The sequence below is a fragment of the Maribellus maritimus genome (assembly GCF_022267315.1).
In the GTDB taxonomy this organism is placed as follows: Bacteria; Bacteroidota; Bacteroidia; order Bacteroidales; family Prolixibacteraceae; genus Draconibacterium; species Draconibacterium maritimum.
In genome coordinates this window covers 1-57,671 of the sequence record NZ_JAIKLE010000040.1, presented here as the reverse complement: position 1 = coordinate 57,671, position 57,671 = coordinate 1, and the positions used below count along the sequence as shown (strand labels likewise).

Sequence of the window (57,671 nt, the reverse complement as noted above, 5' to 3'; positions counted from 1 at the left end):
AATCCCGGATCTTTAAACTTTTTAGCTTTTAAAGTTGCTTTACCATCTTTCAGTTTAATGGTTCCTTCTTCCCAAACATCCACCTTTTCAGGTTGAATTCTGTATTGTACTTCTACATTATCCAGAGGAACACTGTTTTTCAAAACAGAAATGGTAAATTCGGCACGGTCGCCTGTTTCGTAGGTCCAGTCTGATTTATCGGGTGAAACCAGTACCTGAATCAATTCTTTTCTTGGCTGCGCATTCAGGTTATTTACAAAGGCAACCAGAATAAATAGAACGAGTATTTGTAAACGATTCATAAGTATTATTTTTTGATAGCTTTATATAAAAATAAAGAAACTCTCCGACATTCATATCCAGAGAGTTTCTAAAAAAACAATTGAACACTTTTATAGTTTATAAAATTCTTCCCAGCCTTTACGAGGCCGTGTCCCTTTTAACAGTTCATTTGCAAGCTTATTGTTTGTTATCTGCTTCTCTTTTCTGTCAAACTCAATTTTTGTATTTAAACGTTGTGCGATAGTTCCCAGGCAAAATACCTGACTTAAAGGACCTGAAATTTCAAAAGGTGAATTTGTTTTCTCTGTTCCCTGAATTGCCCGGTGGAAATTTTCAAAATGGTTTGACGGACTTTCCGGAACTTCAGGTAGTTTCGATTCCATATCTTTTGCGGCTTCAGGAGGAATAATGGAAAGCGTACTACCGTGAGAACCTCCTTTAAAAGTTAAGTCTTTCCCATAGATCTCTTTCCCGGCACCTAATTTGGCTGGTTGCATTACTCCGTTGCTGGCGGGTGGAATGTTAGGATCAACTTCTATTTCTCCAAATCCTTTCGGAACCTGGGGAATATTTTCCATACCATCGTACCATGTAATTGTGCAGGCCGGCATATTTTTTCTTTTTGGAAATTTAAATGCCAGCGTTGATTCCATTGGAAAAAACAATTTGTTGTGTCCTTTAATTTTTATCGGATCAACTTCGAAGGGTAATCCTAACTCCAGAAACTGATGTGCAGTGTCAATAATATGAGCTCCCCAATCTCCCAGAGCCCCCATTCCATGTTCGTACCAGCACCGCCATTGCCCGTTCACGAAGTCCTCGTGATACCCATGTTTTTCTGCAGTCATCAGCCAGGTATCCCAGTCTAAGGTGTCGGGAATCACCGGATTAACCGGGTATTTTTTCATATTAACATCCCAGTCGTGCCAACGCCGACGCCCGTTCATGTGGGCTGTAATTCTTGTAACATCTTTTATAATTCCGTTTTCAACCCACGACTTAAACTGGTAATAGTTTCCTTCAGAATGCCCCTGGTTTCCCATTTGGGTCACAACTCCATACTTTTTAGCTGCTTCAATCAGCAACTCCGATTCATAAAAAGTCCGTGTAAGTGGCTTTTCAACATACACATGTTTTCCCTGCGACATGGCCAGAATAGTAATCGGGAAATGAGAAAAATCAGGTGTTCCGACACAAACAGCATCAAATTCCCTGGCCGACTTTTCAAACATCTCTCTGAAATCCTGATATTGTTTTGCTTTGGGATGGTCTCCTATACTCTTTACTGTATGTTTTGCTCCCATATCTACGTCGCACAACACAGTTGTATTTATCATCCCGGTGCTGTTATGTTCCTGAAGAATCTGTCCACCACGGTTTCCAATTCCGCAAAACGCCATATTGATTTTATCGCTTGGAGCAATAACCCGTGGTTTTACCAATTCACCGGCAGCGTTTCGTATTTCAGGTTTGGCAAATAATACATGCCCCGGAACAACAGTAAAAGCGCCTAAAGCTCCTGCTGTTCTTTTAATAAATTTTCTCCTTGAAGTCATAATCTCAAGACTTATTTTTTTTATTGATTGATAGTTAAAAAAATACTATTAAAAGAAAAAAGTTCAGGAAACCTTTTTCCTGAACTTCTTTCGTAAGTTTTATATTTTTGGTTCCCATCCGGGCTCGTACTCACGGCTCCATAGTTTCATGGCATCGCGATCATACATTTTTCCGGAAACTTCGTCAATATCATATCCTCTGCCAATACGATAGGCTACATTGGAATAATGAACCATTGCCTGGCTGATAGTTGCATCGGCGATATCGGCATTTAATTTCTTTTGTTCTCCACGAATAACACCAAACCAGTTTTCGACGTGCCCTGTGGTCATATCACCTCCACCGCCAAGCGCTGTTCCCGCTTCGTTTGAAGTTGATTTGCTGTCTTTAACAACTTTTCCTTTCCTGTCGTAAAGAATGTATTTTCCCCGATCGACAAAAACTGTTCCTTCGCTTCCGTAAATTATAGTTCCACGTCCACCCTGTGCGTAAGTATCAAAACCATTGCGACTTCTTCCATCCCAATTGATAACTTTGTTGTCGGCAAAGCGGAAAGTGGCTTCCATCGTGTCGTACATTTCCCAACCATCGTCAAAAAAGTGCCTTTTTCCAGCTTCAACATCCACACGCATTGGGAAATCTACCTGCAGTGCCCAACGTGCTACATCAAGCTCGTGGGTTGCATTGTTACCGGTTTCGGCAGTACCATAATCCCAACCATACCAGTGCCAGTTATAATTCCATGTTTCTTCCGTATATCCGCGTCTCGGAGCAGGTCCCTGGAATAAATCCCAATCCAAACCTTCAGGAACAGGTGCATTTTTCTGAACCGGAACTTCTCCTCTGCTATTCACATAAAAGGCCACTGCGCGATAAGGCACACCAATTACACCATTATGAATTTCGGAAATGATCTCTTGTGTGTGGTCTGATGAACGTTGTTGATTTCCCATTTGAACAACCTTGTTGTATTTCTTCATGGCTGCAACAATCATTTCATTCTCAAACATATTATGGCTACATGGTTTTTCAACATAAACATGTTTGCCACTTTGCATTGCCATTATTGCCCCTGGTGTATGCCAATGGTCGGGTGTAGCAACAAAAACACCGTCAACATTCCTATCCGCAAACACTTTGCGAACGTCATTTTCCAATTTTGGTTTATAATCGATTCGTTTAGCAAAATTAGCCGCCGCTCTTTCACGCTGGCTTTTCATAACGTCGCACAAATAAACCAATTCAACATTATTTTCCTTTTTGGAAACGGGTTCATAATAAGCTCCCAATCTACGTCCCAGACCAATAATTGCAACATTAATTCTATCATTAGCTCCAATTATTTTACTGTAACTTTTTGCCGACATCCCCATGGCTGTGCCTCCAACAGCAACTCCTGCAGCACCAGCTGTTACTTTTTTCAGAAAATCTCTTCTATCCGAATTCATTTAATATATTTTTTAATTACATCATTCTCATAACACCTTTAATGTACCCAAATGATTCCATCATTCCAGGTAACGGATCATCTCCATCAGCCTCGTATTCAAGAGCTAAAGTTCCTTTATAACCCGACTTATCGACAGCTTTTAAAAAAGAGGAGAAATCAATAACACCGCGTCCGATGATGCATGTTTTCCCATCACTTGCAGCTTTTGTCACATCTTTTATATGAATATCAAAAACGCGATCAAAAAAATCTTTTAAATCCTGCTCCGGGTCTCTGTTTATACGTTTGGTGTGGCCAATATCAATACACAATCCCATCCTTTTATCCCGATCCTTTATCTTATCGTAAGCGCTTTCGGCACTTGGATATAACTTGTCTCCCGGCCCGTGATTGTGGATTGCCAGTTTTATATTATAATCTTTTACTTTTTCCTCTACATAATCAAGCAACTCATGATTTGGAACACCAATTATCATTTCCATCCCGGCAGTTTTCGCATATTCAAATGCCTGATCCACCTCTTTTTTTTCTTTCATGTAAATAACACCGCCGCCATAAAGTGTAACACCCTTCTTCCGGCAAAGCGCAACTGCTTTTTTAATTGTTTCGTTATCAGAATCCAAAGGCAAATGCATACTTTTAAATGTGATCCGGTTGATTCCGCAACGCAAAGTCATATTCAACGCTTCCTCCTGCGAAAAGTTACGAAGTGAATAAGAGGCAACGCCAAGATTGAAATTAAAATCACTTTTGGAAGAAACCGCGCGGGATACCGAGGCTCCTGCCAATTTTGGAACTGAGGCTACAGCCAGCCCGATTCCTGCCGCTTTCAAAAAGTTTCGTCTGTGTGTCATTTTAATTCTCTTATTTTTAGACTTCTGAAATGTACAGTATTTTGGTGGTCCTGAAGTAAAATCGGTCCTTCCGGAGCCATTCCAAAACCTTCGTATTTTGCATATTTACTTCGTGCAACCAGCGCATTGTAGATATTATTTCCACGAGTGTATTCAACTACTTTCCGTCCATTTAACCAATGTTGAACTTTTCCGTCGGGAAACACAACAATACGTCCACGGTTCCATTCTCCCGGTCCGTTAATAAACCTGCCGGTTTTGTCAGCGGGTATTAAATCGTATAACGAAGCCAATGTTCTGTTTCCTACCACTCCATTTTTTGCATCCGGATGTTTCTCATCATCAAGAATTTGGTATTCCAAACCTAATCCCGAACCGTTGTTGCCTATTCCATATTTAATACCACTGTTTGCACCTTCGGTAAAACTAAAATCGAATTTAAACTCAAACGGACCATATTCCTCTCTGGTAATTATGCTTCCTCCTCTTTCGGGCGAAACCGATTTGTCAAGAACTGAAAGTACGCCATCCTTAACTTCCCATCCATGCGCAGGAAAATTATCGCTGTCGGTACTTTTGAAATTTTCGGTTGATTTGCCATCAAATAACAGTTTGAATCCCTGTTCTTTTTCAGAATCACTTAGATTGTTAGCCAGTAAATTAACGACATAAATTCCTTCTGCTGGCGAAGGTTTCAGGTTTTGCGTTTTAATTCTGACATTCTTCCATTTTATTTGGTGACCAACTTTTTCCTCGTTATTTCCAATTCCATGAACCTGAAGTGCAATAAATCCTTTCGGGGTCATATCATCTATTACGTGTGCACAAGCTACTCCGTTCAACCATGTTTTAATAGAATTTCCTATACATTCTATTCTGTAATGGTTCCATTCTCCCATTTTCAAAGCTGGTTTTGCTTCGGGATTTAAATCAAGCGGATAAAGCCAACCTCTTCGTGCTTCGTCATAAATACCTGCGCTCCAAGCTCTATCCGATGGATCTACTTCACATTGATAACCATGCACCCGACCGTTATTATACTCTGGTTTACTTTCACTGCGAAACTGGATGCCAGAGTTCATATTTTCCTCAACCAGCAAATCAACTTCAAAAACAAAATCCGAATAATCTTTCTCCGTACATAAAAAGGAGTTTGGAGTATTCAAAACAGTTGTTCCAACAATAACACCATCAACAACTTCGTACTTTGCCTCCCCGTTTAGCTGTTTCCACCCTGTAAGATCTTTTCCGTTAAACAAATAGGTCCAGTTGTCATTCTGCGCAAAGGTTATAGCTGATGCAAATATCAAGAGAACAGAAAGAAAGAAATTTTTACTTTTCATTTTAATACTTTTTTTTGAATTATGAAGTTGGTTTAAGTTAATTCCGTGTACGAACACGAAAAATACAAATTTAAATATTTTTTTAAGCGGAAACAGATGTTGCATAACACAACTTCACACCTGACATAAAAATACTATCAATAAATACCAACTTTTCCTCTGATTTTAAATTCTTTATAGAAAAAATATTTATAGTAGGATTTTGGTACTAATTTTATGCTTGTGTTATTTTCACCAATTACAAAGGGGATAAAAGAGAAAGACCGCTTCAACAAGCGGCCTTTCAAAACTAACTAACCAACTAAAATAAACCTTGAGAATCAAGATTTGTTTTTGAAAAACAACATTGTGCTTTAATAAGTTTCAAAACTATCTAATTTTGTTCTATTCTGATAATTATATTTGAAAAAGGTTTAAAATTTTAATCAACAAAACATGATTAATCAGCACTATTTTTCTTATTTTCAATATAATAACAAACATTCTTTTTCAGCGTAATTTTGAATAAAAATGAATAACTTTTAATAAACATTTAAATTAAGTATTTACGAGTATTCATTTTTCTAATTCAACAAACCAAAATAAAAAAATAAAGTTCTTTTCACAGGCTTTTCCATATTATTTAATTCACCAGCAGGGCCCAAATTCCAGGTGTCGTTGCTGATTCCCATAGCCAGTTTTGTTCCGATTGGCGGAATTCCATCGAGGAATGATATATCGCCGACAGGTTGTACCGGATAATTTTCCGGTCCTGATATTCCGTAAAAACTGAACAAACGAACAAACAAATCTTCTTCGTTGGCAACAACTGTAAACCTCCCATAATCGGTATTCAACTCTATCCAGGAGATATCAGAGAAATACCCTTTAAACTCAGGATACTGCCACGAGTTATCAGCTGGAAGTTCATTGTTGTAGAACCTTTCAAATACGTCAAGTTTCCCACCTTGTAAACGGTTTTTCCAAACATGTCGAGAGCCATTTCCCAACCATTTTGCACCTATTACATCCGATTCCGGAAAATCAAAACTAATGCCGGTAAAATATTGCTCTCCCTCCACCTGGTATTCGTAATTCATTTCCAACCAGCCACTTTTATACATTGTCCAGGTTACTTTCTTTAAATCGCCGGAATATGTCATTTCTACCACATGAGATTTTGTTGAAGGGAAATGGTTTATTCCGGTCAATTGTGCTTCGCCGCTTACCAGAACCGGTCCGTTGGAAAACGGAATAGGTAATCCCATGTCGTTTCCAATACCCTGAATGGTTCCATCCGTTTTGTTAAAAGCCACTGAAATTCCCGAGGCTTTTAAAACCATCACATCGTCATTTTCATAAAATCCGACCTGAGATGATTCTTCTGAAACATCGCCTTGTTGTTGTTCGATTGGCAAAATATTGTCTTCTTCAATACCGGCAGCTCTCAACTCATCACGGCGTTGTTTTTCTTCTGCCAACAAATCGGTTACGACCAACTGTTCAACCGTTTTTGTATTTCCTTCAATTTTCCAACTCCAGGAAAAAATTTCATTTCCGGAAGGATCAAAAGCAGTTAAATACAATGCACCGTAATTGTGATAATCCACAGGAAGTTGCAATTGCAACTTTCCTTTTTTCACGGGTTCAATATTCGGGCTTTCAATTTCTCCCGATTTCATAACCTGATGTCCGGCTCCCCTGTTATGCGGGGATGTAAAATTCACCAGTTGCCACTCAAAACTACAATTTTCTAAGTTGGTAAAATGAAAACGATTTTCAACTGGAATAACACCATCAAAATCTTTAGGTAGTTTTTCGAGATCGATTTTTACCGGGCTAAAAATTTCACGCATCGCGTAAAAACTGGCTTCTTTTTCACGATGTGGCCCAACTACTCCATCCGGAGCATTTACTCGGTTCACATCCACAAATCCATTTAAATCTGTACGAACCAGACCTTCGTCGGAAAACACCCACAAAAAGCCGCCTGCCGAGAGTTTTGAATTCCAAAACAATTCCCAAAAGTCCCCCAATCCGGCAGCCATTCCACCATCGTCCTGTCCGTGTAAAAATTCGGTGGGCATATAAATCAGTGGCCCTTCCAGGAGTTTTTTTGAACTATAATAGTTTTCATAATGGTTGCAATCAATCCCGTTATAATCGTTACCCGGACGATGATGAGCATGAATTACCGGCCGGTTTGAAGGATCATAAAGGGCATAATCATCGTCCAGTTCTTTGTTGGTTCCTCCTTCATTCCCATTGCTCCAAAAAATAATCGACGGATGATTTACATCGCGTATAACCATTTCGCGAACCAATTTGCTGCCCACTTCAGTATCATACGCATTTTGCCAGCCCGCCAGTTCATCCAAAACATACAAACCAAGCGAATCGCAGTATTCCAAAAATGATTTATTGGGTGGATAATGAGCACAACGCACCGCATTCATATTCATTTCTTTCATAAGCTGAACATCCAGTAAATCAATCGATGGATTCACACAACGGCCAGTCTCGGGCCAAAAAACATGGCGGTTTATTCCTTTAAATTTCACCTTTGTACCATTTACGTAAACGCCATCGTTTTCCCGAATTTCAATGGTGCGAAAACCAAATTTTTCTGTGAGTTCATATTTTTGCTCAGTACCATCAACCAACGAAACTTTTACAGAATATAAATTTGGCGTTTCTGAAGTCCATAAAAGCGGATTATCAACCTTACAACTTATTGTTACAAGCGAATCTTTAGCACTCGCCTGTTCCTGACATGTTTGTACTGTTTTTCCATTAGCATCAAAAATTTCAGCTTTTAATGTTTGTTTCTTTTTCAAATTAACAGGAAACACATCCACTGAAAAGTTCCCGTCGGCATCAGCAGAAACAGCAACACGATCGATAAATTCTTCCGGCACAGCTTCGAGATAAACCGGACGAAAAATGCCACCAAAAATCCAGTAATCGGCGTATCTTTCAGCGTGATTAACAGACGCATTGGCTGAAACTTTATGAACTGTTGCCTCCAGTTCATTTTCCTTCCCAAATTTCACTTTGTTGGAGATATTATATCGGAAACGATAAAAAGACCCCTGATGAATCGGCCAGGCTGACTGACCGTTAATTTTCACTTCTGTGTCAGTCATCGAACCTTCAAAAACGATAAATATTTCTTTATTTTCCCAACTGTTCGGTACAACAAAATTATGTTTGTAAATACCGGTTTCATCTGCATATATATGCTTTTTCCCGTAAGTTCGATAGTCGCGGCCGTAATCATATTCACCAAATCCCTGTTGTTCCCAGTGCGAAGGAACTTCGATAGTTGTCCATTCGCCGCTTTTTCTCCCCGACGTACAAAAGAAATCCCATGTTACGGTATTTTCATTGTCAGTACCAGAGAGAAACAATTTTTCTTTTTGTGTTGTTTGTGCAAGTGACGGATTAAAAAGAGCAAGTAGTAATGTTGCGATTAATCCCTTTATTCTGATTGATTGTATTTTCATTTTGGAATCAAATATTTTTTTTGAACATTCTTATTCTCATTTCATTATTTTCGACAGACTATTCTATCTCCATCATCTTTTTTGTGACAGGAGTTAACGTTACCGGTCCGATAAGTCCTGATTCCAATGGTTCCCAGTTTGCTGCGGTAAACAAACCGTCTTTACCCATGTTTTCACGTTTTCGCGCCGCAAAATTGATGTTATAGAATTTCTTATAATTCACACCCCGTTTGTCCAAATCCATAATGCGATTCGCCATCAGATTGGAAACCTGCACTTCCAACTTGTTTACATTTTTTAATTTTGATGCATCAACCACCAACTGATATTCCGGGCCTACTACTGTTCCCATTTTTTCTCCATTTAATACGATTGTAGCCGATTCACAAACTTTTCCCAAATCGAGCAAAAATGCCGTTGCTGATTCATCGGGTCTTTTAAACGATAACTCGTAAACACCCGTTCCCGAGAATTTTTCATGTTCTTCGGAATGCTCTGTCCACGAATTTAAATCAGTCGTTGTATAGGAATCCGGAAGTGTGGGACCACCCTTTAGAAATGAAACAGTCCATTCGCCTTTCAAAACTGTCTTTTCAACAGGAATATTCCAAAGCGGATAATCTTCAATATCAATTTCATTTGAATACCATTGTAAAACAATTGTCTCGCCGGGTTCAAGCTGAAGATATACGCGAGATTGTTTTTCGTTCATTTTTTGAACTTTCGCTTTTCCAATCTCCTGATTCATCGGATTGAATAATGCTGCTTCATCACCAGCTGACTGGACAGTTATCCACTGGTCAACCTTTTTATCACTCCAGTTACTGATAAAATAACATGTTCCATCGTCTCTTTTTACCCTATTGAACCATAGCCCTGCCTGGGCCATTTCTTCGGGAAAAACACCTGCGTTGGAAAGCAAGGCGTCAATGTTTTCTCCAGTTAAGCACTTTCCGCTACCCATTTCATCCACATTCACACCACCCATAGTTTCAAAATGAATGGATTCTTTTATTTTTTGAAAAACTGTTTGCCGTTCTTCAATACTGTAAAATCCGGGTACATCCTCTGGTAAATTTTCCTGAAAGACAACTGTTGCTCCGGCATTTGCCAAATGAACTAATTTTTGCATGGTGGAAAGCGGAATGTAATTGCTCTTCGGAACGACAATGGTTTTATAACTGGCTCCCGGCGCTTTAATTTCGCCATTTGTTATTTCTAATTCCTGAATTTGTTTATCGGAAATATAATCGAATGTATATCCTTTTTGTAAAAGTTCTTCACTGATATCTTTTGTAAGCGGTTCGAAAGATCCACCAAAATGCGGCAATCTGCTTCTTCCCTGTTCCGACCATGTATCATAAATTGGAAAATACATTAGAATATCGTTGTCAGGAGTTGCGTTTTGTAAAAACGACTGACAACGGGTAACATAATCGTTGATGGCTTTAAAATCGGGCCACCACGAATTTGTTGGAGCAAAATGAACCGCAGCATAAAACATCCATCCCGGCCATTTTTCATCTACCGGAGAATAGGGTGTTCCGTGGTAAAAAATATGGTTGACACCATTGGCAAAATAACGATCGAGATTTTGTTTCACTGTTCCCAGGTTTGCCAGAAAATGTTCATCGAGCCAAGTAGATGCTTCGCAGGAAACCAATGGTTTGCCTGACACATGTGCTGCCGAAGTAGCCATTTTTATACGCATCGGATTGGTTCCTTCTGTTTCGGGAATATCGCTGGCAGCATACAAATCGAGAATATTAGCAGGCGAGCCGTGTGCCTGGTTACGAATACCGGCATCATATTTTTTGGCCCAATCGGCCCACACTTTTGTAAATCTGTCGAGCAATAAATCGGAAATGGTTTCGCGATAGTCACACAATACACGGTCGTTCATCTCTTCTGAATCGTTTCCAAACAATGCAGGCAAATGATTTTTTAAATCATATCCCCGTCTGTTTTTAAACTCTTCAAAAAGCAGTGGTGTCCAATCCGATTCACCACTCGCATCATCTACTTCATACGAGTCGTTAAAAAAAGTTCGTATAGAATTTACGTCAGCATCTTTAGCAGCCTCGTCAAATATTTTAAGAAATTTATCAGTTGCTGCTTCTGAAAAATGGTCAATCACATTTCCTTCGCCGCCGGTACCTGCCCGCTCCACCATTTTTCCGTGCCAACCCTGAAAAACAGCATACAAATTCCAGGTTCCTTCAGGCGCAGTCCAGTTTAATGTCCCGCCGGTTGAAACTTTTTCCGTTAGATCTATAACTTCTCCTGTCTTGTTATAAGCCATTAATGCCTGTAAAGGAAGCGGCTTTTCAAAACGAACCTGCTCTAAAGCCAATTCCTGCAAGTTTGGATTACTACTGATGGGAAACTTTATTTCTGAAATATTAAGCCGATGCCCGATGGCACGCACCATAGGCTCCTGAATAAATTCAACTTTCTCTTTTAGCTGCTCCCCACCATTTAGTGTAAAATGTTTAAAATGCAAATTTTTACAGGCATCTTCAGCGCCAATCCACGAGCCTCCAAAAGGCCAGCCAGAAGCGTTTGCTAAATCGACTCCTAAATTGAGCCGAACGCCCTCTTTTAATGTATATTCCAGCATCTCCATCCACTGGTCCGACAAGAATGAAATGGCTTCATTTTCGTATCCTTTTACATCATAAATCGGAGTGATTTCAACACCACCCAATCCAATTTCCTGCAATTGTTCCATGTTAGCGGTAAGACCACCCGGATTAACCGTACTTCCATGCCACCACCATCGCGTCCAGGGTTGTGTTACGTTTGTAGTTTCCGGCCAATTAGGCTGTTGTGCAAGCAATTGAAAACCACTTGCAAACAAAATGAATAAAAATAATATCTTTCTCATGGATTTTGTTTTAGCCTTTTTAAAATTAATTCGAAGGTTTTAAGTCAATAAAAACCGGTTTGTCGCGATCGCACACCAATTTTCCATTTTTATATTCTAACTCTGCCACCTGAATGGAACTTCTTCGCATTTGGTGAGGAGATTTATCCTTATTTTCTGCACCTCTTCCCGGGTGGGTAAAATAAAAAATATACGCTTTGTTATTGTTTACAACTACATCAGGATGTCTTCCCATGTCTTTATCATCTAATCCTTTTCCTGGTTCTTCAAGAATATTACCGGGTTGGCGTATCCAAGTCTCCAAATCGCTGGAAAAATATACTCCTAAACCGTGCCAGTTATCAACCACCATCCAGTATTTCCCATTCCATTCAAAAACTTTAGGCCCCTCTCCACCTTCATCTCCAACTACTTTTCTGCCACTGTCTTTCCATTGATACAAATCAGGACTGTCGGCATAATACATCGATTTTCCATCACGCTCATTGTTGTAGAATAACCGCCAGTTTCCATTGGGAAGCTGGTAAACACAAGCATCAATACAGCGGTCGGATGCCAATTCCAGTTTGGATTCAAAATCCCAGTCGAGCAGGTTTTTGCTGGTCAGATGAATAATATAACGGTCGTGGTTCCAGTCTTCAAAAATGCCGGGGACATAGGTTAGGTACATGTGATATACTCCATCGTATTCGATTACTTCGGGTGCCCAATGCGAGTATTCGACTGTTGGCCTGTAATTAATATTGCAGGTATCGCGATAAGTCCAGGTTGCGCCGCCGTCATTTGATTCAGCGATTCCGATGCGTGTGCCGTGCACCCATTTCACACCACCGGGAATATCTCCTTTTGCCTGTCGATTGGTATAAAACATCAACCATTTGTTTTCTGCCTTATTGAAAATAACTACAGGATCTGCCGCTCCATCGTATACCGGATCACGGAAAAGTGGTTTATCTGCTTTCGTTTGCCCCAATGCGGCAAACCCTAAAATGAATACTAACAGAAAAACTAAAATTCGTTTATACTTGGTTCGATTTTTCATCAGCTGTTTCTTTGTTAGTTTAGTTTATTGAAGTTGATTTTTCCCAACTAATATTAAATGTCAAATATACGTTTTTTAATTTATCCAACAGAAACGTTTCAATTTCAATAAGAATATAAAACTTTAGTTTACAGTTTTAATTCTTTAATTTCAGGTAATTGCTGATCTTTAAATTGATTCACCCGATGGATAGAAAAATCTGTTACATTTTTTAACCAGAAAACCGGTACTCCCTCAGCAGATTCAGCTTTTACATTTTGAAAATCAGCCCCTTTAACGTCATCCAAAATAAAAACAGGACGCATGTCTGTATTTTCGAATTCAAGCGCAATATTATTCATTTGAATGTTTTGCGCATGACGGATAAAAAAACCATAAGCAGGAATTTCGCCAAAGTTTCTTGGATCAGGATAACCATCTTCCAGTTCGGAAACCTCAATTAATGCCTGACTTTCAGGTGCACCACCATCTATTCGTATCCAGATATTTGAAAATACAACATCTTCAATATTATGTCCTGGTATTCCCATAAGCATTGAACCATATCGTGAACTTGAATTGTGCACGATTACATTATCTACCAGAATTCGTTTAAAGGTACCTACCTCAAGCTCATCCGGGCCTCGCATCCGTCTTCCCAACCTGAAAAAGAAAGGAGCGTTCAGAATGTCCTTCATAACAATATTAGAAACCGTTATGTCCTCCAAAATCGCACCATCAACTGTTTCCAGCGCTAAACCACGGCAATGCTCAAACGTACAGTTTGAAATGGTAATGTTTCTAAAAGCTCCGTTTGATTCCGTTCCAAATTTGATTCTCCCGGTTACAGAACCCCGATCCGGTGCCTGCTTTTGCGTTTGTTGATAGGTTCCATCAAGGAATGTTCCTTCATCGAAACCCAAAACTGCGCAATTGGTTATGGTAATATTTTCAGTAGGTGCCGCATAGCCAAGTGCAAATGAACTTTTTAGCACCAGCGCATCATCGTTTGGTGTATTTAACGAGCAATTTGATATTCGCACATGTCTGCAGCAATCTATATCAATGGCATCGCGGTTTGTATCAATTTTTAAGTTGTCGATGGTAAAATTATCAACTCCGGTAGCCAGAATCCCAAAATGGCCTCCATGTAAAATCGAAAAATCCCTTAGAATAACGTTCTTACAAAGTTTTAAACTAATTGATTTATTTCCAAGTCCAGGTTTTGGGTTACCCCATTTTTGTAATCCTTTCCCCCAAATTAATCCGGGCCCGACAATTGAAATATTTTCAAGATTCTCGCCCCAAATCAGGCTGTTGTGAAAATGACTGTGCCCAAAATCCTGGTATTTTAACGAGTCGCCCCAGATATTTGGTTCGGGTGCGTCATATGCTCCTTCCACCTCATCCATGTTTGCAGCTATAATCGTTGCTCCTTGGTCAATAAATAATGTGATATTGCTTTTTATGCGAATAGAAAAACAAAGGTATTTTCCGGCCGGGAAAAAGACCGTTCCTCCACCGTTTTCAGCCGCATCATTAATTGCTGCATTTATAAACTTAGTGTCAACCTGATTACCGTCGCCTGCTGCACCGTAATTTTTCACATTGTACAAACCACTAAAAGAAGTCTCTTGTGCCTGTATTGAAAAAATGAGAAAAATAAATAAGCCCGTAAATAAATACTTTGTTTGCATTGTCACGTTTTTAATCGGTTGTTTTTTCACCATTAATATATAAGTTGTTCAGATTCAAATTTTTCACGTAGTCTATTTTGTTTCCGCTCTCAACGCCTGAAAACTTGCTATCACTAATCCAAATATTCTCTACACAATTTTCACCTTTTATTCCCATTAAACTCAATCCATATTCTGACTTTTGGGAAGTAACATTGGAAACATATACATTCTTAACCATTGGTGGGAATTCACCTTGTCCTTCACGAGGATCATAGGAACAGTTGATTTTAACTACTGCTTCCCGCACCTGTCCTACCGTAAGATTTCGAATGTAAACTCCGTCGGTAACACCACCGCGATGATTGTTGGTTTTTATTCTGATGGCCCGCTCCAGGTTCGGACTACTCATCTCACAATTTTCAGCAAAAATATTTTTGCAGCCAGCGGAAATCTCGCTCCCCATTACTACTCCGCCATGCCCATCTTTCATTATACAATTCCGAATTAACACGTTTTCAATCGGTACATTTACCCTGCGTCCATCAAAGTTTCGTCCCGATTTAAGTGCGATACAATCGTCGCCGGTATCAAAAACACAGTCTTCAATCAAAACATTTTTACAGGATTCCGGATCGCAGCCATCGGAATTGGGGCCATGACTATTTATGGTAACTCCGCGCACAATAATATTTTCAGATAACAGCGGATGAATAACCCAAAATGGAGAATTCAACAGAGTTACATTTTCAATTTTTACATTTTTGCAAAAAATAAAATTAATTAGCTGTGGTCTTAGATAATGCCCCTCTCCCATTTTTCTCTCGGAAAGCGGGGTTTGTGTGTTGTCCCATTTGGTGAGCAACGGACGACCTTCCGGATCCAGCTGACTTGGTTGAGGAGCGCTTGTGTCACCTCTTCTTCTGAGTCCTTTCCAAGGCCACCAGTGTTCCGCATCGGCCTGCCCGTCGATTGTACCTTCGCCGGTTATCGCGATATTGGTTTGATTATTCGCATAAATCAACGGCGAATAGTTATAACAATCGTTTCCTTCCCATCGTGTTTGCACCATTGGTAAATAGTCTTTGGGATTTGTGGAAAATTTAAGTATCGCACCTTCTTCAACCACTAGGTTTACATTGCTTTTTAAATGAACCGCACCGGTAAGAAAAACACCTCTTGTAACAATCACTTTTCCACCACCCTGTTTATTGCAGGTTTCTATGGCTTTATTTATCGCTTTGGTGCTTAATATTTTACCATCGGCAACTGCGCCAAAATCAGTAATATTGAATTTTTTGTCAGGAAATGACGGCTGTTTAATATTTTCGACAATGGTATAAATTTCATTCCACTTCTCGTTGTTTTTTGTTTGCTGTCCATCAAAAAACAAAACAAACAAAAACAGAACTGCTATAATTTTAAGTGTACTCATTTTCAATTTGTTTTGGTTGATAAATTAGATTAAACTAAAGCTCTCTTTTTATCAAAAGTTTTTCGCCGGTATCTTCCATTTCAAAAATATGTGGCCGCGAATCCCTGTTATTTGGAGAATGAAGCACACACATCAATTTTCCATCGAACGTTTCAAACAGCATTCCATGACCGCCATCTTTGTCGTAAACCGGTTCTTCCTGTTGAATCCAGGGGCCTGCCAGCTTTCCGGACTCGGAAAAAGCAACTCCCATGGTATAACCGCCTTTACCAAAACTGGTCCAAACCATCATTAGTTTTCCGGTATTGTTTATTTTGAAATACGGGCCATCGGTAACAAAACATCCTTCTGTTTCCGAAATTGTTACCCAGGGGCCATCACTTCCGCGAAAAAGCAACTGTGGTTTGCCGACGGTTGCAGAAAGATCGTCTTTGAGCTGCATATATTCAATTGTTCCGTTTGAAATCTGAACCCATTCGTGAGCATACACAATGTAAGGTACGCCATCTTCTTCCCACAAGGTTGCATCAAGAGTCATCATATCAACCGGAAGTGTAGAATGATCCTGAAAGGCTTTAAACGGACCTGTTGGAGAATCGCTAACCAAAACCTGTGAACCCCTTGTTACACGCGGCCGCCAGTTGGGCCACTGTTCGTCAAACATATCGCGGGTATCAATAGTTAGAAACAAATAGTATTTTCCTTTGTAAAAATGCAGTTCAGGTGCCCAAATGCTGTTTATGGGTTTGCCATCCCAAAATCCTTCAGGAATAGTAAATATTTTTGTCGGGTTTTCCCAGTTGATCAAATCTTTACTGCGGTACGACAAAACAGATTTTCCGCCTGGCCCAACCATATAATAATAGCCGGATGCTTTGTCGGCCAAAATACAATTATCCCGCCAATGCATATCATGAAGTTTTACTTTTTCAGGCGGATTTGGACCAAATTGTCCTGTAGCAGGTTGATAAATAAAAAATAGTATTCCAATAACAATTAAGGTAGAATTTTTACTCATTAGTTTTAGGTTTAGTTAAAATAAAATAGGCTGCTGAATAAGAATCTATTTATTCCTTCATATTTAAGGTTCAAAAATGCTGGTCGTAAAAACCTTCATAACAAATGTAATAATTACCCTTTAATATAAGACTAAACTAAAAATAATTATTTGCGTTTTATAACCGGTGTTTCCTTAAACTCTATAAAACAAAAAAACTTCCTAAAAAAATAGGAAGTTTTTATTTATAAAAAATAACAGCAATCTAATATCCAGAATTTTGAGGCAATAAATTGGGATTTCGATCCAGTTCGTCCTGAGGTATTGGAAGTAAGTAGTCTCTGCTGGAGTCAAAATTTGAATGAGGCTCCAGAGAGTTAGTACCGGTAAAAGCCTCTTCTCCCAAATCACGACGTTGAATATCAAACCAGCGTTTGAATTCAAACGACAGCTCCAACCTACGTTCTTCCAGTACCAGGTTTCTAAATTCGTCTTTAGAAATTCCTGTTTGAACATCAGCTGGAAAATCCACTGTAGTTCCGGCCCAATTTCTTGCTCTTTCACGTATCCGGTTTACATAACCAAGAGCTTCGTCGGTTGGACCACTTACTTCATTAAGAGCTTCTGCTGCAGTGAGCAATACTTCGCCATATCGGTATGCCGCATAATTATGATCGGAATAACGCGCTTCTCCATTTGAATTTCCCGGTTTCTCAAAATACTTGGCAATGTGTGGTCTTTTTACCGTTGAATAAACAGTATAAGGCTGAAGCACTTCATCAATTATTGTGGAATCAGCAAAAGCCACTTTTTTTCTGTAATCACGGTCATCCCATGTATTGTATACATCCAATGAAGGAACAGCAACACTCCACCCCTGAACATCTGCCCCGCGAACCCCGGTAAGCGCACCGGTTAAATCGTCGTTTGCAGAACCAGAGCCACTCTGAGACCCCAGAAAGTCAAAAGAAAAGATATGTTCTTTAGTTTGGTCTTGTTTGGTTGCATCAAATAAATCCTGATAGTCGGGTTCCAAGTCATAATCAAGTTCGACTTCATTATCTATCACCCATTTCGCATGATTATAGGCTTCCTGATAGTTCCCCAAGGTTAAGTAGACATCGGCAAGCATTGTGTAAGCAGTCCCTTTTGAAGGACGGGAGCGCGAATTATCAGGAGGTGTCATAGGAAGATTCTCAGTTGCAAATTTCAGGTCGGCAATGATACTTTGATAAACAACATCTTTAGATGTTTTAGAAATATCAGCAACAGAAATCGGATCGTTAATAGGACGATCGATATACGGGACGTCCCCAAACATGCGCACAAGATTGAAATACATAAATGCTCGAACAAGTCGGGCCTCTGCTATAAGCTGTGTTAAACTCAACTGATCGATATTTTCACTTGCTAATGACTCGGCTCCTGCTATAGCATAATTCGCAGCACTTACTATTTCATAAGAACGCGGCCAAATTGCGGTAATCATTCCATTTGTTGCATCCACTCCAAAATCGTTTATCTGTTGGCGACGGGCGGGAGTACCTCTTTCTCCAATATCAGTCATATCAGCCCGTAACATAAGTGTTAGGGTATATTTTCGTCCCCAATATCCTTCCGAGGCAATATATCCGTATGTTCCCAACACAGCTGCTTCAACTGTAGCTACATCTTTAAAATACCCTTCCGGAGAAATATCTGTTACGGGTACTTCGTCAAGCTCGGTACAGCTAAAAATAAATAGAGAAAGTAAAACAATTGTTATATAGTTTATTTTTTTCATCTCAATTTCATTTTAATTTTTTAAAAAATAACCTTCAATCCAACGGTATATGATTTAGCATTCGGATAACTTCCATAATCCAAACCGAGGTTACGATTAGAGTTTGTATTTCCGCTAGTATTATAATTTACTTCAGGATCGTAGCCCCTATATCCGGTTATAGTAAATAAATTTTGTCCACTAACATATAGCCGTACATCACTTAAACCAATCCTTTGTACCACATTTTTAGGTAGATTATATCCCAATGATATATTCTTCATCCGGACATAACTTCCATCCATAATCCATCGTGTAGAAGAAATCCTTGAACGCCCGGAATTAGCCATTGGAATATCGGTATTGGTATTTGTTGGAGTCCATCTGTTGAGTGCTTTTGTAGTTGAATTTGCAACTCCACCCATTAATTCGAGTTCCATCAGAGTAAAGCTATAAATATCATTCCCTTGCGACCCCTGAATAAAAAAGTCCAAATCAAAATTCTTGTACGAAAAAGTATTGTTCATTCCCCAAATAAAGTCCGGATGCGGGTTTCCAATAATTGTACGATCTTCACTGTCCAAAGAACCGTCTCCACTAATGTCTCTGTATTTTTCACCTCCTGCGTCCTGTTCAAATCCTGAGCCTGGAAGGAAATCGTCGCCTTCCTGGTATACACCATCATATATATAGCCATAAAATACCCCTACAGGCTCTCCTTCTCTCAACACATGAGTGTCTCCAAATCCAACCATATGCCCGGGATTAGCAGAATAAAAGATATCATTTCCTTCGGGTAACTCGAGAACCTTATTTTTATTGATCGAAATGTTGAAGCTTGTATTCCATGTCAGTGTTTTCTGAATATTTACAGTTGACAAAGAGAATTCAAAACCTCTATTTTCTACGCTTCCAATATTGTCCATCATACTTGAAAACCCAGAGTATTCGGGGAGAGGTACACTAAAAAGCAGATCTGTTGTTTTCTGATGATAATAATCAGCAACCAAATAAATCCGTTGATCAAATAGCCCCAGATCCAAACCAATATCAAGTTGCCCGGTGCTTTCCCATGTAAGATTATCGTTTGCAACAGAAATGGGACGAACAGCATTTACCGAAGTTCCGTTTATGATGGTGTAAACTGTACCAAACTTTGCCAGCGACTGGTAAGCACCAATGGCCTGGTTCCCTGTAATACCGTAACTTCCTCGAAGTTTGAGCATACTAACTTTCTCCTGTTCTTTCATAAAATTTTCTTCGGCAACATTCCATGCCAATGCTCCCGAGGGGAAAAACGCCCATTTATTGTTTTTGGCAAAGCCTGAAGAACCATCATAACGTCCATTCAGGGTAATCAAATACTTATTGTTAAATTTATAATTGATCCTTCCATAATAAGACATTAGCTCCAACTCATTGTAACTTGATGCATTGTTATTTATTGAACCACCTCCAATATTCCACCATTTGAAATTATCAGTTACAAAACCCGTGCTGTTGGCATTCCAATATTCCCCGGTATATGATTGGTACGAGATACCTCCCATCGCCGAGAAATCATGTACATTGTTAAATACTTTTGAATAGGTTAAATAACTTTCACTTATTACATCTGTATTTTTATGAGCATTAATCCTGGCTGATCCGCCAACATTCCTTCCGGCATTCAACTTTGTTGAAATATACAATCCATCCCGGTCATTATATGTTTTTGCACCAAATGTAGCCCTTAGTTTAAGGGAAGGAAGTAGCTCCAGTTCGCCGTATACATTGGCCTGCAACAAGTCTGCCACCACATTGTTTTTACGCTCTTTGGCAATTGCATAGGGATTATCTCTCGGGTCACCAACCGGAGAAAGAGTATAATTACCATCTTCTTCTGTAACCGGGATGCTGGGAGCCATGGTAAAAGCAGATGCAATAATTCCGGTGTTTGTTGTACCTCCACTACCTTCCTGTGTATGCGAGCCGTCACGATCGGTACGTTGGGCAAATAAGTTGGCTCCTAGTTTTATTTTATCCGACAAATTAAAATCGACGTTACTGGTAATTGAGTAACGTTTATACTTTGACTCAATAATGATTCCTTTGTGGTCGTATACAATTCCTGAAACATAGTATCTTACATCTTCCTTCCCACCAGAAAATGATAATTGATAATTCTGAACGGATCCGTTTTGAAAAATCATATCCTGCCAATCTGTATCAGCTTCGGGAGTAGCCGGAAGGGTTCCCGGATTTGCATCGTTTACATAATCTACAAAGTCCTGAGCACCCAGTAAGTCAAGCCTGTTGATTTCCTTTTGTAGTGAATATGAAGTGTTTAATTCAATTTTGGTTTCACCACTTTTCCCTTTTTTTGTTGTAACCATAATAACACCATTGGCTCCTCTTGACCCGTAAATTGCTGTAGCAGACGCATCTTTCAAAATTTCGATTGATTCAATATCCTCTGCTGGTGGCAGTGTTCCTCCAGGGAAACCGTCTACTACGTATAATGGATCACTCGAAGAGTTAATAGAGGTACCTCCACGAATACGAATTTTGTAAGAAGCACCCGGCTCTCCGTTGTTTGCAGTAATTTGTACACCGGCAGCACGACCTTGTAACGCCTGTGCTACATTAAGAGATGGGAAAGCAGAAATCTCCTCTGTTCCTACTGTTGAAATAGAGCCGGTTAGATCACTTTTCTTAACCGCACCATATCCGATTACTACAACCTCTTCAAGGCCTACTACATCTTCTTTTAAAGTAATGTTAACCATTGTTTGAGTGCCTGGAGTTACTTCTTTTGATATATAACCGATGAAAGAAGCAACAAGTACCACATCTCCTTCAGGAACATCGGGGATAACAAAGTTCCCATCCAAATCGGTTACTGTCCCGATAGTAGTGCCTTTTACAACTACTGTTGCCCCGACAAGAGGCTCTCCGCTTTCAGAGTTTATTTTACCTCTAATTGCATTTTGTGGAACAACTGTTTTATTTGGAGAAATTACAATAAGATTATTTGCAAGTATAGAATATTTGCTACCGGTTCCTTCCAACAAATTATCCAGAATTTGTTCCACCGTTTTATTCTTGACATTTACTGTCTCATGTTTTCTATTTTCTAATAAGTCGTTATTGTACAGAAATTTAAATTCACTTTGATTTTCAATTTCCTCGAAAACATCAACCAAAGTTACATTATGCAAGTTAACAGAAAGTTTTGTCTCCTGCGAATAGGCAGTTCCAAAAACCTGTACTGTTGTAAGCAGCAAGAAAAGAAATGTAAATTTCATAGTTAATAAAATTTTCAATAGGCTCTTTTTTAGGCAAAAGCCATCAGTTTCAAACTTTTTTTTCATAGTTTTGATTTCCTTTAATTAAATAATTATGTAATTTTTTCCGTTGAAAAACGGATGAATTCCAAATCGGGGAATGTTGACGCATTTCCCGATTTTTGTAGGGAAACTAAGTTTTATTTTTCATGAGTTTTATTTTTTATCTGTTTATAAATTCTGTTTGCTTAGTTTTTAAGTTTTTCAATTTCAATTCGGTTTTTCTCCATTTCATAAGTAAAAGGCAACGAAATACTTAAAGCATCAATAGCCTGTTCGATGGTTTCTTTTTCAAATATTCCGGTATACCTTGCGCTTTTTAGTTCCTCATCTTTGATAATTATCTGCACGTTATACCAACGTTCCATTTTTACTGCCAACTCATCAAATCTTTCACCTCTAAAAACCAATTTATTATCCTTCCAGGAAACAAAAGGTTCTACGTCCACCTCTCCGTTAATTTTCATGATTGGCTGCAATTTGGCCTTTTCCAACTCTTCTGATTCTTTCTCATCTCTCAAGTCGGTCTGGTTATTCGATCTTTTTTCCGGGCCTAAGATCTCAACCGCATTTTGACTCTTAATTAACACAGCCTGTTCTTTTGGCTTCAGATATATGGGCTCCTTTATTAACTTTTCGCCTATTTTGCCGGTGATAGAAATTGAACCATTAACCAAAGTAGTTTCAACAACATCTTCATCATTGTATGATTTGACATTGAATTTAGTACCCAAAACCTGAATATTTATAGATGAAGTTTTTACATTCAGTTTCCGTTTCGGATTCTTCTTAATATCAAAATATGCTTCGCCTTCCAAAAAAAGATTTACCTCTTTTCCTTTAAAGTCCGCAGGATATTTTATGTGAGATCCTGAATTCACCCAAACTTTGCTTCCATCGGGAAGCAATACTTCAGATCTTGCTCCGTAAGGAACCTTAACACTTGAATATGATGCTTTTTCGGGAATAATTTTCCGGACAAAAAAACCAACTCCAAAAGTAATAATCACAAGAGCTGCTATTTGCAATACCGTTTTCAGATTTTGATTTAGAATTTTCCTTTCTTTAAAATGTTTTGATTCTTCTTCTATCGCGAGCAATGCAAATCTTTCCCACTCCGAATCGATGTTTGCATTCTTTATTTTGGTGTCGTATTGCGCGGTTTCCCAAATATCTTTTAAATGATAATAAAGCTTTTCATTTTCGTGGTCAGAATAAACCCACTTAAAAAGCTTTACCTGTTCATGTTCCGAAATATCATTTTTTAATTTCCTGACAATCAGACTTATGTACAAATCATCTATTTTCATTCCGGTAGTTGTTTATATTATGACAATCGATTGCATAAAACTACGTCAAAACGAAGCGATTTTTTATTTTTTTGAAAAAAATCCCAGAAAAAGAGTTAAAACTTTGTTTTTGAATTTTTCGCGAAGAATAACCATCGCTCTGTAGATTTGGGTTTCAACAGTGCGAACAGGCAGATGAAGTTTCTCTGCTATTTCTTTATTCTTCAACTCCTCAAAACGACTCATTTTAAAAGGAATACGATATTTATCAGGAAGTTCATCTACCGCTTTCTTTAAGCCTTGCTGCCACTCTTTCTCCACCAATGTCTGATGCGTATCGTAGAACTGAATTTCACGGGCAGAACGTTCAATTTCAGCAGCTTTAAACTCACGTTCAACACGTAAATGTTCCAGATAGTTTAAACAGTTATTTCTTACAGAACGATATAAAAAAGCTTTTAAATTGTCTATTTTTTTTTCCTTTTGTTTCAATATGTTGAGGAAAGCATCTTGCACCAGATCTTTAGCTACCTCTTCACTTTCCACGAATTTGAGCGCATAAAAAAAAAGGGGAGCATACATTTGCCGAAATATATGCTCCAACAGTACACTTTGACTCTCTTTTAAATTATATTTTTCTCTGTCTTCGTCCATAAATAATCCCTGCCAAAGAGGAACTTTTCTTACTCGTTCATCCCCAACTGATCAAAAATAAAGGCGTATTCCAAAGCGGTATCTTCTATCCATTGAAAACGCCCCGACGCCCCTCCGTGGCCATAATCCATGTTCACATGAAAAATTAACAAATTATCGTCGGTTTTTAAATCGCGTAATTTAGCCACCCATTTTGTCGGCTCCCAATATTGAACCTGCGAATCGTGTAATCCGGTGGTTACCATCATTGCCGGGTAATCTTTTTCTGCCACATTGTCGTATGGAGAGTACGACATCATATAATAATAATACTTTTCAATTTTGGGATTCCCCCATTCATCAAACTCACTGGTAGTAAGTGGAATACTTTCGTCGAGCATGGTTGTTACCACGTCAACAAAAGGAACATCGGCAATTACACCTTTGTATAAATCAGGGCGAAGATTCACAACAGCTCCCATCAAAAGGCCTCCTGCACTGCCGCCGTTGGCAAACAATTTATCGGAGTTTGTATAACCTTCGTCGATCAGAAATTGAGCACAATCATTAAAATCGGTGAATGTATTCATTTTGTTTAAAAGCTTCCCGTCTTCGTACCATGCACGCCCGTTAATTTGTCCGCCGCGAATATGAGCTATGGCGTACACAAATCCCCGGTCAAGCAAGGGTAAAATAGAAAGCCGGAAAGTTGGATCAATTGTATATCCATACGAACCGTAACCATAAATCAATGCCGGATTCGTTCCGTCTTTTTCCAATCCTTTTTTATACACCAGCGATATCGGAATCTTTGTTCCGTCCATTGCCGTCGCATAAATACGCCGGGTCTCATAATCATCTTTGTCAAATCCCCCCAAAACCTCGGTTTGTTTCAACAGCTTCCGTTCTTTGTTTTTCATATTGAAATCGAAAACCGAATGGGGTGTTGTTAAAGAACTATAGCTAAACCTAAAAATATCGGTATCAAAATCATAGTTTATATCTGAACCTACAGTGTAAACTTCTTCATCAAAATCGATATAATACTCATCACCATTCCAGGGCATGACCCGTAATTGTGTGATTCCTTCTTTTCGTTCAGAAACGACAAGATCATCCTTAAAAATATCAAAATCGGAAAAATATACATCTTTACGATGCGGAATAACTTCTTCCCAGTTTTCCTTTTCTGTTTCGCTTACAGGTGTTCTTACCAATTTAAAATTTAAAGCATTCAAATTTGTACGGATGTAAAAATAGTCGCCAAAATGATCGACCGCGTATTCCAATCCCCTTGTTCGTGGCTGGATGATTTTGAATTCTCCCCGTGGATTGTTTGCATCCAGAAAACGATATTCCGAGGTAAGTGTACTCTCGCTCCCGATAATCAGATATTTATTCGATTTTGTTTTATAAATAAAAGTTGAAAATGTTTCATCTTCTTCATAAAATACTTCCACATCATTTTCAACCGGTGTTCCCAGAATATGTTTCATTATTTTTTCGGAGCGTAGTGTCACATCATCTTTTAAAACATAATACACTGTTTTATTGTCGTTTGCCCATACGGAACTCCCGGTTGTTAAAGGGATAGCATCATCAAATATTTCGCCTGTTTCCAGGTTCTTAAAATGAATGGTGTATTTCCTTCGGCTCACGGTATCAACACCAAAAGCAACAATTTTATTATCGGGACTAACCGAGGCTCCTCCCAACTGGTAAAAATCATAACCTTCGGCCATTTTGTTTACGTCCAACACCACTTCCTCGTCAGTATCTAATGAGCCCTTTTTGCGGCAATACAAATAGTATTCTTTTTCAGGAACCGTTCTTTGATAATAATAATAACCGTTTTTTTTATACGGCACCGATTCGTCCTCCTGTTTTATTTTCGATTTGATCTCTTCATACAGCTTTTCCTGCAAGGGTTTGGTGTGTTCCATTACCGCATCAGTATAAGCATTTTCAGCTTCCAGGTACTCAATCACCTTTGGATCTTCCCGGTCATTCATCCAAAAGTAATTATCAGTTCGGCTTTCTCCGTGGTTGGTTAACTCTGTTGGGTTTTTATCGGCAACAGGTGGCATTATCTTTTCTTTTGTATTACAAGCCCACAAAAATAAGAATACCAGTGAAAGTGGAAAAATTAAAGTTTTCATAGCGCATTGTTTTAATTTGAAGGGCTAAAATACGATATTGGAACATAAATTCCGATATTTGTCCATCTGAAATTATGCAGATACAAATTATTATAGCAGTTTACTTTCTTGCTTTAATTGTTATCGGGGTATTTTCTTTTTTTAAGATAAAAACCCCTGGCGATTATTATGTTGCAGGAAAAAAAGCCGGTTTTATTCCGGTTAGCGGAAGTTTGCTTGCAACTCTTCTCGGAGGGTCAGCAATTTTAGGAACCATTGAGCTTGGGCAGCAAATCGGATGGGCTGCACTTTGGTTGCTGTTTTCAGCAGCTTCCGGCTTACTGTTTCTCGTTCCACTTTCAAAATATGTAAAACGATTTGGAAATTATACGCTCCCCGAACTTCTGGGTAAATTTTATGGAAAAAGAGCCGAAATTATTGCTTCGGCTGTTATTCCTGTTGCATGGCTTGGAATAGTGGCTGCACAAATTATAGCTGCTGCAAAAATTTTAAACGGACTGCATATTGTGAGCTACTATCCGGCCGCCATCGTTTCCGGTGTAGTATTTATTGTGTATACCTTAATTGGTGGCCAGCACAGCATCATTAAAACTGATACAATTCAATCGGTTTTGATAATAGCCGGGATAATTTTTATTACTTTCTATGCGGTTAAACACCCGACTTCCGGTGAAGTAGAGCATTTCTCCCCCGCTTTGCTTTTTAACAATAACTTTAAACCTTTTGATCTTTTAATACTTCTTCTTACCTACTCCGTAACATTTGTTGTTGGCCCCGATATTTATTCCAGGTTATTTTGTGCAAAAGATGAAAAAACGGCTTCAAAAAGTGTGCTTACAGTAGCGCTTATTCTTATTCCTTTGTCATTTGCACTCACTTACCTGGGAATTTATTCCAACACAGTTGAATCAGCCGGTATTATTGATTTTGCAGAACATCTTTTACCCGGTTGGATGTATGGATTATTTCTTGCTGCTTTATTATCTGCTGTCATGTCATCAGCCGATACTACTTTGCTCACCTCTTCGATTATTTTGGGAGAACTTGCCACCGGAGATCTAAGCGGGAAATCGTCCATAAAACTCACGAGACTTTTAGTTATTATACTGGGAGTTACAAGCATTTTTATTGCTTTGTTTGTAAACTCAGTTATACAATCATTACTTTTTGCCCTGACATTGTTTTCCGGGGCTTTTACTGTTCCAACTTTATTCGGATTATTAAGAATTAAGGTGGATAACAAGCAAATAATTCCCGCAATTGTTGCCGGCGGAACAATCGCATTAACCGGGAAAATAGTCAATACTTATTTTAATGATCTAACAGGGAACATAATAATTATTTTTTCCTTTCTGATAAGTACAATCATCTTGTTTTCAACGACAATAAAAAAGCAGAGGAAGTAAATCCTTTTCAAAATCGGAATGAACCTGTTGAATCTTCTTTTTTTTTATATATTCAACCTATATTAACAAACTTAAAGGAACTAGCTGCCATAAAAAATTCTAAGTAATAAATTAGAATTAAACTTGATTTATGGAAAATTCGGAAAAATACAAAAGACTGATAGAAAGCCTCGAAAACGAATACTTTTTCTACTCCCACAATTTAGAAGGTAAATATCTTTATATAAGCCCTTCTGTTGAAAAAGTTCTCGGTTATTCAGTTGAAGAAGCGTATGGTGGAATTGTTAAACACATGACCAACAGCGAACGTAATAAAAAAACAATCGAAACACTAAAAAAAAGTGCTGGTGGGGAAAAACAAAAAACATTTGAACTTGAGTTACTTACCAAAAACAAACAAGTTAAAATTATCGAAATAACTGAATCTCCTCTTTGTAATAATAAAGGTGAAATTGAATCGATTGAAGGCGTTGCCCACGACGTTACCGAGCGCTCAAATCAGGAAGAAATAATAAAAAAGCAAAATATTAATTTACAAAAACAGGAAGAAGAGTTAAGACAAAACCTGAACGAACTAACCAAGATAAACGAATACAATGAAAGTTTAAAAAAAGAGATTGAGAAAAGAGAACAATTATTGTTAAATATTATCAACGAAATTCCTGAAAAGATATTTTTAAAAGACAAGAATGGACGATTTATTATTGCAAATACACCTGTCGCGAAAAATTATGGACTAACACCAACAGAACTAATCGGAAAAACAGATTTCGATTTTTATCCTCAAAAGGAAGCTGAAAAAAAACATAAGAGAGAAAAGGAAATTATTAATAGCGGCAAAGGAGTTTCGTACGAAGAAGGCGATTTTAATAAAGAGGATGGCCTTATCGTAAACACAAGAATAAAGCCGTTTAAAATAGATTATCTTAATATAACAGGCGTTCTTGGTGTGCAGGTTGACATAACCCAGATCAGAAAAAAAGAAACAGAGCTTAAAAAGCTAAACAGGGAATTGAAAACGCACCAGGATGAACTGAAAGAAAATCTAAAAGAAATAACGGCAACAAAAGAAGAGCTGGAGCGAACTTTGGAAGATTTAAAGGAAACCCAGTCACAACTTGTACAGTCTGAAAAAATGGGGGCGCTGGGTAACCTAATTGCAGGCATTGCACACGAAATAAATACTCCAATTGGTGCTATCAACGCATCTGTAAGTAACATTTCAAATTCGCTGGATAATTCGATGCAGAACCTATACAAACTGTTTACAAAACTCACAAAAAAGGAACTTCTTATTTTCCTGCGAATTATGGGATTGATGGAAAAAAGTAAACCTGCACTCACATCCAAACAGAAAAGGCAATACAAAAAAGAAATTCGGAATAAACTGGATAAGGCAAATATTGAAAACCCGCACACTGTTACCGATATACTCATATATTTAAATCTCTATGAAGAGGTTGATAAAATTATTCCGCTGCTCGATGTTGAAGATCCGGAGTTTATACTGAAATCGATAAAAGATATTTATTCTGTCCGGAAAAACGCGGAAAACATTAAACTGGCTGTTGACAAAGCATCAAAAGTAGTTTTTGCACTGAAACGGTTTGTTCATAAAGATTATTCTGACAAAAAGGAAAAGGCCGATTTAATTGAAAATATTGAAACGGTTCTTACATTGCAGCACAATCAACTAAAGCAGGGAATTAAAGTTGTTAAGGAATTTGACGACATTCCTTTTGTAAACTGCTATCCTGATGAACTCGTGCAGGTTTGGATTAATTTTATCTCCAATGCTATACATGCGATGGAAAATCATGGAACTTTAACCATTTCCGTGAAAAACCTTAAAACACATGTGCAAGTTAGTATCAAAGATACCGGGAAAGGTATTCCGGAAGAAATAAGAGAAAAAATATTTGAGCCGTTTTTTACCACAAAAAAATCGGGTGAAGGCACAGGAATCGGTCTTGACATAGTGCAAAGAATAGTTGAAAAACATAATGCTGAATTGAATTTGGAAAGTGAGGTTGGAAAAGGTGCTGCTTTTATCGTAACTCTTCCGGTTGATTAAATCAAAAAGAAAATGAAGAAAGCAATAGTTTGTGTGGATGATGAGAATATTATTCTGGACAGTTTAGGCGAGCAGATAGAAAATATGTTTGGTAACGAGTTTATTTATGAATATGCCGAAAATGCAGAAGACGGAATGGATTTACTGGAAGAACTTACAGAAGAAGGAATTAAGGTGATGGTTATCGTATCCGATTGGTTGATGCCTGGTAAAAAAGGAGACGAATTTTTAATTGAGGTGCATAAAAAATTCCCGTCGATTATTAAAGTAATGCTTACCGGACAAGCAGATAACAAAGCAATAGAAAATGCAAAACAAAATGCAGAGTTATATGCCTATATAAGTAAACCCTGGACGCAGGAACAATTAGAAAAAATTATACGAAAAGGAATTTCTGAAAATAACGAAATATAAAAGATATGGGTAAACAAGTTATTTTGTGTATTGATGATGAAGAAATTATTCTTGATGCACTTGAAGAGCAACTAAATAACTTCTTTGGTACCGAATACGATATAGAAACCTCAGACAGTGGTGAAGATGCGCTTGAATTTTTCAGGGAGCTTCAGGAAGAAAATATACATGTGCCGGTAGTAATTTCGGATTATATTATGCCAGGAATGAAAGGCGACGAATTATTAAAGGAGATCCATAAACTTTCTCCCGGTTCACTAAAAATTTTACTGACAGGCCAGGCCAGTATTGAGGGGATTGGAAACGCAATAAACAACGCCCAGCTTTACCGTTTTATAGCAAAACCATGGGATAAAGACGATCTGGTATTAACAGTAAGAGAAGCCATTAAAAGCTTTTTTCAGGAGCTCCAAATCAGAAAACAAAATGAGGAATTAAAAAAACTAAATTCTTCATTAGAAGAAAAGGTAAAATTAAGAACACAGGAGCTTAGTATCGCCAACGCTTCGAAGGACAAATTTTTCTCAATTATTGCCCACGATTTAAAAACACCTTTTAATGCTCTATTGGGACTTACTGATGCACTGGTTCAAAACTGGGAAATTTTTGACGACAAAAACAAAATCGAATTTATAAAGGATTTAAATGCAAGTTCAAAAAACACCTATAACCTGATTCAAAATCTTCTTGAATGGTCACGTGCGCAAACCGGGAGAATTGTTGTCAATCAAACGGAATTTATTCCGCATGAGGTAGTCTTTGAAAATATTGGCGTACTCGCAAAACATTCCGACAGCAAACAAATAGAAGTGATCAATAATGTTCCGGTTGAAATCGTTTGCCATGGAGATAGAAATATGATTTCTACCGTTTTTAGAAATCTGATATCCAATGCAATAAAATTTACCAATCAAAAAGGTAGAATTGAAATAAACGCCTCTGAAAACGGAAGATTCTGGCAATTCTGTATCTCTGATTCCGGAATCGGAATAGACGCAGAAACTCTTTCAAAACTTTTTGACATTACAGAAAAGACCCAACGCATTGGTACTGCTAACGAAGAGGGGACCGGACTTGGCCTTATTCTTTGCAAAGAATTTATCATCAAAAACAGGGGTAATATTTTTGTTGAAAGTGGTCCCGGAACAGGGAGTAAATTTTATATTACTCTTCCTAAGACAAACTAAACGGGTTTGGTAATTTCCAGTAAAAACGGTTGTATTAATTCATCCATAAAAGGTAATAATTCTTTTCTTACCCGCTGGTGATACTCGTTTATCCAATCAATTTCTTCCGGCGTTAGTAAACTGATATCGACTAAACCGGTATCAATCGGGCAGAGCGTAAGTGTGTCGAATCCCAAAAATTTCCCAAATTCTGTTTCTTCCTTTTCAATGCAAACAATCATATTCTCGGTTCGTATACCGTATTGTCCTTCCCGGTACATTGCCGGCTCGTTCGAAAGCACCATTCCGGCATCGATTGTATTTACATTAAACTCTTGCCTGATTGCCATCGGTCCTTCATGAACATTTAAAAAATGCCCTACTCCATGCCCTGTACCGTGCCCGTAATTAATACCGCTTTCCCAAAGTGCTTTTCGGGCCAGAATATCAAGATGACATCCTTTTGTTCCTACAGGAAAAACAGCCAGCGTCAGGCCAATCATTCCCTTTAATACCAAGGTAAAATCCTTCTTTTGGCGTTCTGTTATTTCACCCAGTGCGACAGTTCTGGTAATATCAGTCGTTCCCTGCAGATACTGACCTCCTGAATCGAAGAGCAAAACCCCATCCTGTTCAAGCGGCAGTGCATCATCCGGACCTACGTTTAAATGGACAATTGCACCATGACTTTTATATCCAACAATTGGAGGAAAACTTTCTCCTTTAAAATCCTGCTGTTTTGCCCTAAACTCGGCTAACTTTCTACCAACAGAATATTCTGTAATCTTCTCTTTTCCTATATTCTGCTTTAACCAAAAAAGAAATTCGACCAATGCGACACCATCTTTTATCATTGCCTGGCGAAATCCTTTGAGTTCAACTTTATTTTTCCGGGCTTTTAAAAGTGCAGTAATTGAAGTTCCCTCTGCTAACACATTTCCACTTTTTTCCAGTGTTTCGCAAATAGAATAATTCGCGGTTGACGGATCGATAAACACACTCTTTTTCCGAAGTTCTGAAAGCCAGGGGAAAAAATCGTCGTAGCTATTTACTGTAATTCTTTCTCTTTCCAATTGTTGCTGAAGCTCAACAGACATTTTATTTTTATCAGCAAAAAGAATCATATCAGTTTTGCCCACGGCTGCATACCCCGTAAATACCGGATTATAATTTACATCAGAGCCGCGCAGATTAAACAACCACGCCAGTTCATCAAGCATGGACACAATATGGTAATCTGCATTGTATTTTTTTAGCTCAGCAACGATTGTATCCTTTTTCTCTTTCCTCGAAAGACCTGCGTATTTAATTTCGAGTTCAAAAATACTATCATCCGGAATTTCAGGCCTTTCCTCCCAGATTTTATCCAAAAGGTCGTTTGTTTTTACCAGATTTATACCTTTTTCATCTAATACATTTTCAAAAGAGCGGAAACCGTTTACGGTAACCGACTGAGCATCAATCCCGACTTTACTTCCTTCTGGTAATTTTTTAGCAAGCCAGTTTTCAGGAGAAACAGCGTTCGGAACCCGCAGTTTAAACATCTTTATTCCCGAGCCTTTTAATTGCTCTTCTGCCTGCAAAAAATAGCGTGTATCTGTCCACAAACCTGCTTCTTCCTGCGTAATTACAACCACTCCGAAAGAACCGGTAAACCCGGTAATAAACTCACGGGTTTTCCACCTGTTTGGTAAATACTCGCTGGAATGCGGGTCGGTTCCCGAAATATAATATGCATCCAGATTTTGTTTTAACATTTCCAGGCGCAGCGCCTTAACTCTCATTCTAATTTCGTTCATTTTGAAAATATTGTTGTACAAAATGTTTTATTGAAGGGGCGGGAATATCGTTGTAATCTATTTCCTGCTCACTGTAAAATTTATAATCAAGGATATCATCCATTGCACGAAGACCTTGGGTTGTTTCGGGAATAACTTTGAATACCAGATCGATGGTAAAAACACTAAACTCTGAAAAAATATACTCGTTGGGTGCAGAACCAAGATAGCGAAATGACCGGATCTTTAGTCCCAGTTCTTCAAATAACTCCCTCCTTAATGCATTTTCAACAGTTTCCCCCGGATCAACAAAACCTCCCGGCAAATCAAGCTTTCCATAACCAGGGTCAATGCCTCGTTTGGTTAACATTAGCTTTCCTTCATCGTTCACAACCAACGCAGCAACCGCCGCAGAAGAATTTGCAAAATAATGAAAACCGCAACTTTTACATTTTAACGACCTTTCTCCGGCCACTTTAAAATCGGAAGAACCGCACTTTGGACAAAAACGCATTACCTTTAGAGGATGGGTATCTCGCATCAATCGATTATTTTCTGAGCTTTTAACCATGAATAAAACAATTCCGGCCACTGATCAACGGGTAAATCTTTTTTGTTCATGCCAAAACCGTGCCCGCCATCTTTAAAAATATGCAACTCCGCAGGAACATCATTTTCTTTCATCGCCAAATAAAACTCTATTGAATTTCTTGGAGGAACAGCACCATCGTCGTCAGCCAATATAAAAAATGTAGGAGGTGTCTCCGGCGTAACCTTCATTTCGTTTGAATATTCGGAAATCATTTTCCAATCGTGTCCTTCACCAATAAGATTCACCCTCGAGCCCATATGTCCAAATGCTTCCCTTAGCGTTACCACCGGGTACAACAACAACATAAAATCAGGCCGGCAACTTATTTGTTCAATCACATCATTGCTTTCTTTATTTCCATAATCAAAATGGGTACCTACAGTAGAAGCTAAATGACCTCCGGCGGAAGAACCTGCAATTCCAATCTTCTCGGAATTTATCCCCCACTCTGCCGCATTTTTTCTAACAATACGCACAGCGCGTTTTGCATCAGTCGACGGAATTTCGTGATTTCCATATGGCAATCGGTATTTCAAAACGATTCCTGCCACACCTTTTGAAGCCAGCCATTTTGCCATATCGTACCCCTCATGATCCATTGCCTCTATAACATAACCACCGCCGGGACAAATAACTACAGCAGCACCTGTGTTATTTTCCTTTTCAGGGAGATAGACATACATTTCTGCTTCAGAAACATTTCTCACCCGAACACCATCATATTTTTCCTCCGGCTCTTTCATTCCATTATCATTTGGGGCACCGTTAGGCCATACTTTAAGGATTTTATCCTGTGCAAATGAGTTTACATTTATTATCACCAACAAAATAAGTGTTATTTTTTTTATCATAATTATTTCGATTTTGCTCCTACAAAGTAATGTTCTTTTTCTGAAAATAAAATATTAAAAGTGGTTAAGGAGCCATAGATCCGGGTAATATATTGTTGAATATTAACTTTTTCCTCATCGGTTAAAACACTGTGACTGTTTATGTTTTGTTCTAAAACCCGCAAACGATCACGCAGCATAATAATTTTGTGAAAAAAAGCTTCAACCGGAATTTCTTTTGGTTTTAATTCTTTATTTGCCGGTTGCAAAAGCATGGTTCCGCCTTTCCATTTTTCACCCAATGGAACCACTTCGCTCAACGCACCATATTGATCTAAAACATAACTCATTACCTTTTCAACTTCAGCAATTGTGAGCCCTGTTTTAGCAGAAACATCTTCATTTTTCTGAATAACTTTTAAATCAGTATTTCGCTTTGTAATTTCAATTTTGCCACCACGTTCAAAAAAAATTTCGTATGCTGTTAAGTTATTTTTACTTACTATTCCCTCTCCGTAACGCGGATGATCAACCCGGGTTCCCACTGTTAATTCTTCCATAATGTTTTTGTTTGATAATTTAAATGTAAAAATATTTATTTCAACTGATAAATTACTACTCAAATATCTGATTCATTCACAAAAAATTTACTTTTATAACATGATTTTTGAATTTATTGTTAAAGGAATAATAATAGGATTTCTTGCGTCTCTTCCTGTGGGTCCAATAAGCATTTTAATCATCCAAAGAACAATCAGAAACAGCAGATACTCCGGTTTTTATTCGGGAATTGGAGCTGCTACTTCTGATACTGTTTACGCCACAGTAGCTGGTTTTAGCCTGTCAATTATAATTGATTTTATCCGTGTAAACGAAATCTATTTAAAAATTGGGTGTTCAATGGTTTTGATTCTTTTGGGAATAGTTATTTTCTTTAACCATCCTGAAAAAAAAATTGAGAAATTGAATCGTAAACCAAATACTTTAGCAAAAAATCTCTTTACAACATTCCTGCTTACTTTTACAAATCCGCTCGTTGTTTTTTTACACATTGGAATATTTACCACTTTCGGAGTTGTTTTGAATGTTACACGTCTCAACCATGCCGTTTTAATTCTCGCAGGCTTTTTTGTAGGAGCAGTTCTTTGGTGGTTTATTTTAACTGGATTTATTAGTTTGTTAAAGAACAGGATTGACACAAAGATCTATTCTTGGTTTAACAAAATAGCCGGAGCTTCAATTGTCATTGTTGTTCTGGTTTCTCTGACAATTGTACTAATCCGGAATATTAGAATCTGAATAAAGGAGCATCAGCGGAGTGGTGAATCGGGTTCGCTGGCAAACATTCTGTACATCACTCCGTCAACCAAATCGGCCCACATCTTAGCCATAAAAACGGTAAGCTTCCCTTCTACTACTGTCAGAATAATTTTCCGTCTTCTTCTTTTTACAGCCCTGTATATGTGACCAGCACATTCCTCTGCCGACATCATTTTATTCTCGTTCCGGGGTGTCTCACCCTGCTGCCGGCCATCAGCCACCAATGCCGATTTACGAATTTCGGAAGTAGTAAAGCCCGGAGCGGCGACAAGTACATGTAATCCAGAACGCCGGTTTTCAACCCGAACTGTGTCCAAAAATCCTCGAACAGCAAATTTTGAGGCAGAATACCCTGTTCTTCCTGGTAATCCGAGATAACCACCCACAGAAATGACCCCGACTAAGGAACCTTTACTTTCCAATAAATAAGGCAAAGCAAATTTTGTACAATAAACTGTACCCCAGAAATTTACATCCATCATTCTATGTAATACCGGAAGCTCCACATTTTCGAAAATTGCACGCATCGAAATCCCGGCATTATTTATCAGGACATCAATTTTACCAAATCTACCTATTGCTTTATCAATCAAATCTCTGCAATCTTCAACCAATGAAACATCGGTTTTTACAGAAAGTATATTCGTATTTTTAAATTCCCTTTCCAGTGCATGTAACCTTTCAATCCTTCTTGCAGCAAGCACGAGATCCCATCCTTCGGCTGCATACTTCTGAGCCAATGCTTTTCCGATTCCCGATGACGCACCGGTTATAACAACAACTTTATTTTGCATAAAAATTTAAGGTAGATCGTTTTGGCAAAGTCACTATAATAATTTTAGCGCAAAGTAAGAAAATTTCCTGTATTAAAAAGAGCCGACTTCGCTTTTATCCATCATATTTTGTTGTATGTTTTAGATTTTGAGATGAAAAACAAATAAAAAAAGCCCTCCCAATTTTGAAAGAGCTTCTGCATTAAGTAAGTAATATTTTAAACCGCTTGCATCGTTTCAACTATTTCCTGACCTTTTTTTATAGCCTCTAAATTTAAAGGGATTAATTTATGATACCTTTCAGGAAGAGATTTTTCAAGGCCTTTTTCAACATTATCCAAACTAAGAATAGGCTTCACTTTCAGGTAACTTCCAAACACTATCATATTGAAAACTTTTGGATTTCCCATTTCAACAGCAGTTTTTGTTCCTTCCACCCTGAAAATATTAATATTTGTGCGGGTTGGAGGATGAATTACACCGTTTGGATCATACAGCAATGTACCACCGGGCTTTACTGCTTTCTCAAATTTATCCATACTCTGCTGGTTCAAAATAATGGCAGTGTCGAATTCCTGCAAAATCGGTGAACTAATTCTTGTGTCACTTACAATTACAGTTACATTGGCTGTCCCGCCCCTCATTTCCGGCCCGTAAGAAGGAAACCATGTAACTTCCTTGTCTTCCATAATTCCGGAATACGCCAGAATTTTTCCCATAGAAAGTACACCTTGTCCACCAAATCCGGCAATTATAATTTCCTCAGTCATAATTTTTGGTTTTAATTTTTTGAAACAGGTTCACCTTTTACACCATCTTTTAAATCGCCAAGCGGATAAAATGGAAACATATTGTCTTCCATCCATTTGTTTGCTGCAACCGGTGTCATTTTCCAGCCAGAGTTGCAAGTAGAGACTACTTCAATAAAAGACGTACCTTTTTTATCAAGTACATTTTGAATACCTTTTTTTATGGCACGTTTACATTTTCTAACAGATGCTGCATTATGAACTGCCTGACGTGTAACATACGAAGTTCCGGGAAGTTGAGCAATCAACTCTGTAATTTTCATTGGGTATCCGTTCAAATCGGCATTTCTTCCAAAAGGCGTTGTTGAAGTCACCATTCCATCCAATGTTGTTGGTGCCATCTGACCTCCTGTCATTCCGTAAATTCCATTGTTAATAAAGACAACAAGTATATTTTCGCCACGGTTGCAGGCGTGCATAATTTCACCCGAACCAATGGAAGCCAAATCCCCGTCACCCTGATACGTAAATACAAATTTATCAGGATTTAAGCGTGCCACTCCTGTTGCAACTGCCGGCGCCCTTCCATGAGCTGCTTCCTGCCAGTCCACATCAATATAATTGTAAGCAAATACGGCACAACCAACTGGTGCAATTCCAACAGTTTTTTCCTGAATGCCCAGTTCGCCTATTAATTCAGCAATTACTTTATGAACCACTCCGTGTGAACACCCCGGACAGTAGTGCATTATCGTATCTGTCTGAACCTCTGATTTGTCGTAGACCAGATTTTCCGGTTTAATAATATCTTTTAACTCCATAACTAATCTCCCATGAAAATTTTTCTTCCAATGCTTCAACCACTTCACCCGGTGTAGGAATAATTCCTCCCATCCGGCCAAAATGTTCAACCCGGGTATTTTTCCCGGCTTCATAAACTGCTAATTTGATGTCTTCAATCATTTGCCCAGCACTCATCTCAACCGATAAAAATCCTTTTGCTTTTTCAGCCAGTTTATTTATCGCTTTTTTAGGAAAGGGGAAAAGTGTTATAGGGCGTAGCAAACCTACTTTTAATCCTTTTGCACGTGCAATTTCAACTGATTTCTGGCAAACCCGTGAAGAAGTTCCAAATGCAACTAAAATATATTCTGCATCGTCACACATAATTTCTTCATACCGGCAATCCTCTTCTTCCATCTGTTTGTATTTCTGCTGGAAACGCAGATTATTGGCTTCCATTTTTGCAGAATCCATTTCCAGTGAAGTCACAACATTTCGTTCTCTGTCTATTGCTTTTCCAATGGTTGCCCAAGCACCTGATTTAACTTTGATTTCCTCTTCTGTCCAGCGAGGTTTAAAATCAGCCAGTTCTACTCTTTCCATCATTTGACCGATAGCACCGTCGGTTAAGATCATTGCCGGATTACGGTATTTAAAAGCCAGTTCAAACCCCAGAGCAACAAAATCATTCATCTCCTGAACCGACGCAGGCGCCAAAACAATCATCTTATAATCACCATGGCCACCTCCTTTTACCGATTGAAAATAATCAGCCTGAGAAGGTTGGATTGTTCCCAGCCCCGGCCCTCCGCGCTGTACATTAATTATTAAACAGGGTAACTCGGCTCCGGCAATATATGAGATTCCTTCAGCCATTAAACTAATTCCCGGACTGGAAGAAGAAGTCATTACTTTTTTCCCGGAACCTGCAGCTCCGTAAACCATGTTAATAGAAGCCACTTCGCTTTCGGCCTGTAAAACCGTCATTCCGGTTTCATTCCAGGGTTGACGCGCCATAAGTGTCTCCATAACTTCTGACTGAGGTGTAATGGGATAACCGAAATATCCGTCGCATCCACAGCGGATGGCGGCTTCGGCCAGCACCTCATTTCCTTTCATTAATCTTAATTCTCCCATTACTTTCTAAATTTTATTATTGATTATCTTTTAAGTCAAACTGATATATTTTATTTATCTTTTGAAATAAAATTGATGTTTCGAAAAGTGGACTTACACTTTTACCCGATAAACAGTGATACATGTATCAGGACAAACAACGCCACAGTTAATACACCCAATACAATTTTCAGGATTTTCCATATACGAATAATGATAACCACGGCTGTTTACTTCTCTATGTAAAGCCAAAACCTCATGCGGACATTCATTTACACAAACACCGCATCCTTTACATCCCTCCTTGTCAACCACAACTGCTCCTTTAACTTTTGCCATTTTGTTGATTTTTCTGATAAATTTAAAAAGCTTTCTGTTTAAAAAAACCCATAAAAATCAGGTTATACCCAAATATTTTTGTGTGGTGAAAATCTTTAAAAGAAATGAATAGTTTCCTGTCAGATTATTAAAATATCACAACAAATAATTCGAGTTTGATTTTTCTAAACAAAACTATTTTTATTCAAGCAAAAAGAATGCAACTAATGTTGCGAATTTTAGATTTTATAAAGGAAACGCGTTAAAATGTTGCGGTGAATTCCGAGATAAGATGCTATATGTTGCCGCTGTAGTTTTGCACCAAGTTCAGGGTTTTCATTAAAAAACTTACGAATACGTTCTTCGGCATTTAATGACTGAAAAGAATGAATTCTGTCCATCGCCTGAATGTAACTTTCTTCTGCCAGTATTCGGACCGTTCTTTCAAACATTCTGTCGGAATCGAGCAACGTTTTAAATTCACCCTTATCAAAATACAAAAGTTCGGAGTCTTCGTAGGCTTTTATCGACTCGGTTGAGTCTTTACCGGTATAAAAACCACGATGGTTACTTACAATAAAATTGTTTGGAGGAAAGAAAAACCGTGAAATCCATTCAGCACCGCTTTCTGCAATATAAGTAGCGTAAAGCAGTCCGCTTATTAAAATTCCTATTTTATTTGTTTGCTCCCCGTAATCGATAAAACAATCTCCTTTTTTTAGTGACACAGGTTCGTGTTTCAAATCGAGTTTCGAGATAAGTTCAAGAGTTAAATTGTAACGGGATATTACTTTGTTTTTATCCATTCTTTGAACTCTTCCTATTTTTCTGAAAAGTTTTGGTTAAATGCTTTTAGCCGTTTTTCAAGCTCCTCGAACTGATCGCGTTTTACAAACGAAACACAGGCACGGATTCCTTCCTCCAGACTGCCTGTATTGTCAAGAGCAATGGCACTTATTCCAAAATAAATCAGGTTAGCCACCAACTCATTTCCTGTCATCCCGGGATAGGAAATCGTAAAATAAAAACCATCTGCTATGGGTTGGTCAATGTCTTCTTTGTAAACAATATCAAAACCATTTTCAAGAAAAAGCCGTTTCATCACTTTGGCTTTTTCACCGTATTCTTTCACATCATCAACAAAATTAAATGAGCCTTCGTTTACAGCTTTCAGCATGGCGGTAAGTGCCCATTGTGCTGAGTGACTTGTTCCTGATGAAATAGAATAGAGCAATCGTAATGTGATTGTACTTCCAAAAGTTGTACTATGAAAACGTTTTTGAAGAACAGGATAATCGCGGTCAAATAACGATTCAGGAATCACCATTACTCCAATTCGCTGACCTGCATATGAAAATATTTTTGAGCTGGAAATAAAAAGAATAAAATTATTGGTGTATTTTGCTACAGTTGGCTGGAAAGGAGGTTTGCCGGGTTCTGATAAATCGCGGCGGAAATCCATACCAAAATAAGCCAAATCTTCCATTACGATAACATCGTATTTATTGGCCAGTTCACCAATTATTTTCAATTCGTCTTCGGTAAAACAAATCCAGCTCGGATTATTTGGATTAGAATAAATAATGGAATGAATGTTCCCTTTTGAAAGAAACTCTTCCAACTTAATTCTCAACTTTTCTCCACGGTAACTGAATACGTCAAATGTTGCATATTTCTGACCGAGCACCAGCATCTGTTGTTTTTGCACCGGGAAACCCGGATCAATAAAAAGAGCCGTATCCTTTTTTTCATCAATGTTATTTGCGGCCAGAAATGCTACGTAAGTTCCCTGCATTGAACCTACAGTTGGAATACAACCTTTCGGATGAACATCGATATTCATAAAATTCCTGACAAACTTTGCAGCCTCTTCCTTGAGCGGTTTTATTCCGTCAACCATCGGGTAAATCGATCCAACGCCTCTTTTTAATGCGTCTATTTCGGCTTCGGTTCCCACTTTTGCCGGCGGAAGACCTGGAACCCCCATTTCCATCCGAATATATTTCTCCCCGGTTTCTTCTTCAACTAAATTTACCAGCGCAACAATTTCCCGAATTGATGCTTTTCCAACTTCAGGGATACGAAGTTCTTTTATTTTTTGATCAACAATTGTTTTATCTATCGGTGAACCGGACATATTTCATGTATTTAAAATTAACATGCATTTGAAGGGACAATAAAAACTCCGACAAATCAGAAATCTGCTCTGTCAGTATCTGATTTTATTACAGTTATGTATTAGAATCCAAACTCCGGACGAATCTGCTCAATCCAGTTTTTTACCCTTTCATCTGTCAGTTCGGGTTCAAAATCTTCGTCGACCGGCAAACCTAAAAATTTGCCATCCTCAACAGCTTCCGATTCTTCAAATTCATAATCATCAGCAGAAACTTGCCCCGCAAGAGTTCCGCCGTTTGCCATAAGTTCTTTAGCTAATAATCCAATATGATCAACAAAAGTTGCGGCGTAAGTAACATGGTCTCCCAAACCAAAAATTGCGAGTTTTTTCCCCTCGTAATTTGTTTTGCCTATTTCCGGTAAAAATTTTGCCCAATCGACATTATTATAAGTTGCATGCCAGGTCTCTTTGCCGACAGTTGAAATTCCAAAAATAATTTTATCATATTTTTCCAAATCGGCAACAGTGGCATCTTTCACCGGAACCATTTCCACTTTTTCTTCTCCAATAGCATCTTTAACTTTATCAGCTACCCTGTTTACGGCACCTTTTAACGGTCCAAAGAAAATTGCAATTTTACTCATATCGTTTGGTTTTATAATTTTATTTTTTTAATCGTGTAAATAAACATCTCCTTTTGTGTATTCACCTAAAATTGAAAGACTTGTAGCATTTTTCAACACCTGATGAATCGCTTTGTCATAATTTTTCGTTTTTTCCCATTCAATGTCAACATGAATGGTATATTCATTTGGTTTCCCCAAAATCGGAACAGATTGAATTTTGTTGAGGTTAATTCTGTTTTCCGCAAAAATATTTAACACTTTAGCCAGCGCACCATAAAAATGCCCCACCTCAAAACAGATAGATGCTTTATTTGTCCCCTCGGTAGGATTACCATGCTTTGAGAGAATTAAAAAACGCGTATAATTCTTTTTATTACTTTCTATACCTGTTTCTAAAATCTCCAGATTATACATTTCTGCTGCCCTCAGATTGGCAATTGCAGCAGCGTTTTTCGGTTTTTCATCACAGATTAATCTGGCCGCTGCAGCCGTATCCAAACCTTCATGTAATTTAGCATTTGGAAAATATTTTTCTATAAACTCCATACTTTGCTGCAAAGCAACAGGATGCGAATAAATATCAGTAATATCCTGTTTTTTAACTCCCGGCGCAACCATTAAATTCATCTGAATATGAAGATAAATTTCCCCAATAATACGAAGGTGAAAATCGCGAATCAACTGGTAATTTTTTAGCAAACTGCCTGCAATCGAATTTTCGATGGCCATTACGGCATAATCAACTTTATCTGCATCAATCAATTCACAAACACTTGTAAACGATTTACATTCAACAACCTCAATCTCTTCGTTGAAATATTTTAAAGCCGCATCCTCGTGAAAAGACCCGGCGATACCTTGTACGGCGATTTGTTTCATTCATTAATTTTTAACGAATCCAAAGATACAAATTCTGAAATAAGATTTCAGAATTCGATAGTTTTACTTTCTTTCCGGTTAATATCAGAGTAAAAATTCACCCTCCTGAAAAAGAAAATTGTCTTTATTGCTTTGGAGAATCTCCATACATTTTTTAATACTGGCCGGGCGAATTACGATTGTAGCCGAATCCTGCTCCATTGAAAATGCATACATATATTCAATAAATGAACCACCTTCGCTCAATACTTTTAGCAACTTTGAAAGGCTTCCCGGCTGATTTGGTGTTTTCGCAAGAACAACTTCGGTAGTTTTTACCGAAAACTGGTTTTGCTTTAACACTTCACATGCTTTTTCGGGATCGGAAACGATTAATCGCAAAATTCCAAAATCAGATGTATCGGCAATTGTAAATGCTGAAATATTAATTTCGGCATCGCTTAATATTTGGGTAACTTCATTTAATCTTCCCGATTTGTTTTCGAGAAAAACAGATACTTGTTTTGTTATCATTTTTTCAGATTTTGCGGTTATCAATTACACGTTTGGCCTTTCCGGCGGTTCTTTCGATTGTCTTTGGTTCAACCAGTTTTACGTCAACAGAGATACCGAGAGTACTTTGAATATTATTCCTGATTTTTTTACGAAGCGCTTCCAGTTCTCTCACCTCATCAGAAAAGAATTGTTCCTGTACTTCAACCATTATTTTGAGTATATCAAGCGTTCCCTGGCGTTCAACAATCAACAAATAATGTGGCTCTGTTTCGCTCATTTCAAGCAACACACTTTCGATCTGAGATGGAAAAACATTCACACCACGAATGATAAGCATATCGTCACTGCGTCCCATACACTTTTCCATACGAACCAGGGTACGGCCACATTCACACTTATCGTAAATTAAACGGGTTAAATCACGGGTTCGGTATCGTAAAATCGGAATACCTTCTTTGGATACTGTACTAAACACCAATTCACCGATTTCGCCAGGTTGAACAGGCTGCAATGTTTCCGGGTCAATAATTTCAGGTATAAAATGGTCTTCGTTAACGTGCATTCCTGCCTGATGTGTACATTCACACGAGACTCCGGGCCCAACGATTTCACTCAATCCGTAAATATCAATGGCTTTTATTTTAAGTTTTGCCTCAATTTCTTTCCGCATATTTTCGCTCCAGGGTTCGGCGCCAAAAATGCCCACTCTAAGTTTTAAACTTTCGGGGTCTATTCCCATTTCCTGCAGTGCTTCCGATAAAAACAAAGCATACGAAGGCGTACATGCAATTACAGAAGAACCAAAATCCTGCATCAGCTGAATTTGTTTTTTTGTATTTCCTCCCGAAATCGGAATAACTGTAGCCCCCAGGTTTTCAGTTCCGTAGTGCAATCCCAGTCCACCGGTAAACAGTCCATAACCGTAGGCCACCTGTACAATATCGTTTTTATGAACACCAGCCATACAAAGTGAACGGGTAACTACTTCGGCCCACATTTGTAAATCATTTCTGGTATAACCAACAACAGTTGGTTTTCCTGTTGTACCTGAACTGGCATGCAAACGCACAATTTCACTCATCGGAACCGTAAACATTCCAAAGGGATAGTTGTCGCGTAAATCTGTTTTATTGGTAAACGGCAAGTCTTTTAAGTTCTCTACACTTTTTATGTCACCCGGCAAAATCCCTTTTTCCTGCATTTTTGCCCTGTAACTGGGTATGTTGTGATAAATTCGCTTTACCGTAGATAAAAGTCTTTCTGATTGAATGGCAGCCATTTCGTCTCGCGAAGCACATTCAATTTTTTTGTTCCAAATCATTCAAAAAAATATAAAAAAGTTAGTATTAAAATTATTGATTTTACTTTAGAGTCCGGAAGTATTTATTTTCCATATACAATATCGTCCTCAAGCAAATGAACACTGTTTATTTCGAGTCTTCGTTTTGCTTCCAGCACATCGGGCACTTCCAAAATTAAAACAGCCATTCCTGTTTCCGCAATCAACCTGCTGTCGGCACTTTCAATGTGAATTCCGGAGCGCGAGATTTTTATCAACAACTCATCCAGACCACCGGTTTCATCTTTCATTTCCAAAGCAATAACTTCGCGCAAAACTACGGAGTGCCCTTTTTCCGAAAGCAATTTATAAGCTCTCTCCGGTTTGTTAACCAGCAAGTGCAACACTCCCCAGCCATGCAAAATACTGTTCATGGAAACCGACCGAATATTAATTTTCTCCTCTTTAAGGATATTGGTTATTTTCTCAAAATGAGTAATCTTATTTTCAAGAAAAACAGATACTTCGTATGCCATTTTTTGATTTTTTTCACATAAAAAGGCTGTCCTTTTTCTATATTTCCGACAGCCTTAATGAACTTTAATTCCTGTAAAATTAAAAAGTATTCTTAGAATTTATAAGCAACAGAAATCATATTTCTGAAATTTGTTACATTTTCAGTGTTTTTAACTTTTGCTTTGTCATTGTAATCATTCTCGCCATAAGCAACGGTAGTTAAACTTATTTCAATACCAAACATAAAATTTTTGTAGTTGTATATCAGTTGCGGCGAAAGTTTATACATTATATCAGCATTGGTTGCAAATCCGTATAACGGTCCGACAGGATTTTTCGAAGTTCCCATATTTTTGAGGTATCCTGCAAAAAAACCAAATTTCCAATCGCCGCCATAAATCACATTCATCCAATTGTAAATATGATTGAACGGAGTATATGTTTCTGCACCTGTTGTACTATTTAATGAAGCAACTGCATAACCGCTGGGCAGTAAACTTTCGCAAACATTCTGACCATACATGGTTTTGGCTTTAAATTCAAATCTTTCTTTTGTGTATTTCAAGTATGCCATTGCAGCCATGGTGCTCAATTTTTCAGAAGTTTTAAAAGTTCCACTTGTGCCTGTTGCAGAAGTTCTGGGTTGAATCATTTTCCAGTCGATTGCAGTCCCCAAAACCCAATTTTTGTTATAATACTGAAGTTGGGCATGTAAATTCGGAACAATAGCATCGCGTTGATACTGATAGGTTTTTCCGTCGGGTCCGGTATTGGAATATTTGAACTGGTACACGGCAGCGGCTATTAAGTCAAGATGATCGTTTAACTGGTGTGTTAAACGAAGTTGAGGGCTTCGGTTAAAAACCTGAAAAGGAAGACCTGTGTTTTCGTTCAAAGTACTTGGATACACTTTTTCAATAAATGTAGGATGCCAGGTACGGCCAAACAAAAGTTTGGTTTTTGACCATACAAACTGCGTGTAAGCATGTCTAAAACGCAAACTGTTGGTGGAGGCACCACCGGTAAAATCGACTTCAACATAGGCACCAATTTGCGTTTCCCCTATTTCGAGCCCTGAAAACCGGGTACCAAACCTTGTAAATGTATTCAAAAACTGGGCGCTGGGTTGTGCATTGATATCGTCTCCGTTGACATCATATTCAGGCATTTGAGGAAAAAGATCGAGTAAATGATCACAGGCATCTACATTTCTTCTGGAATCAAAAATGAAATCATTTCGAACAAAACCCGAAAGGTCAACTTTAATGTTTTTAGAAGATAAAAAACCCTGGGAATAAACATTTACAGATAAACAAAGAAGCAATAAAAAAATTATCCTTTTCATGGTTAGAAATTGAAATTTGGTTTTATAGAAAGAATTGTCTGTAGCTTCAATATTGAACCACAAAATTAATACAAAAGCGTCTTCATTAAACCTCAGAACTATAATTCAATAACATAGAATGCTTATTTATTCTGGATTTAAATAAACAGAAACAACTTACCAAATTGTAACATTTGTTACAACTCATATGTAAAAAAACGTTGAAATTTGAACATAAACAACCGAATAAATTATGTTGAAAAAACTTTTACCACCCGACCGATGGAAATTACCTGTTTTAATTGTTTGCAGCATTTTTCTCGGATTAACTTCTTTTATTTTTTACATTTCAAAAGCCCACTCCTACTTATCAGACAATCCGGCAACCTGCACAAACTGCCATGTTATGGCTCCGCAATATGCAACTTGGAATCATAGTTCTCACCGGGAAGTGGCACATTGTAACGACTGTCATGTTCCACATAATAATGTAATCAATAAATATTACTTCAAAGCAAAAGACGGGATACGACATGCAACGATTTTTACCCTGAGAAAAGAGCCACAGGTTATTTTTATTAAGGAAGAAGGCGCTGAGGTTGTGCACCAAAACTGTATCAGGTGTCATTCAAAATTACTAAACGATCCCAAGCTGGAAGCAGGAGTAAGAGCACATTTTGAACATATAACCGACAGAAAATGCTGGGATTGCCACCGCGAAGTTCCACACGGAAGGGTAAACAGTTTATCAAGTGTTCCCAACGCGCAGGTTCCACTACCCGAAAGTCCGGTTCCTGATTGGATAAAAGAGTATATAAATAACAACTAAAATATATTTCAATTATGAATTCAAACTTTAAACTAACCGAGAAAAACCCCAGGCTGACATGGGTTCTTTTTCTAGTAACCATTGCAGTCGTGTTTTTACTGGGGTTGTTAGCCTCCTCTATTATAGAAAGAAGAGCAGAGGCTTCTTTTGTAAATGTTCCAAAAAACAAAATCAGCGAGTTTGAACCACGAAATGAAGTTTGGGGTGAAAATTATCCCCGTGAGTTTCAATCGTATTACGGTACAGCAGATACAATGTTTAGAAGCAAGTACAACGGCAGCACTATGATTGATATGCTTGAAGTTGATCCACGATTAGTAGTACTTTGGGCCGGTTATGGTTTCTCAAAAGATTATAACCAGGGGCGTGGACATTATTATGCGGTTAGCGATGTTCAGAATACTTTGCGAACCGGCGCACCAAAAACAGCAAAAGACGGGCCTATGCCAAGCACTTGCTGGACGTGCAAAAGTCCGGATGTGCCAAGGCTGATGAATGAAATTGGGGTGACTCAATTTTATACCGGTAAATGGGCAGAGCTCGGACACGAAGTTGTAAATCCCATTGGCTGTGCTGATTGCCATGATAATAAAACCATGAATCTGACAATTACCAGACCTGCCCTCATTGAAGCTTTTGAACGTATGGGTCGCGATATTACCAAAGCAAGTCACCAGGAAATGCGCACACTGGTTTGCGCGCAATGTCATGTTGAATACTATTTTGACAAGGAAAAAGCTGAAGGAGCACAATACCTTACATTTCCATGGGACAATGGATTCTCAGCAGAAGCGATGGAGGAATATTACGACAATCTTGAGTTCAGCGACTGGACACACGCTATTAGCAAGGCACCTATGTTAAAAGCCCAACACCCGGGTTACGAAACGTATATGACCGGAATTCATGCGCAACGCGGTGTTTCATGTGCCGATTGCCACATGCCTTACAAAAGTGAGGGAGGACAAAAATTCACCGACCATAAAATGCAGTCTCCTTTAAATAATATTGCTAATTCGTGCCAGGTTTGTCACCGTGAAGAAGCTGCAACATTAATGGCAAATGTTTACGAACGGCAGGATAAAATAATTGAAAACCGTGATATACTGGAAGAACTCATTGTTCGCTCACATATTGAAGCTAAAAAAGCATGGGATCTGGGTGCTACCGAAGAACAAATGAAGAATATTCTCCAGGGGATTCGTCATGCCCAGTGGCGTTGGGACTATGCCGCAGCCAGTCACGGAGCGTCGTTTCATTCGCCTGTTGAAATTGGTCGTGTAATTTCTTCGGCGATAACCATTGCACAGGAAACAAGAATTGAACTGGCCAGGTTGTTAGCTGAACTCGGTTTTAACGAAGAGGTTCCCTACCCTGATATTTCAACAAAAGAAAAAGCACAGGAATTTATCGGGCTTGATATGAAAACCCTGAATGCAGAAAAAGAAGATTTTTTGAAATCTGTTGTACCTGAATGGATGAAAAAAGCCAAAGAAAGAGAAGATTCGTGGGAAGTGGTTACCATCAACTAACAATTATTACAGAAAGTTATGAATGTGTATAAATATCTGGTCGTTGGCATTATTCTGGGAATGCTTGTCAATTCAGCTAAAGCACAATTTTTACTATACGGAGAATTCAGGCCAAGAACTGAATTTAGTCACGGATACAAGACCTTGTCAGGCGAAGAACAAAGCTGGTCGGTTACAACAGCACAGCGTTCGCGATTGGGTGCACTTTATTCTAACGAAATTATCCAAACAAAACTGGTTCTGCAGGATGTAAGGTACTGGGGAAGCCAACCTCAACTGGTGACCAACGAAGATTACGCTGTTTCCGTACACGAAGCCTGGGCAGAAGTTGAACTTGCTCAAAACTTCAGATTAAAAGCCGGGAGACAGGAGCTTGTTTATGATGATTCAAGAATTTTTGGAAACGTTGGCTGGGCACACCAGGCCCGTTCGCACGATTTGGCTTTGCTAAAATACGAGAAGGATTTCAAAATCCATTTTGGAATTGCCCACCACGAGAACAGTTCAATAACAGACAATTTCTATGATGGCCCGGATGCATATAAAGACCTGCAATTTGTTTGGGTTAATAAAACCTGGGAGAAAAATTCACTGAGTATTTTGTTACTGAACAACGGAGTTCCGGTGATGGAAAATGAGGGACAAAAAACAAAGTACAGTCAAACCATGGGCGGCAGGTTCTCTGCTGCGGCGAATGAATTTTCACTGGCTGCCAATTTTTACTATCAAACCGGAAAACATTTATCAGGAAAAGATATAAGTGCTCTGAATTTTTTAGCTGAGGCATCAATGAATAATGGATTAAGTGCTGGTTACGAATATCTTTCAGGAAACAGCTACGATAAAAATGATAAAGTTTATGCATTTACACCTTTTTACGGAACCAATCACAAATTCAATGGTTTTATGGATTACTTCTTTGTCGGAAATCACATAAATTCAGTGGGATTGAATGATGCTTATCTAAAATACAGTGGTTCAAAAAATAAAATCACATATCAAATACACCTGCATTATTTTGCTTCTGCCGGACAGATCTCAGAAGAAGCAAAAAAATATCTTGGAACTGAATTTGACCTATCCGTTTCCTGGAAATTACATGCATTGTCATCATTAAGTGCCGGCTGGTCTACTATGTTTGCAGGAGAAAGTATGGAAATACTAAAAGGAGGTGACAGCAAAACCGGAAACCACTGGGCATACCTGATGCTTTCCGTTACACCGGAATTTATTAAATAGTTAGAATTAGATAGATGTTGAATTAAAAAGGCATTCGTAAAATTGTGAAGCTAAAAGGTTAGTGAAACGATTATGCAATCATAATCAAAAACAAGATTACAGCGAATCAATTTTTATGTTTGTCTTTTTTATTGTGTTGAGGAATGAGAAAAAACAAAGCGTTAAAAATATTCAAAAAGCTGCACAAATGGCCCGCAATTATCATTGCCTTTTTTGCCATTTTATTTGCAACCTCCGGAATTGTAATGAACCATCGCGGAACATTTTCTTCAATTGATGTTTCAAGAAAATTTCTTCCGTCGAATTATACATACAAAAACTGGAATTTGGCGGCAGTAAGGGGTTCGCTGCAAACCGGCGAAAATGAAATTCTTGTTTTTGGAAACATTGGAATCTGGGAAACCGATGGAAATTTTGGTGAGTTCTCAGATTATAATCAGGGTTTTCCCAAAGGAATTGACAACCGTAAAATTTATTCAGTTATACAGTTTAAAAACCAGCTTTTTGCAGGCACACACATGGGATTATATTCCCGAAACACCAAAAAAAATAGTTGGGAACAAGTTGATGTACCGGTTAGAGAAGAGCGAATAGCAGATTTAAATTTAAAAGGAGATACCTTGCTTGTATTAACCCGAAATTATTTGTTAAAAAGTAGCGATGGCAAAAACTTTGAAACCATTCAACTCCCCGCCCCTGTTGGTTACAAAGAAAAAACGGGGTTATTCGATACTTTCTGGCAATTGCACAGTGGCGAACTGCTTGGATTACCGGGGAAATTAATAGTAGACTTACTGGGGGTAATTACCGTTTTCCTTTCTGTTACCGGCCTTTTGCATTTCTTTTTCCCTAAAATCATAAAAAAAAGAAAAAAGAAACAAAAGCAGGTTGGTTCCTTTGTTGCGGTAAAAAAGAAAAACCTGCGCTGGCATAATGTTGTGGGGTATATTTTTGCGTTATTCTTGGTAATTAACACTTTTGCAGGAATGCATTTACGGCCTCCGCTTTTAATAGCCATCGCCAACAAACAGGTTGAAATTATTCCGGGTACACATTTAGATAATCCAAATCCCTGGTTCGACAAACTCCGGCGTGTTCACTGGGACAATGATTTGCACCAATATATTTTTTCTACTTCAGAAGGTTTTTATTTTGCCGGTGAATCGTTTTCTAAACCGCTGCAAACAGCCCTTTCGCAGCCGCCTGTTAGTGTTATGGGTTGTAATGTATTTAAACCGTTGGGGGAAAAAATTTATATGGTGGGGTCGTTTAACGGGATGTTTTTGTGGAATATAGAAACCGGTGTTGTGGCCAACTTTTTCACACAACAGCCCTATGTTGCACCGGAAGGAATGCAAAGCCCTATTGCAGCCAATATGGTTGCCGGCCTTGTGAAAGGAAACGAATCAGCCTTTTGGTTTGATTATAACAGGGGAGCCCTTCAACTTAGCGGAAAAACGTTTCCTGAAATGCCGGAACAAATTATTACGAATTCCCCGATGTCGCTCTGGAATACGGCACTTGAATTTCATACCGGGCGTATTTTTGAACACATGGTTGGCCCGTTTTATATTTTGTACGTTCCGCTGGCGGGTATTTGTATTTTGCTGGTTTTAATCAGCGGAGTTTATTTATGGTGGAAACTGCACCGGAGAAAAGGGTGAGGCGAATTTCAATTGTATCTTTCTTCGATGAATCGGAATTCGCCGATTCTTATTTCCGACAGCTTGCAACCAAAGGCAAATGTTCTCCGCCAAACGGTTCCATTTTGAAGTTGGAAAACAATTTAATGTCAGCAAAATTAGTTTGACTTAGCAAGTCATGTAATTCCTCACTTTTTAAAGCCAAAAGCGGAGTTTTATTTGAAATGATTTCATTTTCTTTTTTCAGAACCAAATCGGTTTGAAAATAAATAAGCGAAGAACTGTTTTCGAAACCGTATTTACGAATAAACTTTATGTTTTCCGTTTCAATGACAGGAAGTTCCGAAATCTGTTGTTCGAGAATATAATCGTAATTTAAAATCTGCAGCAAAAAGTGTCCACCGGCTTTTAATACAGTGTAAACTCCTTTTAACATCTGCTCTATTAGTTTGATTGTATTCAGATGAACCAGTGTATTTCCAAAACACAAAACAGCATCAAATTGCACGGGATAAAAATCGTTTTCCAAATCGAGCATGTTTCCAGACTTAAATTGAATATTTTGATGTGAATTTTTTAAGCTGGCTTGCCCCAGTAAATCTTCGTTTAAATCTATTCCCTTGACTTTTGCCCCACAGTTTGCCAATTGAAAGGCCAGCTCGCCAGTGGCACAACCAATATCCAATATCTCTTTCCCTTCTAAATCCCCTACCCTTTTTTTCACAAAATTCAGTTGCACTGGCTTGTACGGAAATATTTCAGAGTAATATTTTGAAATTGATGTATAAAACTTATTCTGATAGTCAGTATTCATGATGAAATGTATTACTAAATGTATCTTTTCTTTCTCCTTCACCCTTTTGGGGAGGGCTGGGATGGGGGCTTTTCAATCCTCACCCTTGCATCAACCGCCAGAATTTCATTTTCATTTCCCAAAAGCGGATTGATATCCAGTTCTTTTATTTCGGTGGCAAAACGTAACAACCATGATAAACTTATTATAATTTCAGCAAACTGAGAAATATTAACTCCCGGTTGTTTCCGGTAACCTTTTAGTATTTTATACGATTTCAGACTTTTAATCATTGAAAGCGCTTCTTCTTTCGAAAGCGGCGCCAAACCTGAAGAAACGTCTTTTAAAACTTCAACAAAAATTCCGCCCATACCACATAAAATAATGTGCCCAAAATACTGCTCATATTTTGCGCCTAAAAACAATTCTGTTCCACTTGCCATTTGAGCAATCAAAACACCTTCTGAGCCTTCAATCTCATTTAAATGGTAAAATTCCTTTCGCACTTCACTGGTATTTCGAACATTCAAAATGACGCCGCCTACATCAGTTTTATGTATTGGACCAACCACTTTCATTACCAGCGGAAAACCAACTTCCAAAGCAGCCAGAACTGCCTCTGGTTCTGTTTTTGCTATAATTTCTTTTACCCTCGGAATCCCTACCTCGTCGAATAAACGATGGATGACTTCGGGCGGCTGATAACCATTTTCAGCCTTTTCTATAATTTCTCTGATTTTAACCCTACTGACAAATTCGGGCATATCTTCCTTTGGAGCCGGTCTGGGTGTATTTATCACTTTTGTAAGTGCGCGGCCAAGCAAAACTTCGTCAGGGAAATTTACATTTCCGTGAGAAAGAAAGTGAGCCACATCTTCTTTTACATTTATCAACGACGGCAAAATGGGATAAATTGGTTTCCTGCAGGTTTTCATCTTTTCCGAAAGCAAATTATAAACATCGCGTATGGGAAAAAGTCCGGGGCTCCCAAAAATTACAGCCATTCCATCCACATCAAAATCATTTTCGCAGGTATCGATTATCTCACCCAACTGCGCCGCTGTCCCGGTAGCTAAAAAATCAATGGGATTTTCAACCGAAGAACTCGGAAATAATTTTTCTTTTAAAATAGTTTTAGCGGAAGATTCCCCTATATGCGGGATTTTTAATCCACCATCTTCCAGTGCATCGGTAAGCATTACACCCGGTCCACCGGCGTGTGTAACAATCGCCAGTTTTCTTCCTTTTAATTCCTTACACATAAACACACTGGCCACCGTAGTCAACTCTTCGCGGCCGTAACAACGAACAATACCTGCTTTCCGAAAAAGCGCTTCAACTGCTGCATCGGAACTTGTCAACGCTCCTGTATGTGACGAAGCAGCCCGGCTTCCCGCTGATGAACTTCCGGCTTTTATAGCGGCAATTTTGCAACCTTTATTCACTAGCGATGAAGCATGAATGAGCAGTTTGTCCGGATTATCAATATTTTCGATGTATAACAATTTCACCTTCGAACTTTGCCCTTCCACATAATTTTCATCGAGATACTGAAGCACGTCTTCAACACCGGTTTGCGCACTGTTTCCAACTGAAAAAACATGGGCAAAACGCAGTCCTTTCGGTATTCCTGATTCAATGATAAAAACCGCTGTGGCCCCTGAGCCGGAAATAAAGTCGCATCCATCGGGAGTTAATTTGGGAACAGGGGTAGTAAATACGCTGGCATGTTGCGGTGTCATAACTCCAATACAATTCGGACCGATTAAACACGCATTATTTTGATTGACAATATCAGCAATCTCCTGTTCCAGTTTTTTACCTTCATCATCTGTTTCACCAAAACCGGCTGAAATAATTATAAATGCTTTTGTATCGTTTTGTTCCGTTAAAATTTTTACCGTTTCCAAACAAAATTTTGCAGGAATAGCCAAAACCGCCAAATCAACTGATGGTAATTCTTCCACCGATGAAAACGAAGGGATTCCCTGCACCTGAGTTTCCTTTGGATTTACTGCATAAATTTCTCCGTCAAAACCAAAATCAATCAGGTTTTTAATGATCTTCCCTCCAGGCTTCGAGATTGTATTCGAAGCCCCTACTATTGCAATACTCTTTGGCTGAAGCAGCTGCCTGTTTATCATACAACTTATTTTTGTCTGCATAAAATTATAGAATTCTCAATCAATCTTCACTGATATATTTCACATTGATTCTCAAAAATCATCCTGATATTTTTTACTTATCCCCTGAAAATAAAATATGTCTTTTTATATTCCTGCATATTTCGCTAGTTTTGACCAAAAATAGAATGGCTGAAAAAAAAGAACAAAAAATAGTTGTGTTTCTGTCCTTGTTTCCATCAGACAAGAATCTGATCTTAAACGGGATTAAAATTGCAACCATTTTTAAAAAAGAGTTGTGTCTTTGTTTCAACTATTCAGGGAAACAAAAAAAAAATCACAGCGAGTTTAAAGCAAAACTTATTGAATACTCCACCCCAATTAAAAATGAAATTCCGGGGTTAAAAGTTTCTACCCTGCTTCTTTCTGAACACCTAAAAGATATACCTGAAAAACTTTCCGACGATCTGGAAGCCATTTTTATTATTGCGGCAAAATCTCAGTTCAGAAAATATTCTCCGGCACTAACGGAAAGCCCCGTTCCGTTTCTTTTTGTTGATGAAAAGAAAGAAACAATTCCAGATTATAAACGCGTCGTGCTTCCGATCGATCTACGAAGCGAAAACAGTGACAGTGCATTATGGGTATCTTATTTCGGACGATTTAACAACACCGTGATTGTTGTTGTAGCGGCCAACGATAAAATCAGGGAAAATAAAAACAGGGTGGCTAAAAATGTAGTATTAACAAAAAAACTATACCAAAAATTTAATCTGCAACATAAATTTTTTAAAGGCCAAAAAGGCAGTCTGGGAGTAGCTGATGAAGCTTTGGAACTGGCACTCACGATGGAAATCGATTTTCTTACCATTTTGGGAAGTTCAACAATTACACCTTTGGATTTACTTGTTGGATTACCCGAAAAAAGGATTATCCGGCATTCCAAAAGTCTTCCTGTTTTGGTTATAAATCCCCGAAAAGACAATTATATTCTGTGCGACTAAAAAATCAAAATGTACTTGCGGTTAACAGTTTTCAGATGTTTTATTACTTTCGCTGCTGAAATCTAAAGTATCATGAAAAAATCTCTCTTTTTCCTTTTTGTGTTATCAGCTTTGATTGGCAGAACTCAAAATTTTGAATACCAGGTTTTGTTCGAAGGAATAGGTGATAACCGGGAATACTCCAACAGCAACAAAGCTGAATCGCAAAGTATACTGGGCAGCCGCGGAGCATTTGAAATTGGGATTGAAAAAGACGGACACCGTGTTCGTGGCGGACTAAGTCAACTCCTCGAATTTGGAAGTGATTTAGATTACCACAAACCAAAACTCACTTTATATTACCAGTATTCCGACGAAAGCAAAGATTTCCTTTTTGGAGCATTTCCGCGCCGTGGACGAATCGATTTTCCACTTGCTATGCTCACCGACACCTTATTGTATTTCCGCCCAAACATTGAAGGGATGTTTGGAGAAGTTCGCTGGGATTGGGGACACCAAAATGGTTTCGTCGACTGGGTAAGTCGTCAAACAGACACAATTCGTGAAAACTTCATCGTTGGATTTTCAGGTGAAATTGTTTATAAAAATCTCTTCCTGCAGAATTTTCTATTAATGTACCACGATGCCGGGCCGGCAATCAAACTTCAGGATGATCATGTAAAAGATTATTTGGGATATGCATTGCAGGCAGGTATCAGAACCAATGAAAACTCACAAATCCAGAGTTATATTAAAGCCGGCATTTTAAGTTCAATGTACCGTGAGAGAAAAGTTACTGATGGCTTTCAAAATGCGGCAAGCCTTTTTGCAGAGGCCAACGCACGATATAAGAATCTGGGAATTAAATCGGTATTAAGCACCGGCGAAGGACACAAATTTAAAGCCGGCGACCGTTTTTACCAGGTTGACAGCTACTGGAGAACAGATGCAATCTGGTATTTTATCAATGGAGAACACGTAAAAGGAATTTTTAACTTATCATTTCATCTCGTTGATTGGAATTATTTGGATCAGCAACAACAGCTTTCAATTGTCTACATTTTCGGAAAATAAAAAAATAACTCACACACTTATTTTTTGAAGATTTGAGTGAAAAAGCCAGCCAATTTCTGCAGACACTAGCTGCCTTATTCTAAACAAAAAAATCATTATTATAAAAACAAAAAAGATTTCAGATTGTCTTAAATTGGGAATGGTAGAAATTTTATTTCAGGAGAGAACTCCGTAATTTAGTATTGCCCAAACATTGTACAGAACTTATACGTACGATGAAACAAAAAATTACCTTGACATTAATCACTTTTATCTTTTTAGGGTTTAATGTTTTCTCTTCAAACTATATTAAAAATTCTGAAAATAAGAATTCCAACGATTTATTTTTTGAGGTACAAGCCTGCCCTACAGATGTAACCAACAATAGTATCTCTACGACCACTACAACATTTTGTAGCGTTGGCAATGCTACAATTACTGGTACTGTGCCAGACAACGTTACTATTGCAGCAGACACAAGCTATCAATGGCAATATGAGAGTTCACCCGGTACATGGGCAGATTTAGGTATAGAGACTAGAGATTATTCAATAGGAAGCTTAACTGAAACAACTTCTTTTAGAAGGGTGATTCGAATTATCGATTGTGATGATTTTGCCAGCAATGAAGTTGTCATTACAGTTAATCCGATTCCGGCACAACCTACTGTGTCAGTCGTTGATGCAACTTGTGAAGGACCGGGAACTGCAACCATTTCCAATTACAACAGTGACTACACTTATACTTTTGACCCCACAGGGCC

Annotated in this window: 47 protein-coding genes (1 of these 47 running past the window's edge); 12 read left to right on the top strand and 35 right to left on the bottom strand. The window is 38.4% G+C overall.

Features of this window, described 5'->3' with window-relative positions:
* The 16 genes from K5G00_RS24480 to K5G00_RS24405 form a co-directional block, all read right to left on the bottom strand.
* Positions 1-302 carry the beginning of an acetylxylan esterase gene (locus tag K5G00_RS24480; protein ID WP_262921436.1) on the bottom strand. Its footprint begins 724 nt before the window's first position, so the window shows 302 of its 1,026 coding nt (coding positions 1-302); the start codon lies at positions 300-302; its stop codon lies beyond the left edge, outside the window.
* Between the two features lie 90 nt (positions 303-392).
* Positions 393-1,838, bottom strand: coding sequence for a Gfo/Idh/MocA family oxidoreductase (locus K5G00_RS24475; protein WP_238769143.1), 1,446 nt, complete (start codon positions 1,836-1,838; stop codon positions 393-395).
* Between the two features lie 99 nt (positions 1,839-1,937).
* On the bottom strand, positions 1,938-3,287 hold the full coding sequence (locus K5G00_RS24470) for a Gfo/Idh/MocA family protein (RefSeq protein WP_238769142.1): 1,350 nt from the start codon (positions 3,285-3,287) through the stop codon (positions 1,938-1,940).
* Between the two features lie 16 nt (positions 3,288-3,303).
* On the bottom strand, positions 3,304-4,143 hold the full coding sequence (locus K5G00_RS24465; protein ID WP_238769141.1) for a sugar phosphate isomerase/epimerase family protein: 840 nt from the start codon (positions 4,141-4,143) through the stop codon (positions 3,304-3,306).
* Entirely contained in the window at positions 4,140-5,486 is a 1,347-nt protein-coding gene (locus K5G00_RS24460) for a 3-keto-disaccharide hydrolase (protein WP_238769140.1), read from the bottom strand. Before K5G00_RS24460 ends, K5G00_RS24465 begins: the two co-directional genes overlap by 4 nt.
* 563 nt (positions 5,487-6,049) lie before the next feature.
* Positions 6,050-8,971: a glycoside hydrolase family 2 protein gene (locus tag K5G00_RS24455; RefSeq protein WP_238769139.1), complete on the bottom strand. Its 2,922-nt coding sequence runs from the start codon at positions 8,969-8,971 to the stop codon at positions 6,050-6,052.
* A 58-nt stretch (positions 8,972-9,029) separates the two neighbouring features.
* Entirely contained in the window at positions 9,030-11,858 is a 2,829-nt protein-coding gene (locus K5G00_RS24450; RefSeq protein WP_238769138.1) for a glycosyl hydrolase, read from the bottom strand.
* Positions 11,859-11,883: 25 nt separating this feature from the next.
* Positions 11,884-12,900, bottom strand: a complete 1,017-nt coding sequence (locus K5G00_RS24445; RefSeq protein ID WP_238769137.1) for a family 43 glycosylhydrolase — start codon at positions 12,898-12,900, stop codon at positions 11,884-11,886.
* A gap of 128 nt (positions 12,901-13,028) precedes the next feature.
* Positions 13,029-14,576, bottom strand: a complete 1,548-nt coding sequence (locus K5G00_RS24440; protein ID WP_238769136.1) for a rhamnogalacturonidase — start codon at positions 14,574-14,576, stop codon at positions 13,029-13,031.
* A 10-nt stretch (positions 14,577-14,586) separates the two neighbouring features.
* Positions 14,587-15,990 carry a glycoside hydrolase family 28 protein gene (locus K5G00_RS24435; protein WP_238769135.1) on the bottom strand — a complete coding sequence of 468 codons (1,404 nt, stop codon included), beginning with the start codon at positions 15,988-15,990 and terminating at the stop codon, positions 14,587-14,589.
* A gap of 34 nt (positions 15,991-16,024) precedes the next feature.
* The gene (locus tag K5G00_RS24430; RefSeq protein WP_238769134.1) at positions 16,025-17,008 is read right to left on the bottom strand and encodes a glycoside hydrolase family 43 protein; all 984 of its coding nucleotides are present in this window, start codon (positions 17,006-17,008) and stop codon (positions 16,025-16,027) included.
* Between the two features lie 244 nt (positions 17,009-17,252).
* A complete protein-coding gene (locus tag K5G00_RS24425; protein WP_238769133.1) occupies positions 17,253-18,770 on the bottom strand; it encodes a RagB/SusD family nutrient uptake outer membrane protein in 1,518 nt (505 codons plus the stop codon).
* A 20-nt stretch (positions 18,771-18,790) separates the two neighbouring features.
* Positions 18,791-22,036 (bottom strand): TonB-dependent receptor, encoded by a 3,246-nt coding sequence (locus K5G00_RS24420; protein WP_238769132.1) that lies wholly within the window; start codon positions 22,034-22,036, stop codon positions 18,791-18,793.
* 227 nt (positions 22,037-22,263) lie between these two features.
* Entirely contained in the window at positions 22,264-23,385 is a 1,122-nt protein-coding gene (locus tag K5G00_RS24415) for a FecR family protein (RefSeq protein WP_238769131.1), read from the bottom strand.
* Positions 23,386-23,448: 63 nt separating this feature from the next.
* Positions 23,449-24,018, bottom strand: a complete 570-nt coding sequence (locus K5G00_RS24410) for an RNA polymerase sigma-70 factor (protein ID WP_238769130.1) — start codon at positions 24,016-24,018, stop codon at positions 23,449-23,451.
* Positions 24,019-24,047: 29 nt separating this feature from the next.
* Entirely contained in the window at positions 24,048-26,156 is a 2,109-nt protein-coding gene (locus K5G00_RS24405) for a S9 family peptidase (protein WP_238769129.1), read from the bottom strand.
* Positions 26,157-26,230: 74 nt separating this feature from the next.
* On the opposite strand from K5G00_RS24405, the gene K5G00_RS24400 reads away from it, so the two are divergent.
* The 4 genes from K5G00_RS24400 (at position 26,231) to K5G00_RS24385 (ending at position 31,237) form a co-directional block, all read left to right on the top strand.
* On the top strand, positions 26,231-27,562 hold the full coding sequence (locus K5G00_RS24400; protein ID WP_238769128.1) for a sodium:solute symporter family protein: 1,332 nt from the start codon (positions 26,231-26,233) through the stop codon (positions 27,560-27,562).
* Between the two features lie 130 nt (positions 27,563-27,692).
* Entirely contained in the window at positions 27,693-29,636 is a 1,944-nt protein-coding gene (locus K5G00_RS24395) for a PAS domain-containing sensor histidine kinase (protein ID WP_238769127.1), read from the top strand.
* A 12-nt stretch (positions 29,637-29,648) separates the two neighbouring features.
* Complete coding sequence (locus tag K5G00_RS24390; RefSeq protein WP_238769126.1) at positions 29,649-30,050, top strand: response regulator; 402 nt, start codon at positions 29,649-29,651, stop codon at positions 30,048-30,050.
* Positions 30,051-30,055: 5 nt separating this feature from the next.
* Positions 30,056-31,237 (top strand): hybrid sensor histidine kinase/response regulator, encoded by a 1,182-nt coding sequence (locus K5G00_RS24385; RefSeq protein ID WP_238769125.1) that lies wholly within the window; start codon positions 30,056-30,058, stop codon positions 31,235-31,237.
* Here K5G00_RS24385 and K5G00_RS24380 read toward each other — a convergent pair.
* From K5G00_RS24380 to K5G00_RS24365, 4 genes are read right to left on the bottom strand one after another with little or no spacing between them, the layout of a single operon-like run.
* Entirely contained in the window at positions 31,234-33,015 is a 1,782-nt protein-coding gene (locus K5G00_RS24380; protein WP_238769124.1) for an aminopeptidase P family protein, read from the bottom strand. The two genes, K5G00_RS24385 and K5G00_RS24380, sit on opposite strands and share 4 nt — an antisense overlap.
* The gene (locus K5G00_RS24375) at positions 33,002-33,535 is read right to left on the bottom strand and encodes an NUDIX domain-containing protein (RefSeq protein WP_238769123.1); all 534 of its coding nucleotides are present in this window, start codon (positions 33,533-33,535) and stop codon (positions 33,002-33,004) included. Before K5G00_RS24375 ends, K5G00_RS24380 begins: the two co-directional genes overlap by 14 nt.
* Complete coding sequence (locus K5G00_RS24370) at positions 33,535-34,437, bottom strand: alpha/beta hydrolase (RefSeq protein ID WP_238769122.1); 903 nt, start codon at positions 34,435-34,437, stop codon at positions 33,535-33,537. The genes K5G00_RS24375 and K5G00_RS24370 overlap by 1 nt, the downstream gene beginning before the upstream one ends.
* Before the next feature lie 2 nt (positions 34,438-34,439).
* Positions 34,440-34,976: a hypothetical protein gene (locus K5G00_RS24365; protein ID WP_238769121.1), complete on the bottom strand. Its 537-nt coding sequence runs from the start codon at positions 34,974-34,976 to the stop codon at positions 34,440-34,442.
* Between the two features lie 100 nt (positions 34,977-35,076).
* On the opposite strand from K5G00_RS24365, the gene K5G00_RS24360 reads away from it, so the two are divergent.
* A complete protein-coding gene (locus tag K5G00_RS24360; RefSeq protein WP_238769120.1) occupies positions 35,077-35,715 on the top strand; it encodes a LysE family translocator in 639 nt (212 codons plus the stop codon).
* Positions 35,716-35,726: 11 nt separating this feature from the next.
* Here the strand turns inward: K5G00_RS24360 and K5G00_RS24355 are convergent, their stop codons facing one another.
* From K5G00_RS24355 to K5G00_RS24295, 13 genes are all read right to left on the bottom strand, one after another.
* The gene (locus K5G00_RS24355) at positions 35,727-36,530 is read right to left on the bottom strand and encodes an SDR family oxidoreductase (RefSeq protein WP_238769119.1); all 804 of its coding nucleotides are present in this window, start codon (positions 36,528-36,530) and stop codon (positions 35,727-35,729) included.
* A gap of 197 nt (positions 36,531-36,727) precedes the next feature.
* Positions 36,728-37,279, bottom strand: coding sequence for a 2-oxoacid:acceptor oxidoreductase family protein (locus K5G00_RS24350; RefSeq protein ID WP_238769118.1), 552 nt, complete (start codon positions 37,277-37,279; stop codon positions 36,728-36,730).
* 11 nt (positions 37,280-37,290) lie between these two features.
* Positions 37,291-38,079, bottom strand: a complete 789-nt coding sequence (locus K5G00_RS24345) for a thiamine pyrophosphate-dependent enzyme (protein WP_238769117.1) — start codon at positions 38,077-38,079, stop codon at positions 37,291-37,293.
* Positions 38,057-39,178 (bottom strand): 3-methyl-2-oxobutanoate dehydrogenase subunit VorB, encoded by a 1,122-nt coding sequence (locus K5G00_RS24340; protein WP_238769116.1) that lies wholly within the window; start codon positions 39,176-39,178, stop codon positions 38,057-38,059. Before K5G00_RS24340 ends, K5G00_RS24345 begins: the two co-directional genes overlap by 23 nt.
* Positions 39,179-39,271: 93 nt before the next feature.
* Positions 39,272-39,496: a 4Fe-4S dicluster domain-containing protein gene (locus K5G00_RS24335; RefSeq protein ID WP_238769115.1), complete on the bottom strand. Its 225-nt coding sequence runs from the start codon at positions 39,494-39,496 to the stop codon at positions 39,272-39,274.
* Between the two features lie 218 nt (positions 39,497-39,714).
* Entirely contained in the window at positions 39,715-40,281 is a 567-nt protein-coding gene (locus tag K5G00_RS24330; protein WP_238769114.1) for a Crp/Fnr family transcriptional regulator, read from the bottom strand.
* Between the two features lie 14 nt (positions 40,282-40,295).
* A complete protein-coding gene (locus tag K5G00_RS24325) occupies positions 40,296-41,612 on the bottom strand; it encodes an aminotransferase class I/II-fold pyridoxal phosphate-dependent enzyme (RefSeq protein WP_238769113.1) in 1,317 nt (438 codons plus the stop codon).
* Positions 41,613-41,713: 101 nt separating this feature from the next.
* Positions 41,714-42,238: a flavodoxin gene (locus K5G00_RS24320; RefSeq protein ID WP_238769112.1), complete on the bottom strand. Its 525-nt coding sequence runs from the start codon at positions 42,236-42,238 to the stop codon at positions 41,714-41,716.
* Between the two features lie 27 nt (positions 42,239-42,265).
* Entirely contained in the window at positions 42,266-43,099 is an 834-nt protein-coding gene (locus K5G00_RS24315; protein ID WP_158871319.1) for a prephenate dehydratase, read from the bottom strand.
* Between the two features lie 84 nt (positions 43,100-43,183).
* Complete coding sequence (locus tag K5G00_RS24310; RefSeq protein ID WP_158871321.1) at positions 43,184-43,612, bottom strand: ACT domain-containing protein; 429 nt, start codon at positions 43,610-43,612, stop codon at positions 43,184-43,186.
* A 4-nt stretch (positions 43,613-43,616) separates the two neighbouring features.
* Positions 43,617-44,915, bottom strand: a complete 1,299-nt coding sequence (locus K5G00_RS24305; protein ID WP_238769111.1) for a phenylacetate--CoA ligase family protein — start codon at positions 44,913-44,915, stop codon at positions 43,617-43,619.
* A 62-nt stretch (positions 44,916-44,977) separates the two neighbouring features.
* Entirely contained in the window at positions 44,978-45,409 is a 432-nt protein-coding gene (locus tag K5G00_RS24300; RefSeq protein ID WP_238769110.1) for a hypothetical protein, read from the bottom strand.
* 92 nt (positions 45,410-45,501) lie between these two features.
* Positions 45,502-46,734, bottom strand: a complete 1,233-nt coding sequence (locus tag K5G00_RS24295) for a hypothetical protein (protein ID WP_238769109.1) — start codon at positions 46,732-46,734, stop codon at positions 45,502-45,504.
* A gap of 232 nt (positions 46,735-46,966) precedes the next feature.
* Between K5G00_RS24295 and nrfH the strand changes: the two genes are divergently transcribed.
* The 4 genes from nrfH to K5G00_RS24275 all read left to right on the top strand — a co-directional run bounded on the left by nrfH (position 46,967) and on the right by K5G00_RS24275 (position 51,977).
* Positions 46,967-47,542 carry a cytochrome c nitrite reductase small subunit gene (gene nrfH, locus K5G00_RS24290; RefSeq protein ID WP_238769108.1) on the top strand — a complete coding sequence of 192 codons (576 nt, stop codon included), beginning with the start codon at positions 46,967-46,969 and terminating at the stop codon, positions 47,540-47,542.
* Positions 47,543-47,556: 14 nt separating this feature from the next.
* The gene (gene nrfA / locus K5G00_RS24285) at positions 47,557-49,074 is read left to right on the top strand and encodes an ammonia-forming cytochrome c nitrite reductase (RefSeq protein WP_238769107.1); all 1,518 of its coding nucleotides are present in this window, start codon (positions 47,557-47,559) and stop codon (positions 49,072-49,074) included.
* 18 nt (positions 49,075-49,092) lie between these two features.
* Positions 49,093-50,313, top strand: coding sequence for a hypothetical protein (locus K5G00_RS24280; protein WP_238769106.1), 1,221 nt, complete (start codon positions 49,093-49,095; stop codon positions 50,311-50,313).
* Positions 50,314-50,456: 143 nt separating this feature from the next.
* Positions 50,457-51,977 (top strand): PepSY-associated TM helix domain-containing protein, encoded by a 1,521-nt coding sequence (locus tag K5G00_RS24275; protein WP_238769105.1) that lies wholly within the window; start codon positions 50,457-50,459, stop codon positions 51,975-51,977.
* Positions 51,978-52,026: 49 nt separating this feature from the next.
* Here the strand turns inward: K5G00_RS24275 and K5G00_RS24270 are convergent, their stop codons facing one another.
* Both K5G00_RS24270 and K5G00_RS24265 read right to left on the bottom strand, forming a co-directional pair.
* Positions 52,027-52,770, bottom strand: a complete 744-nt coding sequence (locus K5G00_RS24270; RefSeq protein WP_238769104.1) for a class I SAM-dependent methyltransferase — start codon at positions 52,768-52,770, stop codon at positions 52,027-52,029.
* A gap of 38 nt (positions 52,771-52,808) precedes the next feature.
* Positions 52,809-54,893 (bottom strand): acetate--CoA ligase family protein, encoded by a 2,085-nt coding sequence (locus K5G00_RS24265; RefSeq protein WP_238769103.1) that lies wholly within the window; start codon positions 54,891-54,893, stop codon positions 52,809-52,811.
* A gap of 167 nt (positions 54,894-55,060) precedes the next feature.
* On the opposite strand from K5G00_RS24265, the gene K5G00_RS24260 reads away from it, so the two are divergent.
* From K5G00_RS24260 to K5G00_RS24250, 3 genes are all read left to right on the top strand, one after another.
* Positions 55,061-55,876 (top strand): universal stress protein, encoded by an 816-nt coding sequence (locus tag K5G00_RS24260; protein ID WP_238769102.1) that lies wholly within the window; start codon positions 55,061-55,063, stop codon positions 55,874-55,876.
* Positions 55,877-55,948: 72 nt separating this feature from the next.
* On the top strand, positions 55,949-56,929 hold the full coding sequence (locus tag K5G00_RS24255; RefSeq protein ID WP_238769101.1) for a hypothetical protein: 981 nt from the start codon (positions 55,949-55,951) through the stop codon (positions 56,927-56,929).
* A gap of 215 nt (positions 56,930-57,144) precedes the next feature.
* On the top strand, positions 57,145-57,671 hold a 527-nt coding region (locus K5G00_RS24250; RefSeq protein WP_238769100.1), incomplete at its 3' end, for a hypothetical protein.

What these genes read in the sequence shown, in the direction of transcription:
- K5G00_RS24475 (WP_238769143.1), bottom strand. Translation starts at nt 1,838, where the DNA reads ATGACTTCAAGGAGAAAATTTATTAAAAGAACAGCAGGAGCTTTAGGC.
- K5G00_RS24470 (WP_238769142.1), bottom strand. Translation starts at nt 3,287, where the DNA reads ATGAATTCGGATAGAAGAGATTTTCTGAAAAAAGTAACAGCTGGTGCT.
- K5G00_RS24465 (WP_238769141.1), bottom strand. Translation starts at nt 4,143, where the DNA reads ATGACACACAGACGAAACTTTTTGAAAGCGGCAGGAATCGGGCTGGCT.
- K5G00_RS24460 (WP_238769140.1), bottom strand. Translation starts at nt 5,486, where the DNA reads ATGAAAAGTAAAAATTTCTTTCTTTCTGTTCTCTTGATATTTGCATCA.
- K5G00_RS24455 (WP_238769139.1), bottom strand. Translation starts at nt 8,971, where the DNA reads ATGAAAATACAATCAATCAGAATAAAGGGATTAATCGCAACATTACTA.
- K5G00_RS24450 (WP_238769138.1), bottom strand. Translation starts at nt 11,858, where the DNA reads ATGAGAAAGATATTATTTTTATTCATTTTGTTTGCAAGTGGTTTTCAA.
- K5G00_RS24445 (WP_238769137.1), bottom strand. Translation starts at nt 12,900, where the DNA reads ATGAAAAATCGAACCAAGTATAAACGAATTTTAGTTTTTCTGTTAGTA.
- K5G00_RS24440 (WP_238769136.1), bottom strand. Translation starts at nt 14,576, where the DNA reads ATGCAAACAAAGTATTTATTTACGGGCTTATTTATTTTTCTCATTTTT.
- K5G00_RS24435 (WP_238769135.1), bottom strand. Translation starts at nt 15,990, where the DNA reads ATGAGTACACTTAAAATTATAGCAGTTCTGTTTTTGTTTGTTTTGTTT.
- K5G00_RS24430 (WP_238769134.1), bottom strand. Translation starts at nt 17,008, where the DNA reads ATGAGTAAAAATTCTACCTTAATTGTTATTGGAATACTATTTTTTATT.
- K5G00_RS24425 (WP_238769133.1), bottom strand. Translation starts at nt 18,770, where the DNA reads ATGAAAAAAATAAACTATATAACAATTGTTTTACTTTCTCTATTTATT.
- K5G00_RS24420 (WP_238769132.1), bottom strand. Translation starts at nt 22,036, where the DNA reads ATGAAATTTACATTTCTTTTCTTGCTGCTTACAACAGTACAGGTTTTT.
- K5G00_RS24415 (WP_238769131.1), bottom strand. Translation starts at nt 23,385, where the DNA reads ATGAAAATAGATGATTTGTACATAAGTCTGATTGTCAGGAAATTAAAA.
- K5G00_RS24410 (WP_238769130.1), bottom strand. Translation starts at nt 24,018, where the DNA reads ATGGACGAAGACAGAGAAAAATATAATTTAAAAGAGAGTCAAAGTGTA.
- K5G00_RS24405 (WP_238769129.1), bottom strand. Translation starts at nt 26,156, where the DNA reads ATGAAAACTTTAATTTTTCCACTTTCACTGGTATTCTTATTTTTGTGG.
- K5G00_RS24400 (WP_238769128.1), top strand. Translation starts at nt 26,231, where the DNA reads ATGCAGATACAAATTATTATAGCAGTTTACTTTCTTGCTTTAATTGTT.
- K5G00_RS24395 (WP_238769127.1), top strand. Translation starts at nt 27,693, where the DNA reads ATGGAAAATTCGGAAAAATACAAAAGACTGATAGAAAGCCTCGAAAAC.
- K5G00_RS24390 (WP_238769126.1), top strand. Translation starts at nt 29,649, where the DNA reads ATGAAGAAAGCAATAGTTTGTGTGGATGATGAGAATATTATTCTGGAC.
- K5G00_RS24385 (WP_238769125.1), top strand. Translation starts at nt 30,056, where the DNA reads ATGGGTAAACAAGTTATTTTGTGTATTGATGATGAAGAAATTATTCTT.
- K5G00_RS24380 (WP_238769124.1), bottom strand. Translation starts at nt 33,015, where the DNA reads ATGAACGAAATTAGAATGAGAGTTAAGGCGCTGCGCCTGGAAATGTTA.
- K5G00_RS24375 (WP_238769123.1), bottom strand. Translation starts at nt 33,535, where the DNA reads ATGCGAGATACCCATCCTCTAAAGGTAATGCGTTTTTGTCCAAAGTGC.
- K5G00_RS24370 (WP_238769122.1), bottom strand. Translation starts at nt 34,437, where the DNA reads ATGATAAAAAAAATAACACTTATTTTGTTGGTGATAATAAATGTAAAC.
- K5G00_RS24365 (WP_238769121.1), bottom strand. Translation starts at nt 34,976, where the DNA reads ATGGAAGAATTAACAGTGGGAACCCGGGTTGATCATCCGCGTTACGGA.
- K5G00_RS24360 (WP_238769120.1), top strand. Translation starts at nt 35,077, where the DNA reads ATGATTTTTGAATTTATTGTTAAAGGAATAATAATAGGATTTCTTGCG.
- K5G00_RS24355 (WP_238769119.1), bottom strand. Translation starts at nt 36,530, where the DNA reads ATGCAAAATAAAGTTGTTGTTATAACCGGTGCGTCATCGGGAATCGGA.
- K5G00_RS24350 (WP_238769118.1), bottom strand. Translation starts at nt 37,279, where the DNA reads ATGACTGAGGAAATTATAATTGCCGGATTTGGTGGACAAGGTGTACTT.
- K5G00_RS24345 (WP_238769117.1), bottom strand. Translation starts at nt 38,079, where the DNA reads ATGGAGTTAAAAGATATTATTAAACCGGAAAATCTGGTCTACGACAAA.
- K5G00_RS24340 (WP_238769116.1), bottom strand. Translation starts at nt 39,178, where the DNA reads ATGGGAGAATTAAGATTAATGAAAGGAAATGAGGTGCTGGCCGAAGCC.
- K5G00_RS24335 (WP_238769115.1), bottom strand. Translation starts at nt 39,496, where the DNA reads ATGGCAAAAGTTAAAGGAGCAGTTGTGGTTGACAAGGAGGGATGTAAA.
- K5G00_RS24330 (WP_238769114.1), bottom strand. Translation starts at nt 40,281, where the DNA reads ATGGATAAAAACAAAGTAATATCCCGTTACAATTTAACTCTTGAACTT.
- K5G00_RS24325 (WP_238769113.1), bottom strand. Translation starts at nt 41,612, where the DNA reads ATGTCCGGTTCACCGATAGATAAAACAATTGTTGATCAAAAAATAAAA.
- K5G00_RS24320 (WP_238769112.1), bottom strand. Translation starts at nt 42,238, where the DNA reads ATGAGTAAAATTGCAATTTTCTTTGGACCGTTAAAAGGTGCCGTAAAC.
- K5G00_RS24315 (WP_158871319.1), bottom strand. Translation starts at nt 43,099, where the DNA reads ATGAAACAAATCGCCGTACAAGGTATCGCCGGGTCTTTTCACGAGGAT.
- K5G00_RS24310 (WP_158871321.1), bottom strand. Translation starts at nt 43,612, where the DNA reads ATGATAACAAAACAAGTATCTGTTTTTCTCGAAAACAAATCGGGAAGA.
- K5G00_RS24305 (WP_238769111.1), bottom strand. Translation starts at nt 44,915, where the DNA reads ATGATTTGGAACAAAAAAATTGAATGTGCTTCGCGAGACGAAATGGCT.
- K5G00_RS24300 (WP_238769110.1), bottom strand. Translation starts at nt 45,409, where the DNA reads ATGGCATACGAAGTATCTGTTTTTCTTGAAAATAAGATTACTCATTTT.
- K5G00_RS24295 (WP_238769109.1), bottom strand. Translation starts at nt 46,734, where the DNA reads ATGAAAAGGATAATTTTTTTATTGCTTCTTTGTTTATCTGTAAATGTT.
- nrfH (WP_238769108.1), top strand. Translation starts at nt 46,967, where the DNA reads ATGTTGAAAAAACTTTTACCACCCGACCGATGGAAATTACCTGTTTTA.
- nrfA (WP_238769107.1), top strand. Translation starts at nt 47,557, where the DNA reads ATGAATTCAAACTTTAAACTAACCGAGAAAAACCCCAGGCTGACATGG.
- K5G00_RS24280 (WP_238769106.1), top strand. Translation starts at nt 49,093, where the DNA reads ATGAATGTGTATAAATATCTGGTCGTTGGCATTATTCTGGGAATGCTT.
- K5G00_RS24275 (WP_238769105.1), top strand. Translation starts at nt 50,457, where the DNA reads ATGAGAAAAAACAAAGCGTTAAAAATATTCAAAAAGCTGCACAAATGG.
- K5G00_RS24270 (WP_238769104.1), bottom strand. Translation starts at nt 52,770, where the DNA reads ATGAATACTGACTATCAGAATAAGTTTTATACATCAATTTCAAAATAT.
- K5G00_RS24265 (WP_238769103.1), bottom strand. Translation starts at nt 54,893, where the DNA reads ATGATAAACAGGCAGCTGCTTCAGCCAAAGAGTATTGCAATAGTAGGG.
- K5G00_RS24260 (WP_238769102.1), top strand. Translation starts at nt 55,061, where the DNA reads ATGGCTGAAAAAAAAGAACAAAAAATAGTTGTGTTTCTGTCCTTGTTT.
- K5G00_RS24255 (WP_238769101.1), top strand. Translation starts at nt 55,949, where the DNA reads ATGAAAAAATCTCTCTTTTTCCTTTTTGTGTTATCAGCTTTGATTGGC.